The organism is Anabaena sp. WA102, from assembly GCF_001277295.1.
Classification (GTDB): Bacteria; Cyanobacteriota; Cyanobacteriia; order Cyanobacteriales; family Nostocaceae; genus Dolichospermum; species Dolichospermum heterosporum.
In genome coordinates this window covers 1,959,605-2,017,275 of the sequence record NZ_CP011456.1, presented here as the reverse complement: position 1 = coordinate 2,017,275, position 57,671 = coordinate 1,959,605, and the positions used below count along the sequence as shown (strand labels likewise).

The 57,671-nt window shown below is 38.8% G+C and carries 51 protein-coding genes and 6 pseudogenes (1 of these 57 cut by a window edge); 35 read left to right on the top strand and 22 right to left on the bottom strand.

Annotated elements, in window-relative coordinates:
* The 22 genes and pseudogenes from AA650_RS08920 to AA650_RS08815 all read left to right on the top strand — a co-directional run.
* Positions 1-41: the final stretch of a Gfo/Idh/MocA family protein gene (locus tag AA650_RS08920; RefSeq protein WP_234413349.1), read on the top strand. 1,087 nt of this gene lie to the left of the window's left edge; only the last 41 of its 1,128 coding nucleotides appear in the window; its start codon lies off the left edge, out of view; it ends in the stop codon at positions 39-41.
* Positions 38-223 (top strand): annotated as a pseudogene (locus tag AA650_RS08915) (DegT/DnrJ/EryC1/StrS family aminotransferase); the annotation flags it as partial. The gene AA650_RS08920 and the pseudogene AA650_RS08915, both read left to right, overlap by 4 nt.
* 293 nt (positions 224-516) lie before the next feature.
* Positions 517-1,765, top strand: a pseudogene (locus AA650_RS08910) (ISNCY family transposase).
* Positions 1,766-2,090: 325 nt separating this feature from the next.
* Positions 2,091-3,017: pseudogene (locus tag AA650_RS08905) on the top strand (DegT/DnrJ/EryC1/StrS family aminotransferase); the annotation flags it as partial.
* Positions 3,018-3,052: 35 nt separating this feature from the next.
* Complete coding sequence (locus AA650_RS08900; protein ID WP_053538737.1) at positions 3,053-4,027, top strand: SDR family NAD(P)-dependent oxidoreductase; 975 nt, start codon at positions 3,053-3,055, stop codon at positions 4,025-4,027.
* A 22-nt stretch (positions 4,028-4,049) separates the two neighbouring features.
* Positions 4,050-5,303: pseudogene (locus tag AA650_RS08895) on the top strand (DegT/DnrJ/EryC1/StrS family aminotransferase).
* Positions 5,304-5,502: 199 nt separating this feature from the next.
* The gene (locus AA650_RS08890) at positions 5,503-6,414 is read left to right on the top strand and encodes a hypothetical protein (RefSeq protein ID WP_053538736.1); all 912 of its coding nucleotides are present in this window, start codon (positions 5,503-5,505) and stop codon (positions 6,412-6,414) included.
* A gap of 86 nt (positions 6,415-6,500) precedes the next feature.
* Positions 6,501-7,700 (top strand): IS4 family transposase, encoded by a 1,200-nt coding sequence (locus AA650_RS08885; RefSeq protein ID WP_053537530.1) that lies wholly within the window; start codon positions 6,501-6,503, stop codon positions 7,698-7,700.
* Positions 7,701-7,919: 219 nt separating this feature from the next.
* Positions 7,920-9,551, top strand: coding sequence for a glycosyl transferase family 1 (locus tag AA650_RS08880; protein WP_053541232.1), 1,632 nt, complete (start codon positions 7,920-7,922; stop codon positions 9,549-9,551).
* Between the two features lie 161 nt (positions 9,552-9,712).
* Positions 9,713-11,497, top strand: a complete 1,785-nt coding sequence (locus tag AA650_RS08875; protein ID WP_053538735.1) for an ABC transporter ATP-binding protein — start codon at positions 9,713-9,715, stop codon at positions 11,495-11,497.
* A 47-nt stretch (positions 11,498-11,544) separates the two neighbouring features.
* Positions 11,545-12,468 (top strand): FkbM family methyltransferase, encoded by a 924-nt coding sequence (locus tag AA650_RS08870; RefSeq protein WP_053538734.1) that lies wholly within the window; start codon positions 11,545-11,547, stop codon positions 12,466-12,468.
* 11 nt (positions 12,469-12,479) lie between these two features.
* Positions 12,480-13,364, top strand: a complete 885-nt coding sequence (locus tag AA650_RS08865; protein ID WP_053538733.1) for an alpha-1,2-fucosyltransferase — start codon at positions 12,480-12,482, stop codon at positions 13,362-13,364.
* Between the two features lie 2 nt (positions 13,365-13,366).
* Positions 13,367-14,422 carry a glycosyltransferase family 2 protein gene (locus AA650_RS08860; RefSeq protein WP_053538732.1) on the top strand — a complete coding sequence of 352 codons (1,056 nt, stop codon included), beginning with the start codon at positions 13,367-13,369 and terminating at the stop codon, positions 14,420-14,422.
* Between the two features lie 37 nt (positions 14,423-14,459).
* Positions 14,460-15,674 carry a glycosyltransferase family 4 protein gene (locus tag AA650_RS08855; protein ID WP_053538731.1) on the top strand — a complete coding sequence of 405 codons (1,215 nt, stop codon included), beginning with the start codon at positions 14,460-14,462 and terminating at the stop codon, positions 15,672-15,674.
* A 264-nt stretch (positions 15,675-15,938) separates the two neighbouring features.
* A complete protein-coding gene (locus tag AA650_RS08850) occupies positions 15,939-16,973 on the top strand; it encodes a hypothetical protein (RefSeq protein WP_053538730.1) in 1,035 nt (344 codons plus the stop codon).
* 55 nt (positions 16,974-17,028) lie between these two features.
* Positions 17,029-18,168, top strand: coding sequence for a glycosyltransferase family 4 protein (locus AA650_RS08845; RefSeq protein WP_053538729.1), 1,140 nt, complete (start codon positions 17,029-17,031; stop codon positions 18,166-18,168).
* Positions 18,169-18,229: 61 nt separating this feature from the next.
* Complete coding sequence (locus AA650_RS08840; protein ID WP_053538728.1) at positions 18,230-19,114, top strand: FkbM family methyltransferase; 885 nt, start codon at positions 18,230-18,232, stop codon at positions 19,112-19,114.
* A 47-nt stretch (positions 19,115-19,161) separates the two neighbouring features.
* Positions 19,162-20,565: a hypothetical protein gene (locus AA650_RS08835; protein WP_199924409.1), complete on the top strand. Its 1,404-nt coding sequence runs from the start codon at positions 19,162-19,164 to the stop codon at positions 20,563-20,565.
* Positions 20,562-21,824, top strand: coding sequence for a glycosyltransferase family 4 protein (locus tag AA650_RS08830; RefSeq protein ID WP_053538726.1), 1,263 nt, complete (start codon positions 20,562-20,564; stop codon positions 21,822-21,824). Before AA650_RS08835 ends, AA650_RS08830 begins: the two co-directional genes overlap by 4 nt.
* A 156-nt stretch (positions 21,825-21,980) precedes the next feature.
* Complete coding sequence (locus tag AA650_RS08825; RefSeq protein ID WP_053538725.1) at positions 21,981-23,099, top strand: acyltransferase family protein; 1,119 nt, start codon at positions 21,981-21,983, stop codon at positions 23,097-23,099.
* A gap of 167 nt (positions 23,100-23,266) precedes the next feature.
* The gene (locus AA650_RS08820; RefSeq protein WP_053538724.1) at positions 23,267-24,379 is read left to right on the top strand and encodes a glycosyltransferase family 4 protein; all 1,113 of its coding nucleotides are present in this window, start codon (positions 23,267-23,269) and stop codon (positions 24,377-24,379) included.
* Between the two features lie 515 nt (positions 24,380-24,894).
* Entirely contained in the window at positions 24,895-25,890 is a 996-nt protein-coding gene (locus AA650_RS08815) for a protochlorophyllide reductase (RefSeq protein WP_053538723.1), read from the top strand.
* A 232-nt stretch (positions 25,891-26,122) separates the two neighbouring features.
* On the opposite strand, the gene AA650_RS08805 is transcribed toward AA650_RS08815, so the two are convergent.
* The gene (locus AA650_RS08805) at positions 26,123-27,139 is read right to left on the bottom strand and encodes a sulfate/molybdate ABC transporter ATP-binding protein (protein ID WP_053538721.1); all 1,017 of its coding nucleotides are present in this window, start codon (positions 27,137-27,139) and stop codon (positions 26,123-26,125) included.
* Positions 27,140-27,283: 144 nt separating this feature from the next.
* Between AA650_RS08805 and ilvA the strand changes: the two genes are divergently transcribed.
* Positions 27,284-28,855, top strand: coding sequence for a threonine ammonia-lyase, biosynthetic (gene ilvA, locus AA650_RS08800; RefSeq protein WP_257720909.1), 1,572 nt, complete (start codon positions 27,284-27,286; stop codon positions 28,853-28,855).
* Positions 28,856-28,895: 40 nt separating this feature from the next.
* On the opposite strand, the gene AA650_RS08795 is transcribed toward ilvA, so the two are convergent.
* Both AA650_RS08795 and AA650_RS08790 read right to left on the bottom strand, forming a co-directional pair.
* Complete coding sequence (locus tag AA650_RS08795; RefSeq protein ID WP_053538720.1) at positions 28,896-29,357, bottom strand: pyridoxamine 5'-phosphate oxidase family protein; 462 nt, start codon at positions 29,355-29,357, stop codon at positions 28,896-28,898.
* A 207-nt stretch (positions 29,358-29,564) separates the two neighbouring features.
* Positions 29,565-30,467: an alpha/beta fold hydrolase gene (locus AA650_RS08790; protein WP_053538719.1), complete on the bottom strand. Its 903-nt coding sequence runs from the start codon at positions 30,465-30,467 to the stop codon at positions 29,565-29,567.
* A gap of 98 nt (positions 30,468-30,565) precedes the next feature.
* Here AA650_RS08790 and AA650_RS08785 point away from each other — a divergent pair, with 98 nt between their 5' ends.
* Positions 30,566-31,429, top strand: a complete 864-nt coding sequence (locus tag AA650_RS08785; RefSeq protein WP_053538718.1) for a shikimate dehydrogenase — start codon at positions 30,566-30,568, stop codon at positions 31,427-31,429.
* A 543-nt stretch (positions 31,430-31,972) separates the two neighbouring features.
* On the opposite strand, the gene AA650_RS08780 is transcribed toward AA650_RS08785, so the two are convergent.
* The 7 genes from AA650_RS08780 to AA650_RS08750 form a co-directional block, all read right to left on the bottom strand.
* Positions 31,973-32,575, bottom strand: coding sequence for a cytochrome c oxidase subunit 3 (locus AA650_RS08780; protein WP_039199341.1), 603 nt, complete (start codon positions 32,573-32,575; stop codon positions 31,973-31,975).
* A 184-nt stretch (positions 32,576-32,759) separates the two neighbouring features.
* Positions 32,760-34,412, bottom strand: a complete 1,653-nt coding sequence (ctaD, locus tag AA650_RS08775) for a cytochrome c oxidase subunit I (protein WP_027401301.1) — start codon at positions 34,410-34,412, stop codon at positions 32,760-32,762.
* A 49-nt stretch (positions 34,413-34,461) separates the two neighbouring features.
* Positions 34,462-35,388, bottom strand: coding sequence for a cytochrome c oxidase subunit II (locus AA650_RS08770; protein ID WP_053538717.1), 927 nt, complete (start codon positions 35,386-35,388; stop codon positions 34,462-34,464).
* An 89-nt stretch (positions 35,389-35,477) separates the two neighbouring features.
* Positions 35,478-36,089 (bottom strand): DUF2231 domain-containing protein, encoded by a 612-nt coding sequence (locus tag AA650_RS08765; RefSeq protein WP_039199347.1) that lies wholly within the window; start codon positions 36,087-36,089, stop codon positions 35,478-35,480.
* Positions 36,086-36,586, bottom strand: a complete 501-nt coding sequence (locus tag AA650_RS08760) for a DUF2231 domain-containing protein (protein WP_027401298.1) — start codon at positions 36,584-36,586, stop codon at positions 36,086-36,088. Before AA650_RS08760 ends, AA650_RS08765 begins: the two co-directional genes overlap by 4 nt.
* 766 nt (positions 36,587-37,352) lie before the next feature.
* Positions 37,353-38,300 carry an RNA-guided endonuclease InsQ/TnpB family protein gene (locus AA650_RS08755; RefSeq protein WP_233455357.1) on the bottom strand — a complete coding sequence of 316 codons (948 nt, stop codon included), beginning with the start codon at positions 38,298-38,300 and terminating at the stop codon, positions 37,353-37,355.
* Between the two features lie 167 nt (positions 38,301-38,467).
* Positions 38,468-38,671, bottom strand: coding sequence for a helix-turn-helix domain-containing protein (locus AA650_RS08750; RefSeq protein ID WP_053538716.1), 204 nt, complete (start codon positions 38,669-38,671; stop codon positions 38,468-38,470).
* Positions 38,672-38,732: 61 nt separating this feature from the next.
* Here AA650_RS08750 and AA650_RS27735 point away from each other — a divergent pair, with 61 nt between their 5' ends.
* Positions 38,733-38,870, top strand: a complete 138-nt coding sequence (locus AA650_RS27735; protein ID WP_168465765.1) for a hypothetical protein — start codon at positions 38,733-38,735, stop codon at positions 38,868-38,870.
* A gap of 87 nt (positions 38,871-38,957) precedes the next feature.
* Here the strand turns inward: AA650_RS27735 and AA650_RS28660 are convergent.
* From AA650_RS28660 to psbB, 7 genes and pseudogenes are all read right to left on the bottom strand, one after another.
* Positions 38,958-39,116, bottom strand: a pseudogene (locus tag AA650_RS28660) (nitroreductase family protein); the annotation flags it as partial.
* A gap of 86 nt (positions 39,117-39,202) precedes the next feature.
* Positions 39,203-40,777, bottom strand: a complete 1,575-nt coding sequence (locus AA650_RS08745; protein WP_053538715.1) for a group II intron reverse transcriptase/maturase — start codon at positions 40,775-40,777, stop codon at positions 39,203-39,205.
* 555 nt (positions 40,778-41,332) lie between these two features.
* Positions 41,333-41,839 (bottom strand): annotated as a pseudogene (locus tag AA650_RS08740) (nitroreductase family protein); the annotation flags it as partial.
* Positions 41,840-41,910: 71 nt separating this feature from the next.
* Positions 41,911-42,642 carry an HAD family hydrolase gene (locus tag AA650_RS08735; protein ID WP_053538714.1) on the bottom strand — a complete coding sequence of 244 codons (732 nt, stop codon included), beginning with the start codon at positions 42,640-42,642 and terminating at the stop codon, positions 41,911-41,913.
* 120 nt (positions 42,643-42,762) lie between these two features.
* Positions 42,763-43,803: a 30S ribosomal protein S1 gene (locus AA650_RS08730; protein WP_053538713.1), complete on the bottom strand. Its 1,041-nt coding sequence runs from the start codon at positions 43,801-43,803 to the stop codon at positions 42,763-42,765.
* A gap of 373 nt (positions 43,804-44,176) precedes the next feature.
* On the bottom strand, positions 44,177-44,281 hold the full coding sequence (locus AA650_RS08725) for a photosystem II reaction center protein T (RefSeq protein WP_027401293.1): 105 nt from the start codon (positions 44,279-44,281) through the stop codon (positions 44,177-44,179).
* A 97-nt stretch (positions 44,282-44,378) separates the two neighbouring features.
* A complete protein-coding gene (gene psbB / locus AA650_RS08720; protein ID WP_053538712.1) occupies positions 44,379-45,905 on the bottom strand; it encodes a photosystem II chlorophyll-binding protein CP47 in 1,527 nt (508 codons plus the stop codon).
* Between the two features lie 708 nt (positions 45,906-46,613).
* Here psbB and AA650_RS08715 point away from each other — a divergent pair.
* From AA650_RS08715 to AA650_RS08695, 7 genes are all read left to right on the top strand, one after another.
* The gene (locus AA650_RS08715) at positions 46,614-47,189 is read left to right on the top strand and encodes a TerD family protein (RefSeq protein WP_053538711.1); all 576 of its coding nucleotides are present in this window, start codon (positions 46,614-46,616) and stop codon (positions 47,187-47,189) included.
* Between the two features lie 12 nt (positions 47,190-47,201).
* A complete protein-coding gene (locus AA650_RS26265) occupies positions 47,202-47,315 on the top strand; it encodes a TerD family protein (RefSeq protein WP_081424186.1) in 114 nt (37 codons plus the stop codon).
* 3 nt (positions 47,316-47,318) lie between these two features.
* Positions 47,319-48,026 carry a zinc-dependent metalloprotease family protein gene (locus AA650_RS08710; RefSeq protein ID WP_081424185.1) on the top strand — a complete coding sequence of 236 codons (708 nt, stop codon included), beginning with the start codon at positions 47,319-47,321 and terminating at the stop codon, positions 48,024-48,026.
* Between the two features lie 15 nt (positions 48,027-48,041).
* The gene (locus AA650_RS27730) at positions 48,042-48,218 is read left to right on the top strand and encodes a hypothetical protein (protein ID WP_199924408.1); all 177 of its coding nucleotides are present in this window, start codon (positions 48,042-48,044) and stop codon (positions 48,216-48,218) included.
* The gene (locus AA650_RS08705) at positions 48,154-48,390 is read left to right on the top strand and encodes a hypothetical protein (protein ID WP_053538709.1); all 237 of its coding nucleotides are present in this window, start codon (positions 48,154-48,156) and stop codon (positions 48,388-48,390) included. Before AA650_RS27730 ends, AA650_RS08705 begins: the two co-directional genes overlap by 65 nt.
* A gap of 53 nt (positions 48,391-48,443) precedes the next feature.
* Positions 48,444-48,935 (top strand): LysM peptidoglycan-binding domain-containing protein, encoded by a 492-nt coding sequence (locus tag AA650_RS08700; protein ID WP_053538708.1) that lies wholly within the window; start codon positions 48,444-48,446, stop codon positions 48,933-48,935.
* Between the two features lie 790 nt (positions 48,936-49,725).
* Entirely contained in the window at positions 49,726-50,229 is a 504-nt protein-coding gene (locus tag AA650_RS08695) for a nucleotide exchange factor GrpE (protein WP_053538707.1), read from the top strand.
* On the opposite strand, the gene AA650_RS26255 is transcribed toward AA650_RS08695, so the two are convergent.
* Positions 50,195-50,560, bottom strand: a complete 366-nt coding sequence (locus AA650_RS26255; RefSeq protein WP_081424184.1) for a hypothetical protein — start codon at positions 50,558-50,560, stop codon at positions 50,195-50,197. The two genes, AA650_RS08695 and AA650_RS26255, sit on opposite strands and share 35 nt — an antisense overlap.
* Positions 50,561-50,574: 14 nt before the next feature.
* Here AA650_RS26255 and lepB point away from each other — a divergent pair, with 14 nt between their 5' ends.
* On the top strand, positions 50,575-51,147 hold the full coding sequence (gene lepB, locus AA650_RS08685) for a signal peptidase I (protein ID WP_027401287.1): 573 nt from the start codon (positions 50,575-50,577) through the stop codon (positions 51,145-51,147).
* Positions 51,148-51,193: 46 nt separating this feature from the next.
* On the opposite strand, the gene AA650_RS08680 is transcribed toward lepB, so the two are convergent.
* Complete coding sequence (locus tag AA650_RS08680) at positions 51,194-51,727, bottom strand: ComEA family DNA-binding protein (protein ID WP_053538706.1); 534 nt, start codon at positions 51,725-51,727, stop codon at positions 51,194-51,196.
* 27 nt (positions 51,728-51,754) lie between these two features.
* The gene (locus AA650_RS08675) at positions 51,755-52,126 is read right to left on the bottom strand and encodes an NINE protein (protein ID WP_039199390.1); all 372 of its coding nucleotides are present in this window, start codon (positions 52,124-52,126) and stop codon (positions 51,755-51,757) included.
* A gap of 470 nt (positions 52,127-52,596) precedes the next feature.
* Between AA650_RS08675 and AA650_RS08670 the strand changes: the two genes are divergently transcribed.
* The gene (locus AA650_RS08670) at positions 52,597-52,920 is read left to right on the top strand and encodes a DUF1825 family protein (protein ID WP_039199368.1); all 324 of its coding nucleotides are present in this window, start codon (positions 52,597-52,599) and stop codon (positions 52,918-52,920) included.
* A 106-nt stretch (positions 52,921-53,026) separates the two neighbouring features.
* On the opposite strand, the gene AA650_RS08665 is transcribed toward AA650_RS08670, so the two are convergent.
* Positions 53,027-54,949, bottom strand: coding sequence for a transglycosylase domain-containing protein (locus AA650_RS08665; protein ID WP_053538705.1), 1,923 nt, complete (start codon positions 54,947-54,949; stop codon positions 53,027-53,029).
* Positions 54,950-55,122: 173 nt separating this feature from the next.
* Between AA650_RS08665 and tyrS the strand changes: the two genes are divergently transcribed.
* Positions 55,123-56,319 carry a tyrosine--tRNA ligase gene (gene tyrS, locus AA650_RS08660; protein ID WP_053538704.1) on the top strand — a complete coding sequence of 399 codons (1,197 nt, stop codon included), beginning with the start codon at positions 55,123-55,125 and terminating at the stop codon, positions 56,317-56,319.
* A 338-nt stretch (positions 56,320-56,657) separates the two neighbouring features.
* Here tyrS and AA650_RS26245 read toward each other — a convergent pair whose 3' ends face one another.
* Positions 56,658-57,554 carry an NB-ARC domain-containing protein gene (locus AA650_RS26245; RefSeq protein ID WP_081424182.1) on the bottom strand — a complete coding sequence of 299 codons (897 nt, stop codon included), beginning with the start codon at positions 57,552-57,554 and terminating at the stop codon, positions 56,658-56,660.
* Between the last annotated feature and the right edge of the window lie 117 nt (positions 57,555-57,671).

Genomic DNA, 57,671 nt, shown 5'->3' with positions numbered 1-57,671 from the left:
GACGATTAGTTGAACTTGACTTAGCAGAGGTGGCAGCATGATTCCATTTGTAGACTTGAAAGCTCAGTACAATAGCATCAAAAATGAAATTAACGCCGCTGTCTTTAAAGCCCTAGAAAGTACACAATTTGTCTTAGGTAGTGAGGTCGTTGCTTTAGAAGAAGAGTTTTCTTACTACTGTGATGCTAAATATGGAATCGCTGTGAATACAGGTACTAGCGCCAGCAATTCTCATTTTGAAAAAAATAAAGTATTAGCCCCGATTTTGGAATTCAAAATATAGTACAAAGTAACTATTTTTTAGCCATTGCCTCTGGCTAAAAAAACAGTCGGGTTGAAAAATAAGTATGAATACTCAATAAACTAGAGAGATTGCTTGACAACGAATGGGGAAAATCCAGTTTATCGTTCGGGTTTTAGAATAGGGAATCCAAGGGAAATAAAAATTTATAATTGTTGTCAGATGATGTAAAATCGGTGAGTTAAAAATCTGATAGTGCATCAAATTACTCAAACATGACTCCAAAGACAGCGACACTAGAAATTCCTGAATTAATGCAATTTTTACGTCAACAATTACATGATTTACCTGATGAAAGAAAACCTGGAAATAATACGAAATATCAGGTAGAAGACGCAGTGATGGCAGCATTTTCAATCTTTTTTACGCAGTCAGCGTCTTTTTTAGAGCATCAAAGATTAATGAAAAGCAATAAAGGAAAAGATAACGCAGAAAGTTTATTTTCAATTAAGAAAATCCCCTGTGATAATCAAATAAGAAATTTGTTAGATCCAGTTCCAGCCGCTACTATCTTTATGACTTTTCAAGAAGTCTATGAATGGTTAAATAAAAATGGAGTTTTGAAAAAGTTTGTCTATTTAGATGAAGAAATTTTAATCGCTTTAGATGGGACAGAATATTTCTCATCTAAAAAAATTAGTTGCCCTCATTGTAATTGTCGTAATCATCGAAATGGAACTACAACTTATTTTCATGGCTGTGTCACACCCATTGTAGTTTCTCCTAATCAAAAACAAGTAATTAATTTAGAACCAGAATTTATTAAAAAGCAAGATGGGCATCAAAAACAAGATTGTGAAAATGCAGCGGTTAAAAGATGGTTAAATAAGAATCATCAAAACAAGTATGGTTATGCTGCAACTCTTTTAGGGGACGACTTGTACTCTCACCAACCTATTTGTGAACTAGCTCTAAAACAAGGTTATAATTTTATTTTTGTTTGTCTGGAAGCGTCGCATAAAACTGTATATGAATGGCTAGACTTCTTAGAAAAAAGTGGAGAAGTTGCAACCGTTGAAACCAAACAATGGGATGGACGAAAAAATTTAATTTATCGTTATCGTTATGCTTCTAGAGTTCCCTTAAAAGATGAAGACTCCAGTCTCGAAGTTAATTGGTGCGAAGTAACTGTTATTAATGAAAAAACACAGAAAATCATCTACCAAAATAATTGGATTACTAATCATAAGATCACTGAAAATAATGTTGAAAAAATTGTCAAGGCTGCACGCAGCAGATGGAAAGTTGAGAATGAAGGGAATAACATTCTTAAAAATCACGGTTATAATTTAGAGCATAACTTTGGTCATGGAGAAAATCATTTGTGTGAGTTATTATTGTCTTTGAATTTATTAGCTTTTTTATTTCATACTGTTTTAGATTTAGTTAATTATACCTATCAGAAAGTTCGTGAGTTATTAGTAACCCGAACTTCTTTTTTTAATGATATGCGTAGCCTATTAAAATTTATTTGGTTTAAAGATTGGTCGGATTTTTTCTCATTTATTCTCAGGGAATATGTCCCATTTAAAAAAATAAATTCTGGTTGAAAAATGTCAATATATTGAAAGAGGAGGAGAAAGTTATTTATTCAAAAAACTATAAATTTGCTTAGAATTTCAGCTAGATTGGTAAGTTGAAATCAATTCTTCATGTCTAGATTTTTAAAGATTTTTAAAACCCTATCTATCTCCAGCGTCGGATGATAATTATCTATTAAAAAAGAATAATTTAATACAGGGTTTACACTTAAATTAAGAGAATTTTATCTTATTTTTTTCAAAATGAGAATTGCTGTACTAGCGCCCTTCATCTAGCATTATTAGCCGCTGGTATTGGTCCTGGGGATGAAGTAATTACCACACCTTTCACTTTTGTAGCTACCGTAGCCGCCATTGACTATACCGGAGCTAAGGCTGTTTTTGTCGATATTGACCCTGTTTCTTTGACTATAGATGTCACCAAAATTGAAGCAGCTATCACCGAACGCACTAAAGCAATTTTGCCAGTTCATCTCTATGGTCAACCAGCAGACATGAACCCAATTTTAGAGATTGCTCGTCGTTATGGTCTGATTGTGATTGAGGATGCCGCACAGGCACACAGGGCTGAGTACAAGGGGCAACGAGTTGGTAGTATTGGAGATTTGGGTTGTTTTAGCTTTTATCCGGGAAAGAATTTAGGGACTTACGGTGAGGGTGGGATGGTAGTCACCAATAACCCCAAATACGCCCAGATAATTGATATGCTGCGCGACTGGGGACAAAAACGCAAGTATCATCATGTCCTCAAGGGTTATAACTACCGCATGGATGGCTTGCAAGGAGCAATCTTACGGGTGAAGTTACGCCACTTAGATGCTTGGACAGAAGCCAGGAGAGCGATCACTGTACAGTACGATAAACTACTGGCAAAATCAGACGTGATCACTCCGAAGGTAATGCCATACAGTCATCACGTTTACCATATTTATGCCGTGCGCTCTACAGAAAGGGATTTACTACAACAGCGGTTACATGAGCAGGGAGTCCAAACAGGGATTCACTACCCGATTCCCGTGCATTTGCAACCGGCTTACGCAGATTTAGGATATCAAGTAGGTGATTTTCCTCATTCGGAACTAGCAGCTAAAGAAGTGCTTTCACTGCCTATGTTTGCAGAACTGACAACGGAATTCCAAACTCAGATTGCAATGACGGTAATTAACTCAATATGACTGAAACTTTTTTTTGAACTTCCTGGGTACAGAATATGCAAAATAAACGAATTTTAATTACAGGTGGTGCAGGTTTAGTTGGTTCTCATATTGCCGATTTACTGGTAAAAGAGGAAGTGGCAGAAATTATTGTCCTCGATAACTTTACCCGCGGCTGTCGTGATAATCTAGCTTGGACACAAGCCAATGGTCCTTTGGTTGTGGTGGAGGGTGATATACGCGATCGCCAACTTCTTGCTGATATCATGCAAGGTGTGGATATAGTATTTCATCAAGCTGCGATTCGGATTACCCAATGTGCCGAAGAACTCCGTCTAGCATTGGAAGTTCTTGCAGATGGTACTTTTAATGTTCTCGAAGCAGCAGTCAAAGCTGGGGTAAAAAAGGTAGTCGCAGCCTCTTCAGCGTCAATATATGGCATGGCGGAGAATTTCCCGACAACTGAATCTCACCATCCCTACAATAATCGCACCATCTACGGTGCTGCGAAAACCTTTAATGAGGGTTTATTCCGTAGTTTCCATGAAATGTATGGACTGAATTATGTAGGATTACGCTACTTCAATGTTTATGGACCTCGCATGGATATTTACGGTGTTTATACTGAGGTATTAATTCGCTGGATGGAGCGAATTATTGCCGGACAGCCACCACTGATTTTCGGTAATGGTGAGCAAACAATGGATTTTGTGTATATCGAAGACATCGCTAGAGCTAACATCTTGGCTGCTAAAGCTGATATCACAGATCAGGTTTTCAATATTGCTAGTGGTGTAGAAACTAGTTTAAATGATTTAGCTCATAGTTTACTGAAAGTGATGGGTTCTGATCTCCAACCAGAATATAAACCAGAACGTAAAGTTAACGCCGTGCAGCGCCGACTGGCAGATGTGAGCAAAGCCAAGCAGTTATTGAACTTTGAGTCCCAGGTATCTCTAGAAGAAGGGTTATCTCGCTTGGTTGCTTGGTGGCACAAACAAAAACTGACAAAGGAAACAAGCCATGTCTGATAGCGATAGCGTGGCGCAAGCCATGAAGATGCAAAATATCCCCATTGCTAAACCTTGGATTGGCGAACCAGAAGCAGAAGCAGCCAAACGCGCTATCATGTCCGGCTGGGTGACTCAAGGACCAGAAGTTGCTGGATTTGAACAGGAATTTGCGGCTTATGTAGGGGCAAATTATGCTTGTGCTGTCTCTAATTGCACTACAGCTTTGCATCTAGCATTGTTAGCCGTCGGTGTGCAGCCAAAGGATGAAGTAATTACTGTCAGCCATTCTTATATTGCCACCGCTAACAGCATCCGCTACTGTGGCGCGATTCCAATCTTTGTGGATATTGAACCGCAGACATATAACATCAACCCAGTCTTAATTGAAGATGCGATTAATGAACGCACTCGCGCTATTCTCATTGTCCACCAAATGGGAATGCCTTGTGATCTGAAAGCTATTTTAGCGATAGCGAAGCGCTGCTGCAAGCAGATCGCCCACCGCCACAATTTACCAGTGATTGAAGATGCAGCTTGTGCCATTGGTAGTGAAATTCTCTGGGATGGACAGTGGGAGAAAATTGGTAAACCCCACGGAGATATTGCTTGCTTTTCCTTTCACCCCCGCAAAGTAATTACCACAGGTGATGGGGGGATGATTACGACTAATAATCCTGCATGGGATCAACAATTTCGCCTCTGGCGACAACATGGGATGAGTGTCCCTGATACTGTCCGTCACGGGGCAAAACAGGTCATTTTCGAGACTTACCCTATGTTGGGCTACAACTACCGTATGACTGATATTCAGGCAGCAGTCGGACGGGAACAACTCAAACGCATACCGGAAATTGTGGAACGCCGTCGTTATTTAGCACAGCGATATCATCATCAGTTGGCAGATATACCAGGATTGAAATTACCAACAGAGTCAACTTGGGCTAAGAGTAACTGGCAAAGTTACTGCATCCGGTTATCTCCACAATATGACCAACGCCAAATGATGCAGGTCATGTTAGATGCTGGAATTGGTACATGACGGGGGATTATGTGCGCCCACCGTGAACCTGCATATCAGATTGAAGCTTGGTCTTGTGGAGTTGCTAAAGAAAAGAATATGCGTGAAATAGGAAGTTGCGATCGCTTAACTGAAAGCGAAAAAGCACAGGATCACGCTATTCTGTTGCCCTTATTTCATCAGATGAGTGAGCAAGAACAAGATATTGTAGTCAACGAATTAAAAGCCGCCTGTCAATCAAATCCAGAGATAGAAATTCAAAATCAGTATTGCTAAAAAGATTCCACACTCTTACTCTCTACGCCTCTATGTGAGATCGATTCGTCTTCTGAATCGGTGACATCATAAATGGTTATAAACACTAAAAATCAAGCTTTCTGGTCGCAAATTTACAGGCTTTTGTATCGAAAGCTCCCTTTTTACCATAAACCCAGAAAATCCTTCATACTTACCTTTGAACTTTGTGAGGTCAACTGTGGCTATAGTCAATGTAGAAAGAAATAGAACCATTCTTGAGATTACTATTATCTTGTTTGTATTTATTGTGGTCAATATAGCCAGTCAAGTATTCCAACAACCCATTTCATACAACCAAGGTCAGGGTTGGGATGGTACTCACTACTTTCAAGTTGCCGAACAAATCTCAAAAGGACTGAAAATAAGAGAAGATGCACCTTTTGTTTATCGCATTGGAACGCCATTTTTAGTGGCTTTATTTTTCAAAAACAACTTACTATTTGGTTTCAAAATTGTAAATATAATTGCCAACCTATTATCAACGATATTATTAAAATTCTGGTTGCATTTATATTTGAACAATTGGCGTATCAGAACATTTTTAGTTATTCTTTTTATTACACATGGATTGGGTTCCGTTCGTTTCACGTATTTTTATCCTACTTTGGTAGATCCATGGCTAATAGTAATTCTACTTATTGGATTGATAGGAATTGAAAGATTCAGATATAGACCTTGCTTTTCCGTTGTCAGTTTGCTAGGAATAGTAAGTTTTTTGGGAGTAATGATTAGGGAATCCGCTCTTATTATTCCTATCGCCTTTGCTTTTGTTACTAATCCTATTCCACCATTTAAAAATTTTTTTCATTCTTTAAGCGAACTGCGGATTTTTCAGATCATTAAAAAGCAATATCAAATTTTATTTCTTCCACTTCTATGTGCTGTATTAGGCATATTATTGGTCAAGTTGCTCGCATCTCAAAACAATGATTATTCATTCATGAAAGCAGTAATTCAGTGGACGTATGGTAAACCAACCTTAACCTATCTTCATTCATATTTTATTACCTATGGGTTGTTCATCATACTTCCTATTTATTCCTGGCGGACTCTAAATAAATTTCTTTGGCGTAATCAGCTTAACGGGTGACAAGGCGGTTGAAGATGAGATGTGGCAATAATTTGAGAAAATAAGGGAGTAAAAAAATAGGGACAAAGAAGCCCCCGAAGCAAAAAATGTTACCACAATCATATCAAACAATTTTCCGAAAGCATTTGAGTGAACAGCAGTATTTGACACTAGAGATATTGTTGTTATTAATACAGGCTCATCGCCAAGTAAAACTGTCAAAATTGGCCAGCTTGTTTCCCCAACCAATTAAATATGAAAGCAGGAAACGTAATCTACAAAGATTTTTAGGAATAGGTAAACTCTGCGTAAAATTATTATGGTTTCCATTGATAAAATATTGGATTAGACAATCGTTAACACCAAAACAACTGAATCGAGAACAGCGCCGTTATTTTCATAAAAAACAGTATCAAAAATATGGTTATTGGATGGTAGCACTGGATAGAACACAGTGGAAGGGGCGAAATATATTTATGGTGACATTGGTATGGGGTACTCATGCCCTACCACTATATTGGGAAACATTAAATCATGTCGGAAATAGTAATTTACAAACACAGAAAAGATTAATAAAAACAGCAATAAAGTTGTTAAAAAAATGTCGAATTGTGGTGTTAGCAGACAGAGAATTTCATAGTCCAAAACTGGCTAAATGGCTTGATGAGCAAGGAGTTTACTTCGCTTTACGCCAGAAGAAAAACCTTTATTTTCAAGAAAAACCTGAACAAGAATATCAAGTTCTTAAAAATCAAGGATTTAAGCCAGGAATGTCGAGATTTTATGAAAAAGTTAAATGTGGTAAAGGGGATGAATTAGGCTTATTTAATATCGCTGTTTATTGGAAGAGAAAATATCGGAACTCTGGACCAAAAGAACCTTGGTATATCTTGACGAATCTACCAACTCTCCAACAAACTTTATGCCTCTATAGATGTCGATGGGGAATTGAGCAATTCTTTAAGGATTGTAAAACTGGTGGTTATAATTTAGAGGATACTAAAGTAAATGAAACTCGCTTTTTAGCTTTAGTATTATTGATTGTCATTGCTTATAGTTTAGCCACTATGCACGGTCAACGGATGAAAAAATTAGGTATAGAGACTTATGCCGGACGTATTCAACAACATCAGGACAAGTACCCACGTCAAAGTGATTTTAGCTTTGCTCTCTACGGACAACTATGGATTTATGGTATGGAATTATGGGCTGATTTAGCTCTGAATTTAATCAATCTCAAGCCTCATAAACGCCTCTTTTTTCAACGGGGCTTTCAGGCTCTATCCCTTATGAAACAAGCTCTTTAGCCGCCTTGTCACCCGTTAAGGTCTTTAGGGAAAGGAAATGCGGTTGAAGCTGTTAGTAAGCTTATTCTTGCAGGACTTTCTAACAAAGAACAGACCAACTTGTTGAGAATCAATGGTATTTATTGAGAATGAAAACCCGATCTCACAAAATCGCGTTGCTCCCGTTAAATGGCAGTAACTTACACACCTCCAAAAGTATTCGCGTTTAAGGAAAATTGTATGGAAATATTAACTAGCAACAGACTCAAGCTTTGGCAAGAAGAAAGCCGTCTTATTATTCCAGAGAACTTCAAAGAATTCCGTAGCCTAGTTGCTCAGGCAAAGGATTATGTAGAGAGTGGCGAGTATACTATGGCTGCCGTATATGCAGAAATGGCTGCTGCATATGCAATCGGAAAACATTGTGGTCTTTTTGCCAGTCCAGAGCTTGAGCGCATTTTGGTCGAAATCGGACAAAAGGCTCTAAAAAGAAGTGCTTATCCTAGTAAGAGTCTGTCTTTGTCTAGAACCCACAGAAATGTATTGCACGTTGCCACCTCTACAGGGGTTATTGGTGGACATTCCAGAATGATGTGGCGTTGGATTCAGCAAGATACTGGGTCTTCCCACTCTGTTGTGTTAACGCGGCAAGCACCAGCTAAGATACCAAAAGCTCTGAGAGAAGCTGTGATTAATAGTAAAGGCAAGATATACGTGCTGAACGAAGGATTCGATGATCTGATCTCCTGTTCCCAACGCCTGCGGGAAATTGCATCTGGAGCAGATTTGGTTGTGCTTCATCTGTTTGGACAGGATGTTATTCCTATGATTGCCTTTGCCAACAAGGAACAATCTCCACCGATTCTCTATCTGAATCACTTAGACCACTTGTTCTGGCTAGGAGCTGGTATTAGCGATATAGTGATTAACCTCCGTGAGTCTGCTATGTCTTTATCACATATCCGTAGAGGAATCGAGATAGATCGTAACATACTGCTTCCTATAACTCTAAGACCTACTCAAAGAATACTGTCCCGTGCAGAAGCCAAGCAAAAAATTGGTATTGCTGAAGATAGTATTTTGCTACTCTCCATCGCTAGGTCTGTTAAGTACAAAACAATAGACGAAATAACTTTCGCTGATGCACATATACAGGTATTGGCTAAATACAAGCAAGCTATTTTAGTGGTTATTGGACCGGCTAATGGTGATGAAGATTGGTCCGTAGCTATTCAGAAAACCCAAGGGAGAATTCGAGTTCTTGCTGAGACCGAAGATACTGCTGTGTTTTACCAAGCTGCTGATATCTATGTGGATTCATTTCCCTTTACCTCGATTACATCGCTTTTAGAGGCAGGTAGTTATGGTGTACCTTTAGTAAGCCAATATCCTTACCACTCGAATTCAGATGCGTGCAAAATTCTCGGTTCCGATGCACCAGGTCTGACTGACAATATGCTTCTTGCAGGTGATCTGAATGAATACACAAAAATTCTCTCAAATTTGATTCAAGACGAAGAATTTCGCCTATCTTTGGGAGAGAGAACTCAAATAAAAATTACAAATTTCCATACGGGTACTCACTGGCAACGTTTCTTGGAAGAAGTATACATTCGAGCAGCTAATGTATCTAAAACTAATATAAATTTAGATTCAAAGGATGATCAGATGTTTACTGGTGAACCAGATGTTTTTATACCATATATACATGGATGGGATATTAATCTAGATTGGCATATCTGTCTAATGCCAATCCATCAACGATTGCGGCATTGGCTCAAAATAGCTCAAAAGTATAATTGGCGCACAAGTATAAACCTATTGCTACCACACAGGACACATGGATATTTAAAAGACAACTCTGAAAATTAAATTGGCAATAGGTTATTTGTTAGTTTGGCGAGCATCCACTTTTGGCAGATATATTTTTTTAGATAAACCATATCTTAAGGTTTTTAGAGTACCAGAATTATGTTTTTCAAAAGTGGATACTCTGCCAATTTGTGAAGCTAAAACAATTAGGTAATGCACTCATGACTGATTTTCTCTATAGGCTTTTATATATTACAAAAGGAAATTACAAATCGCTCATACAGATGCTTGTTTTATTCCTTTTTATTTCTAGCTTGGAAGTTTTTGGTACTGGAATAATTAGTCCATTCATTACGATCATTACTAAACCAGATACAATCAAAAGTATTGACTGGTTATATTTAATTTATAACCAGATGAATTTTCACTCTGGGGAGCAATTTTCTATTATTTTCGGATCGTTGGTTATTATTACTTTTTATCTGAAAGCATTTTTGGCTTTTCATGCTCAAAGAATGGTGTTCAAATTTAGCAATAGTTTAAGAAGAGACATATCTTGTAAGCTCCTAAAAGTATACATAACTGCTCCTTACCTCTACCATTTGCGGATTAATTCAGCAACACTTGTTCAAAATATTATTGATTCAACAGATGCAGTTTCTTTTGGTGTAGTATCTAACACCTTGACATTTGTATCTAACACTATAATTGTTCTGGCATTAATGCTACTTTTAATCAAAACCAATACAATCGCCTTGATTATTATTGTCGTTCTTCTAGTTGTTTCCTTTGGGTTATTGCATCCAATGAAAGATCGTTTAGCTCATTGGAGTGAACAGAGATTTCATGCTTATGGCGAAATAATTCGTATTACAAATCATGGATTAGGTAGCTTGAAAGAAACTCATGTAATTGGTTGCGAATCCTATTTTAATGATCAGATGGAGGAACAATCGAGAATTTACGCTAAAGTTAACACTTTACTCTCAGCCTATAGTAATCTTCCTCGTTTTGTGCTTGAGCCATTAATGATGAGCTTCTTGATTGGCTTTACATTTTTATTTATCACCTTCAATCAGGATGATACACAAAGCCTGATTGGGGTTTTAGGAATTTTTTCACTCGCTTCAGTTCGTCTGATAGCAGCTTTTGGAAATTTAATCTCTGGCATTAATGTGATTAGAGGTAACATTTATTATCTTAATCGGCTATTCTTTGATATGAAGGAGTTGAAAAAAGAAAAGCTGATAACCGACTTGGATTCTCATGCCTTATTGCCAAGCAACAACCAGCAAAAATTTCAGTTTTTCGATAAAGTTATTTTAGATAGCCTCACCTTTCGATATCCCAACACTACAAGAAATTTACTAGAAGATATTTCCCTATCTATTCGTAAGGGAGAGTCTATTGGACTAATTGGTAAATCTGGTGCCGGTAAAACTACTTTGGTTGATGTTCTTTTGGGTCTTTTTATCCCTCAATTTGGAGATATCAAAGTTGATGGTGTTTCAGTTTATAGCAATTTACGCGCCTGGCAAAATATGCTTGGTTATGTTCCTCAGTCTATATTTTTGATTGATGATACCCTTGAGCGAAATATTGCATTTGGAGTCCCTGACTATTTAATTGACCAAAATAAATTAAAGAAAGCGATTCAAATGGCTCAACTTAGCGAAGTGGTTGACCAACTTCCAGATGGAGTAAAAACTATTATTGGTGAACGGGGAGTTCTTTTATCAGGAGGACAACGCCAAAGAGTTGGGATTGCACGGGTACTTTATCACGAAAGAGAAATACTAGTTTTTGACGAAGCAACTGCTGCTCTAGATACTGAAACAGAACATCTGATTACTGAAGCAACAAAAGCTTTAGCTGGTACTAAGACCATCATTATTATTGCTCACCGCTTTTCAACAATTGAGCATTGCGATTGTATTTACCAACTTGAACAGGGTCGAATTCTCAAATCAGGCAGTTACCAGGAAGTGATTACAGGAAGATGCTGATTCTCACTTTTTAATCCTAGTGAAAGATAAATTTTAGAGGTAAAAAAATGTATAAACTTCGTAATAAAATTGCTTCTTTTTCTCGTCATACACCATATATTCGTGGCAAATTTCGACTAGGAAAAATAATCAGTCATTTGTTGAGTAATTATAACAACGATCAAGAATGCATTACAATTATTGAAATGCGAGATAAAAGTTTAATGCAATTAGATGTAAGGAGTGGAACAGAGCAATGGCCTTACTGGACAGGCAGTTATGATGATGAAATTATCTCAAAATTGTCTGGCTGTTTAAAGGAAAACTGTGTTGTGCTAGACGTTGGGGCAAATATAGGTTTATACTCAGTAGCATTAGGCAATAGGCTAAAAGCATTAAATGGAAAGATATATGCTTTTGAACCTGTGAAAAATAACTTTGATCGACTTATTAAAAACATTGCATTAAATAAATTGGAAGCAGTTGTATTAGCTCACGAAATTGCACTTGGCGATCAAGAAGGCTTTATCGAAATGGCAATGGCTAGTGATAACAACTCATTAACTGGCAATGCGGTAATGGTTAAAGGCGGAATTTCTCGTGATTTTTTTAAAATTAATATTAATAATAAAGCACACTTGAAAAAGCTGGATACCTTTGGAAAGGAGCAAAAAATTGAAACTTGTCACCTTATTAAGATTGATGTTGAAGGAGCTGAAGTTATGTTTTTGCATGGTGCTATATCTTTTATAGGTCAACATCGTCCAATTATTTATGGTGAATTTAATAACTATTTTTTACCACAGTTTGGCTCCTCATTTCTTGATGTAGTGAATCTTCTTCAGCCCTTAAAATATCGTTTCTTTAAGCAAATTTCAAATGCAGGATTTATTGAAGTATTTGATCCCAAAGCAGATTCTGAAAATATGCTGCTTACACCAGTGGAGATATCAGATTCAGTGTTGACTAAATTAGGAGTGTTAGGAGTGTGATTTTCAAATCTATGAAATATGCCAAAAAAGTTTCCATTAGACTCGACGGAAGGCTGGGTAATCAGTTGTTTCAACTGGCTTTAGCTTTGAATATTTCGCAGCGATTTAAGGTCAAAATCTTACTTGATGATCATTTATCCACACATAAAGGATTTGAGAGATTTTTGTTTAAGGAGTTATCCGTATTTAAATATTTTCAATATTGTTCTAAACTGCATTCATTCGCTAATAGAATTCAGCATAATTCTACCCTCAGAAGGTTTTACAAGGCAGATAATCTATTCATAGAAAGTGAGACGGGTAATTATGATTTGGATTTAGCAAAACCATATCAATCATATACAGGATTTTTTCAGTCGCCCAGCTTTTTCCCAGAAAGAGACGTAATTCTTAAAGCCTTCTCTTTAAGAAGTGAATTTATATGTGAACCGCTTTCCAGATTCTTGAATTTGGCTAACCAAACAGAATGTCTGGCGGTTAGTATCAGAAGAGGTGATTTTTTGGAAAATTCGCATTTGGGAGTCTGTTCAAATGAATATTATCTGAACGGCATTAATCTTGTTCGTGACAGAATATCTGTTGATTACATCTTTGTTTTTTCTGATGATATCTCGTACTGCCGTGAAATTTTAACTTCCGTTGATTGCGAAGTTATTTATATAGAAGGATTTACACCAGCAAAATCTTTGTATCTAATGAGCCAGTGCAAACACTTTGTAATTGCAAACAGTACATTTAGTTGGTGGGGAGCCTGGTTATCAGAGCATCAGGATAAGCTGGTAATTTCTCCTAACCCTTGGAATGACAAAGATACTGTTTTATCTGACTTTATTCCCCCTAATTGGATTACTTTGCCTAAACATCCCTTTTTGAGTAATTCACAGGTGAGGATCTGAATATGAGGAATCAGCTTCTCGTTAGCATTATCATTAACAATTACAATTATGATCGCTTTCTGGCAGAGTCCATTAATAGCGCCATTAACCAAACCTATCCTCATACTGAAATTATTGTTGTTGATGATGGTTCAACTGACAATTCTCGTGATATTATTGCTGGATATGGCGATCGCATCATCCCCATCTTTCAAGAAAACGGCAAACAAGCTGCGGCTCTAAATAGTGGCTTTGGATCAAGTCATGGTGATATTATCCTTTTTCTTGACTCTGATGACTGTCTCTTGCCTAATGCAGTTGAGCAGGTTGTAAAGGCGTGGAAGCCAGGAGTTGGCAAAGTTCACTACCGCTTAAAAGTCGTAGATACTGAAAAGCAACCATTAGGATATTACATTCCTACGACTGAAGCAAAGTTGTCTTCTGGAGAGGTGTGGCGGCATTTGCTAGAAACCAGTGGCTATACAAGTACGCCGATGAGCGGTAATGCTTACAGTCGGACTGTTCTAACTAATGTTTTCCCAATTCCTGATGACTATAAGACCACAGCAGATGACTATTTGATGATCTCAACACCATTTTATGGTCAGGTTGTGAGCATTGAAGAAGCACTTGGTTTATATCGCATTCACAACAGCAACCAATGGGCGTTAACATCAGTTTCGGGCAGCCGATTTCGCCGATTTGTTCAACATGACTTGCAAAACTTTTCCCTACTGCTACAACGAGCTAAGGAGTTCGGACTGGAAGTTCCTAATGACTTGGAAAAGAGATCCCTGGGTCGTTTGTGGTCACGTTTAGCATCTCTGCGTCTAGAACCTCAAGCCCATCCTGTTTCTTCAGATAATTCACTTCAACTTATTTATTGGGGGTTTTGGTCTCTCTGGAAATATTCTGACTTTAACTGGCAGAAACGATGTATTTACAGCATTTTTTTTCTCTGGGTTGGACTGATGCCAGTTCCACTAGCAAAATTGGGTTTTACCTGGTTATATGCTCCGCACCTTCGTCCAAGAACAATTGATCGGATATTAATTAAAATTCGCGCATTAGTTAAATAAGCCGCCAATAATAAATATTTATCAAAGATTCAGATTTATGAAGACTCCATTTCGTTTAGGCATTGTTTTTACCCATCCAACTCAACATCACGGACCTCTATGGAAAAAGCTGAATGAACAAGCGGGTCTTTCAGTCAAAGTATTTTATCTGTGCAATGAAAACCAAACGAGTGGTGACATTTTACTGGGTAAAAGTTCTCAACCTTGGGATGTTGACTTATTGAGTGGTTACGAGTATGATTACCTCAAAGATTTGTCTGGAAAAGTTCCATCCCAACAAAAAAAGAACGTTATCAGCCCAGAGTTGTTTAGTTATCTAACCTCAGATAATTTCGATGCCATTTTCATGCAGAGTTTTGTGAATTACTCCTATAGATTAACTGCTCTGCTGTGTAAACTTCGTGGCATTCCTTTAATTATGCAGAACGATGCAACCATCATGTCCGATTGTCGCTACAGTCGCTCGCGGCAAATTATGATGGCGATTCTTTACCCCTGGATGCTTAATTTAGCAGATTACTGGCTCTCCTGTGGCGACCATAATGAAATTCACTTACGCCATTATGGTGTTGCAGACGAAAAAATTGTCCGTGGGTGTCACCCCGTAGATGGTGAACGATTTGAGCAATCAATTAGGCAAAACCAAGACGAAATTCAGAAAATTCGTCAGGAAATTAGTTGGAATGAGGATACTTTAATATATGGGTTTGCAGGTAAATATATTGAGCGTAAAAATCCCTTTGAATTTATTGAAGCTATAGAAAAAGCCCATCAATGTGATCCGCGTGTCAGAGGAATCATGATTGGTGGAGGTGACTTAGAATCCGAGATTAATCAACGTCTTAGCCAACTGCGTAATGCAGAGGTGATCAATCTGGGTTTTGTGAATCAAGCCAAAATTCCTCTTTACTATGCAGCAATGGATGTGTTTGTAGTCACATCCTGGATTGATCCCCATCCTCTTGTGGTTTCAGAAGCAATGGTGTCAGGTTGTCCACCTATTTTAAGCGATCGCTGTGGTAATTGGGGGTATAACGATACAGTTCGCCATCGCTACAACGGTCTGATCTATCCTTGCGGTAATTCTGATGTCTTAGCGGACAGAATGCTAGAAATGACTGATATTGAGACTCGCAAGCATTACAGCACAAAGTCTAAAGAAGTCTTTTACGAACAAGATATCTACTGCGAAGTCAAAGCTTTTTTGGAAGTGATAGAACGAATCAAACGCAATTATCCAAACTATTTCTGAATCTGTAGTTAGACTCAAACAGGATTCCATATATTCTCAAAAATTGGTTTCTCAGGGATTTGTGAGAGCTAAACAGTTGACTTGGAAAAAATCAGCAGAACATTTAGTTTCAATTTATGAGCAGTTAACAAGTCAACAATTAAAACTTGCAGTTGCAAACAATAGTTTAGTCTGAAAGCCGTTTTTATTCTGAATAAATTGGACAGACACACTAACCAAGTAAAAAATGACAATTCACCTCTAATATTTAAGGGAGAAAGAATAATGGGTGATTGCAATCACTTACAAGTATTTAATCAGGTAGCTAAGGAGTCAATTCTTGACATAGCTATTATCACAGGACAAGAACCTCACATTTTACCATCTATTAAAAATCCGCTGCTTTGCAAATTATTTAAAGCAATTGGTTTAACTTTATGCCATATAGATATGGGCAAGAAGATTAGAATAAACAAGAACAAACAAGTAATAATTTTGCATGGTTTCTCAAATGAATTTTTAATTTTCACCTATTGCTTTTCTCTGTTTACGACCAAAAATGTTTATATACTTACTCATCATAATATTCAGCAAGCTTTTGATAATTTACCATCAAGATTTATGTTAAAACTTTACAATCTGCTAAATTATAAATTTATTTTAAATGAGACATTTATGATCTTAAAATATATTGGCTTTAGCGATAAAGATATAGATAAACATATATCTTTGCTTCATCCTGTTGTTCAATCAAAATTACTTAATGTATCTAACAGAGAATTAAATCAGCAGAAAAAAATCGGGTTAATTGGAAAATATAGACAAGGAAAGAAAATGGAAGAAACCTTAAAATTATTGCTGAAAATACAAAAAAGTATAAATTTTATACTGATTATTGGCACTGATGATTTATCGCCATTTACTGAATTAGAGATAGATAACAATCGCATAAAGTTAGTTAACACCTCTAAAAAAGATGATTATCATACTACATTGACAGAATGTGATATTATTATTCTAAATTATGAAAAATCGAAATATTTTTACCGATGTAGTGGTGTTGCTGCGGATGCAATTGGAACTAAAACTTTTGTCTTATGCCCCAATTTTCCGTTAATGAATAATCAGATAAATTACCCTACTCAAGTTGGAATTTCTTATGAAAATGAATCTGATTTAGAAACAGCAATACAACAATCATTAGAGTTAGTAAGCAACGATTTTATTTCATTTGAAGAACATTACATAGAGCGTTCAATAGGGAATATTTCATCCGATTTAGCAAGACATTTAGAAGCAAAACTAAATGTTGTTAAATAATAGATATTTTTTTGGTTTAGAAGATGAAGAAATATACATTGCTTGAGGTAATGAAATGAAAAAACTTTTGTTAGTTACTTTTCCCGTTGATCTTGGTAGTACAACCTTTGAAAAGCGTTTTATTGATCTCTTTGAAAATAGACCTGAAATAGACCTCAAAATTTTTCGTTTTGTACCAACTCCTCTTAATTTGCATCCACGCATCAATGTATTTCAAAATAGATTTAAAATAAACTTAAAAAATTTCCGTTTTCAGCGAACTCCTCGTCATCCGCATTCACTATCTATTTTTACTATACATTATTCATCCTTATTTATCTCCCGAATTAGAGAGTCACGAAAACTTCATAAGATTATACACCAAGCAAATCGGGAGGAGCGAAAAGTCTTATTTATTGGAGTATCTGTTGCACTATTTGGATATCTTGCTACTGGAAATAATAGAAGTTATATAGTTACAGACTGGACTAGAAAACTCTATGAGCCAATCTGGAAAATCTCAACGTCTCCAGGTTGGTTAACACACATTCATAAAAAGATTCTGAATTCACAAAGATATGTACTTGGATTAACAAATGCTATAGTCAAGCAAATAGCTAAAGACTATGACATCCCTGACAGTAAGCTGAGAAAAGTTAAATTACCTTTATGTTTTGATCTCCAACTATTTACACCCAGTTCCCAGCGTGGAGATCAAGAAGTTCGTATTCTCTTTGTAGGAGGAGATTTCCAGCGTAAGGGGGGAAATGTACTTTTAAAGTGGTTTAAGGAAAATTATAAACCGGGCTTAAAAATGACAATGGTAACAAGTTTTTCTATTGAATATCATCCGGGCATCACCATAGAAAAAAATGTTGAATATGGACAACCTAAGCATATTGAACTGTACAAAAGTCATGATATTTTTGTATTGCCAACTAACTGTGATAGTTATCCATCTGTTTTAGGAGAAGCGGCTTGTGCTGGGTTGGCAATTCTCACAACAAAAAATGCGTTGGGTGCCTCTGAAGTTATTCAAAATGGTGAAAATGGCTATATTTGTGATTCTCCAGCAGCACTGCTTGAGAAGCTAACATTACTGATTAAAGATAAGGATTTACTAGCAATAATGAAGCAGAATAGCAGAAAGTTAATGGAAAGAGAATTCTCTGATGAAGTAGTTTTGAATCAGTATATGAGATATATTTTTGAATAGGTACTTTTCTGTTTAAAGAAAAGTGATATACAAGAATTATCCAAAAGTTTTAGCTTTACAGATGAACAATTTTATTGGACAAAAACATATGACTGTTGGAAAAAAATTTTTGGACATCGTTCGAGACCAATATCCAATGCGCCGCTTAACGGCAGGTTTGATGGGAAGATCTGGGCTTGGTAAGTTGTTTAAAATTAAGATCAAGGTTCAGGACTATAAAATTTTTTTTAATCCAACTGGACTTAGTAGTCTCTATTGGTACGAACCAACTGCTGGGAAGGAAGACTATGAGTTTATTTCCAGTTTTTTAAAAGAGGGTGACATATATATAGATATAGGAGCAAATATTGGCGTGACTCTGATACCAGCAGCTAAATGTATTGGAGAGACTGGTAAGGCAATAGCTTTTGAGCCTCACCCTAAGACATATTCATATCTTCGCAAAAATATAGAGTTAAATAATTTGAGTAAAGTGCAAATTCACAATTGTGCTGTAGGAAATAGCGAAGGATATATTTACTTCACTAATAAGTATACAGATGAGAAAAACCAAGTTTCAAATACATCTGAGAATAGTATCAAAGTTCCAATTGTATCTCTAGATAATTATTTAAATGAGATTAGTAATATTTCTCTTTTGAAGTTAGATGTTGAGGGGTATGAAAAATACGTTCTTGAAGCTGCTCAGGAAACTCTTGAAAAAGTAAATTGTATTTATTTTGAAGTATGTCCCAAAAACTACGAGAGTTTTGGATATCAACCTTCAGATGTCCTGACATTGGTGGAGAAATCTGGGTTTAGACTTTTCAAGAGAAAGGATGACGCAAAAGAACTCGTTTCTGTAAATAATCAATATCTGCCTTTATCCGGTTTGGAAAATCTATTTGGTATCAAAAATGTAGAGGATTTTCAAAATAGAACTCAATGGAAAGTAAAGTTTGAATAATGCAGAATATCTATAAAGTTTTGGAAGTAAAAAGTTGTGATGTATAGATGATGTATTTGCGTTTACCGACAACTAATAAACCGAATAGAAAGGGATGGATTGATAATACCAGCTTAATTATCATCGCTTTCTCTGTAGTTTTCTACTCCCGAATTTTTTGTTCAATTACTCGCGCTCCCTCCATCCTTAACCTTGCTCACTTCGCAGTTGTTCCCTTTGTTTTAGGAGTTGTATTATTCACAAGTCGCACTAAAGATCACAAACAAATTGCGATTACCTATTCTTTTTTATTGGGAATTTTCATTTTTCTCGTCGCCGTGTTGGCTAGTGCATTATGGAATAACACAGGCTTAATTAACGCCATTGTCTCTTTCATGATGCTTTGCGAACCCTTCATTTTCCTCGTGTCCATCGTCTGTATTCCCATGTCTGCTGAATCTATTACCCGCATCAAGAAATGGCTGATATGGTCTGCGGTGATTAACTTTGTCCTCGCTGCTGTCCAGAAACCTCTAATTGATGCGGGGAAACTTTATGCTAACGGATTTAATGGCACGGATGGATGCGGTGGAGTCTTTTTCGTTTCTGGGGCGGGAAATTATGTATCGGCTTCAGTATCAGTTGTCTTTGCACTCTACTTCTTCACTAATAAAAAAACTTTTCCATTATGGATGAGAATCGTAGCAGTTATCGCCGCTTTTTGGCAGATTCTCTTTTCTGATTCCAAACAACTTTTACTTGCTTATTTAGTTGCCTGGGTTCTTTTAATCTTGGTGAATTCAAAGGATTTTGGTAAAACTATCAAACTTCTGAGTGCGATCGCTCTCTTTGGATTCGGATTTCTTTGGTGTGTGCAAAACTTAGAAGCATTTGCCGCATTTACAGCCTGGGCGCGGCCGGAACTTTACGGAGCAGATGGTTATGCTTGGTATACCAAATTCTACTCAGTGCGTTCCATCTTATCTCATTATCAATCATCTCTGGATTGGTTATTTGGTCTTGGTCCAGGACACACTGTCAGCCGTTTAGGAGTCTGGTTTCTGAGAGATTATTGGTCTATACTCGGACCACTAGGTGCTACCACCAATCCAATTAGTCAGGAAGCAATGGAATTTTGTGGTAATTCTTGGCTTTGTATGGGTTCTACGTTGTTCATGCCCATTTTTGGTTGGGCTGGAATATGGGGAGATTTAGGACTTTTGGGTGTAGGTGCATACCTGTTTCTATTCTACTTAGCCTGGCAACATTTTGGTCTGGATGATTCCTTAAAAGTTACTTTACTAGCTGTTCTCGTCATGGGTTTTATTTTTACTCAAATGGAAGAACCAGGTTTTATGCTTTCTATCGCCCTAATTATAGGACTAGCATGGCAAGAACGACGGCTGAAGAAACAGAGGAGCAGGGAAAAAGAATTTCCCAATTACCAATTACCAATTACCAATTCCCTATGAAGATTTTAATGTCTGCTTACTCCTGTGAACCTGGTATGGGTTCTGAACCAGGTGTCGGTTGGAATATTGCCCGCGAAGTTGCTAAATACCATGAAGTTTGGGTACTCACCCGACCTGATGAGAGTCAGGATATCATCAACGCAGAATTGGCACATAACCCCATTCCCAATCTTCACTTTGTTTATTTTACCCTGCCCTTTTGGCAAGATAGCAGACGCTGGGGACAGTCTGGGGGAATGCAGCTTCACTATTACCTCTGGCAAATTCAAGCCTATTTTGTCGCCCGTGACTTACATCAGAAAATTGGCTTTGACTTGAGCCACCATGTCACCTTTGTTAAGTATTCCAGTCCTTGCTTCCTGTCACTATTACCCATTCCCCTGGTTTGGGGTCCTGTAGGCGGTGGAGAATCAGCACCAGCGAGCTTTTGGCAGGATTTTAGCTTAAATGGCAAAATTTATGAAATTGCTCGTAGCAGCGCTCGCTGGCTGGGAGAACAAGACCCGTTTGTCCGTCTGACTGCTCAAAGAAGTGCTGTAGTCCGAGCCACAACTAAAGATACAGCCCAGTGTCTTTATAAAATGGGTGTGAATCATGTGCAGATTCTGCCGGAATCAGGTTTATCAGCGGTAGACATAGAGCATCTGAATGAATATGAAATCCTTGATGAGCCAATAGTGAAATTTATCAGCATGGGTAGACTTTTGCACTGGAAAGGCTTTCATTTAGGACTGCGTGCTTTTGCTCAAGCAAATCTACCAAATACAGAATATTGGATTGTGGGAGATGGACCGGAATGGCATCACCTTCAAACTTTGGCATCAGATTTAGGAATTGCTAAAAAAGTTAAATTTTGGGGTAGGTTGCCTCGTGAAAAAGCTTTAGATTTATTAAAAGATTGTCATGTGCTAGTTCATCCTAGCTTACATGATTCTGGAGGGTGGGTGTGCATGGAAGCAATGGCTGCTGGTTGTCCTGTTATCTGTCTAGATTTAGGGGGACCGGCTGTTCAAGTTACAGATGAAACTGGTTTTAAAATTCCTGCTGACGAACCATATCAAGTTGTACGAGACCTAGCGGCCGCAATAATCCATTTAGTTAAAGACCCAGAATTGAGAGTTGGTATGGGTCAAGCCGGACGGAAGCTAGTAGGTGAAAACTATAGTTGGCAAGTTGTGGGAGAGCGGCTGCACAAACTTTATCTAGAGGTTGTCAGCAGAAAAGTTTCGGAAACTGAGGTTATATCTCAAGTTTTTTGAAACTTCTTTTAACTAATTAATTTTACCGAATTTCATAATATGCACATATTAATTGCTGCTTTACACAGACCTGCAAAATCAAGGTGTATTTGTAGATATACTGCAACATAGTTTTCTTGAATCTAGAAGTTGGAAATTAAATTAAGGCATTTTACTATGAATAAAATTGAAAATAAGCAAAGACTATTAGGGATCGATTTATGCCGAGGAATCGCTGCTTTTGCTGTTGTTGTTGTACATTCCGGTGATGAAACCTGGGGAATTCCTGTAACTAATGGAGCATTGCATTTCCGATTATTCTTTTATTTTGCTGTCCCATTTTTTCTGGCTACATCTTTCTTCTTCATCATCCGTAACCTAAGTGAAAATATTGATTTACATTTTTTACGGATAAAACTTCAACGCATCTTTATCCCCTACTGTGTGTGGAGCATATTATATATATTTTTTGGAACAATATTTTCTTTTATTGCTAATCAACCTGATAGGTTTAATCAGTTGTTTAAAGACCCACTTTCAACTATTTTTTTCGGTGGTGCATCATATCATCTCTATTTCTTACCACTTTTATTATCAGGTATTTCATTAATATTGTTGCTAAAATATCTACTAAAACACAAATTTAAAATCCCAATTATGGTTGGTATATCTATTATTAGTATGATTATTAATAGGGTAATTTCATTATCAGGAAATTCTTTCCAGTTAAATCCTAATACTGCGTTCTCTGGATTATTAAGCTTGCTCGATGCTAATTCAATATATTACTCATTAGCTAGATTTTTATTTGTTCAGATTTCCTGGATTTTGATTTGCCTACCCTACTTTTGTATTGCTGTAATTTTGAACCATCTACTCTTGAAAAATGAGTCGTTTGTATTTAAAAAGAGTAAATTTTTATTTTTCTTATTTTTATCCATATTTATTTATGTCAACACTTTTCGTGAAATATTCATCTTACCTGAATTAAGCAATATTATTATTGCTTTTTCCTTGTTATTTATTGGGATTTGTTTATCAAATTACTTACAAGAAAGTAAAATAATTAAGAGTTTGGGTAATTGTTCATTTGGAATTTACTTAATTCATCCTATTATCAAAAAAATAACTGGAATTATTTTGACTTTTGCTGCTCCTCAAATAACCTCTCAAATTACTGTTACTTCTATGTTATGCTTATCTATGCCGAGTTTTTTAATGAGTTGGTTAGTTATAAATTTGTTAATGAATAACAAACATCTTGCTCAGTATATGTTTGGTATTAGGGTTAATTAAAAACAGCAGTGGGACTAACTCATCTACCCTGATATTAAAGAAATCCTAATTCAGACAGATATAAACTTTATTTAGATATTGCCAGCAAGACAGTATCAGAAACTGAGGTTATATCTCAAGTTTTTCGAACCTAAATTTAACTAATTGATTTTTCCTAATTTCATAATATGCACATACTAATTGCTGCTTTACATAGACCTACAAAACCAACAGGTGTTTGCCGCTACGCTGCAAATTTGGCTCAATGTCTAGCTGATACTCCAGATGTTAACAAAGTGACCTTAATTGTCGGAGTATGGCAGAAAGATTACTTTCAACTATTTTTTAACTCCCCAAAAATTCAGTTAATTACTGTAGATATTAAAAATAGTTCCTTGGCAAGAAATATCTGGTTTTTACTAGGTTTACCAAAATTGGTAAATAGTCTTTGTCCTGATATAGTTCATTTATCTTTTCCCTTTCCTTTTCTCCGTTCACTTTTTCCTTGTCCTGTTGTTTCGACAATTCACGATTTGTATCCTTATCAAAAACCAGAGGTGTTTGGATATCCAAATGTGATCTTTAATCGGTTCTTTTTAAAACAATGTATAGAATATAGTGATGGTCTTACCTGTGTTTCTCAATCTACATTAAGCAGCCTTAAATCATATTTTCCGAAAATTCAAACACTCAAAACCATTTCTGTTATTTATAATTACGTGGATTTTAGTGATATTATTGCTGAAGTACCTACTAATTTAGATATTAGTGATCAGGATTATTTTTTATTATGTGTTGCTCAACATCGCAAAAACAAAAATCTAGATTTATTAATTCAAGCATTTTCTTTATTGAAGAAATATGAGAATTTAAAAGATAATGCTAAGTTAATTATTGTTGGTAGTACAGGACCAGAAACAGAGATTTTATTACAGCTAATTCATAACTTATCCCTTCAAGAACAAGTGCTACTAATTCATACAATTAAGGATAATGAATTATGTTGGTTATATCAAAAATGTCAAGTTTTTATTGCTGCTTCATCTGAGGAAGGTTTTTGTCTACCTTTAGCAGAAGCTTTATATTTTTCCTCTCCTGTGGTGTGTGCTGATATTCCTATCTTTAGAGAAATTGGTAATTCTAGCTGTTGTTATTTTGATCTTCAAGGTAATGCTGTTGAAAATCTCTCACAAACCATTATTTCTACTTTAGAAAAGTCTTTAAATAAAACTGCTGATAATTTTCATTTTTCTAAATTGGATATAGCAGATCAATATCTAAAATTTTACAGCAACACTTAGTCACTCGGTATCCCCCACCCGCTCTCTGCTCCCCTTGCCAACTACTGGTATCAGGCTGCTTATAACAAAAATAACTTAGCATAACATCCTCCCGTCTCTAACAATTCTTCGTGAGTTTTATCATAATTGGCGCGAATATTGATAACAAAACTTAGGTTTTAGAAGGCTTAAAAGCAGGCGATCGCATATTCATATTTATTGACCTACCTAAAACCTAAGAAAAAGAGGATATCCCTGTTCTGTCAGATTGGGATATGCTCAAAATGACTTAATCATTTGATTCTATAGGTATGGGTAAAGCAAAAGCTAAATATTACATATATATGGCTCTTCTCGTCTTGTCAAGGTCTATTTTTAGCTATGTTTAGTATATTTAATCCCCGCAAGGGGACTGAAACTTTTATCAAGGATTTAGTGGGTTAATAATTTCAATCTCAAGAACCTTTAAAACCATGAGATCATGAGATCATGTAGACTGTTTTGTAATTAAACTATCATCAAAGGAGTCTGAACAAATGGAACAAAATCGTAAGTCAACGGCAATCATTACAGGTGCTTCTTCGGGAGTTGGTTTGCAAGCAGCAAAAGCTCTCGTAGATAAAGGAAACTGGCACGTTATTATGGCTTGTCGTGATTTAATTAAAGCTGAAAAAGCTGCTCAAAGTGTGGGAATCCCCACAAATAGCTACACACTCATGCAAATTGATTTAGGCTCTTTAGAAAGCGTTCGACAATTTGTAAATAATTTCCGAGCCAGTGGCAGAACCGTAGAAGCTTTGGTTTGCAACGCTGCCATTTATATGCCTTTAATTAAAGAACCTTTATTTTCTCCTGAAGGATATGAATTAACCGTTACCACAAATCACTTAGGACATTTTCTCCTCTGTAATTTGATGTTGGCAGATTTGCAAAAATCACCTGCGACTGATAAACGATTGGTAATTTTGGGTACTGTTACCCACAACCCAGATGAATTAGGTGGAAAAATTCCTCCTCGTCCAGATTTGGGTAATTTTGAAGGTTTTGCCGCAGGTTTCCAAAATCCCATTTGCATGATTAACGGTAAGGAATTTGAACCAGTCAAAGCCTACAAAGATAGTAAGGTATGTAATGTTCTGACGATGCGCGAACTACATAACCGTTTTCATGAATCTACTGGAATTACTTTTAGTTCTCTCTATCCTGGTTGTGTGGCAACTACGGCTTTATTCCGCAATCACTATCCGTTATTCCAGAAAATTTTCCCCCTTTTCCAAAAGTATATCACTGGGGGATTTGTGACTGAGGAATTATCAGGAGAGCGGGTGGCAATGGTGGTTGCTGATTCTGAATACAAACAATCTGGTATTTATTGGAGTTGGGGAAATCGTCAAAAAGAAGGTAGAACATCTTTTGTGCAAAAAGTTTCCCCCCAAGCAAGAGATGACGAAAAAGGTAAGCGGATGTGGGATCTTAGCTATGAGTTGGTAGGATTAGGAAAAGAATCTGAAAAAGCAAAATCTCTAATTTAATTGGTCATTAGTCATTAGTCATTAGTCAGTTGTCATTTCATTGGTAAGGGGGGAAAAATTTCCCCTGTTCCCTCTTGCCTCTTGCCTCTTGCCTGTTCCCTCTTGCCTGTTCCCTCTTGCCTCTTGCCTCTTGCCTGTTCCCTCTTGCCTGTTCCCTCTTGCCTGTTCCCTCTTGCCTCTTGCCTCTTGCCTCTTGCCTCTTGCCTCTTGCCTCTTGCCTCTTGCCTCTTCCCTAAATTGAATAATAAAGTGGAAAAGATTTCGCATCTTTCGGTTTAACATAAACCTTTTTTTGTGGTTCTAATTTTAATTCATCGAACCGTTCCCGTGTTAAGTGGGCTGTCATCATTTGTCCATCATCTAAGGTTAATTCAACTTGAATTTCCCAGCCTAAATGAATGATTCTGCTGACAGTAGCTTGTGCTGTTGTGCCATTACCAACTGTTTCAATGATGATATCTTGGGGACGCAAAAATGTTTCTGGGTTTGTTGATTCAAAACCACTACTTTGGAAGATTTTTGCAGAACTGGGTAATACATTTACAGGACCAATAAAGCTCATCACAAATGCAGATGCGGGATGATCATAAATTTGTGCGGGTGTTCCTACCTGTTCTACTTTGCCTTTATTCATGACGACAATTTCATCAGAAACTTCCATTGCTTCTTCTTGGTCATGGGTGACGAAAACTGTGGTGACATGAACTTCGTCATGGAGACGACGTAACCAAGCTCGTAAGTCTTTACGAACTTTGGCATCAAGCGCTCCAAATGGTTCATCTAATAAGAGGACGTTGGGTTCTACAGCCAAAGCTCTAGCTAGGGCTACCCGTTGTCTTTGTCCGCCGGAAAGTTGGGAAGGATAGCGATCGCCTAATCCACCTAATTGTACCAGTTCTAGTAACTGTTCTACTTTTCCCGCAATTTTCTTTTTGGGGGCTTTACGAATTTCTAAGCCAAAGGCGATATTTTTACGGACAGTTAAATGTTTAAATAGGGCATAGTGCTGAAACACAAAGCCAATATTTCTTTCTTGGACACTTTGAAAAGTGGCATCTTTGCCCGTTAAAATGATTTTACCTGTATCTGGTATTTCTAAACCAGAGATTAACCGCAACAAGGTAGACTTACCAGATCCCGATGGACCAAGTAAAGCCACCAGCGAACCACTCTGAATTTCCAGGTTTACCTGTTCAACCGCTTGGAAACTACCAAATTGTTTAGAGACGTTTTCAACTACTATGCCCACTGGTGCTACACCTCTGCAAATAATCTACGGTTTTTAAGTAGGAATACCGTACTTTATATTTATATCATAAATATTGGCAGTTGTATCATTAAAATTCATGAATTAAGTTCACATTTAACCAAACAGTATTTCATACTCAAAACCATTACCCCAAAGACCCAACAAGCGGTAGAATTAACAACCAACCCCAATCCCCCCCTTGATATGTATTGCGACTACCTGGTACAAATCCTCACCGCCCGCGTCTATGATGTAGCCCAAGAAACACCATTGGAATATGCCCCAAATCTTTCCAACCGCATTCATAACAAACTCCTCCTCAAACGGGAAGATATGCAATCGGTTTTCTCCTTCAAACTGCGGGGTGCATATAACAAAATGGTCAATCTCACACCAGACCTACTTAAACAGGGTGTCATTGCGGCTTCTGCGGGGAATCATGCCCAAGGTGTGGCTTTAGCTGCCAGTCGTTTAGGAACAAAAGCCATCATTGTTATGCCCGTAATTACGCCCCAGGTGAAAATCAATGCTGTCAAAGCCCGGGGAGGAGAAGTTGTATTACATGGCAATAATTATGATGATGCTTACGCCCACGCCCGACAATTAGAAGCAGAAAAGGGGTTGACTTTTATACATCCATTTGATGATCCTGATGTTATCGCTGGTCAGGGAACAATTGGTATGGAAATCCTGCGCCAATATCAGCAACCTATTCACGCTATTTTTGTGGCTATTGGTGGTGGTGGCTTAATTTCCGGGGTTGCAGCTTATGTTAAACGGTTGCGTCCTGATATTAAAATTATTGGTGTTGAACCTGTAGATGCTAACGCCATGTATCAATCATTGCAAGCTGGCGAACGGGTACGATTGTCTCAGGTGGGTTTATTTGCGGACGGTGTAGCGGTACGGGAAGTGGGAGAAGAAACCTTTCGGCTATGTCAACAATATGTGGATGAAATTATTTTAGTGGATACAGATGCTACCTGTGCGGCAATTAAAGATGTGTTTGAGGATACTCGCTCTATTTTAGAACCTGCGGGGGCGTTAGCGATCGCTGGTGCAAAACTCTATGCAGAACGAGAACAAATTCAAAATCAAACCCTCATCGCCGTTGCTTGTGGTGCTAACATGAATTTTGACCGTTTACGTTTTGTGGCAGAACGGGCAGAATTTGGCGAACGTCGAGAAGCTATTTTTGCAGTCAGAATTCCCGAAGAAAGGGGTAGTTTAAGAAAGTTTTGTGACTGTATTGGTAAACGCAACCTGACAGAATTTAACTATCGCATTGCCGATGAAAAAGAAGCGCATATTTTCGTAGGTGTGCAAATAGAAAATCGTGCTGACGCTGCGAAAATGGTCGAAAATTTTGAATCTCACGGTTTAAAAACCATAGATTTAACAGATGATGAATTAACCAAACTGCATTTACGTCACATGGTAGGAGGACATTCTCCTCTTGCAGAAAATGAACTCCTTTATCGCTTTGAATTTTCCGAACGTCCAGGGGCATTAATGCAGTTTGTAACTTCTATGTCTCCTGATTGGAACATTAGCTTATTTCATTATCGCAATAATGGCGCAGACTATGGACGAATTGTGGTAGGAATGCAAGTTCCTCCCCATGAAACAGCAGAATGGCAATCATTTTTAGATAATCTTGGTTATCACTATTGGCATGAAAGCGATAATCCGGCATATAAGTTATTTTTAGGATAATTTTGATATATCCCCGACTTCTTCAAGAAGTCGGGGATATTTAACGATGTGAGAGTTCCAAAAAACTAATAGTTTGCGGCATAAAACTAGATGAACTTTCCCAATAATCTACTTTATTAACTTTTATTTTTAATAAAGCAATATTGGGTTCATCTATGCCTTTAGGAAACCAAACTTCTAATCCTGGCTGCCATTTTGATTGAATTTCCTGACGTTCTCTTGTTAACTGGGCTGTTCCTAATATGGAAACAAATCGTTCTTGATTAGGTGCGGAAAAACTCACATTCACCTGTTGATGATGTTGAATTTCTACGACTTTATGGGAATTAGCTGGGGTAAAAAACCAGAGTGTGGCATCATTATCAATTTCATTCCACATTGACATGGGACGACTATGTAAACTGCCATCATCATCAATTGTGGTTAACATCCCACATTCAAGACCTTCAAGCAATTTACGCAATTCCTGCACTTGTGGTTTTGTGTCTAAAGATTGTGTCATTATTTCTAGAATTCTAGTTTTATAAACATTAGTGATATTTTTAGTGTTAAGGTTTTTCGATTTATATACGTGAGTCTAAAGAGGTAATTATCAAAATCTGTTCTTACCAATTTATGACTAAATAAATATGCCTTAAATAAGATGTCACTTGGATAAAGTCATAATTAGAATATTATGGGGTGGGCATCTTGCCCGCCCATTTTATTTTTAACTCAAATTAATTACCCAATCACGTAAATGTGAATTTACTTGTTCAGGAATTTCGTCATGGGGACAATGACCGGCTGTGAGAAAATATTCTGTTAATTGGGGATAATATTCATGAAACTTTTGTGAACGTTCTCGCGCTTTCATCCAAGGATCTGCTTCTCCCCATAATAACAATAAAGGAGAAGTTAATTGTTTGAGTAAGATGTCAACTTTCGGACCTTGAGGACTGCTAAAAACAGAAACAAATACATCTAACGCCCCTTTATCAAAAGCCGGACGCTGAATTTCTGCTACTAATTGATCTGTAATTGCCGTTTTATCAAGATAAACTTTTTCTAATGTTCGGCGAATTACCCACTTTTGGCGGGTATATTGAAATAACAAAGATTGCGCTAAACGTTGTTTAAAAAACCATGTAACAGTTTTTCCTAGAAGTTTTTGCAGAGGATTTATAGAAGGTTGAATTTGATTTTCCGGTTGGGAAAATGGACCTGCACTATTCAGTAATACTACACCTGCCGCACTGTCAGGACGTTGGGAAGCAACGCATAAACAAGCGTAACCACCTAAAGAATTACCTGCTAAAATGGTCTTTTGACCAATAATTTCACTAATAAAATCATGGAGTTGGTCGCGCCACAAGTCACCGCTATACTGTAAATTAGGTTTTGCGGAACGCCCAAATCCTAAGAGGTCAATGGCAAATACTTGGAAATCTGCACTCAATTCTGTGATATTCTTGCGCCAATGGTCTGTGGAAGCACCAAAACCATGTACCAATAGCAAGGGTGGACGTTGGGTTTGTGCTGCTCCTGCTTGGACATAGTATACGTTGTGTCCGCGCCATTGCCAATATTGACCAGGAATCGGATTTGTAGAAGGAGTGGTACTTGTTTGCATATTGCGAAGAAATATTAAGTTACTGTGAATAATTGTAAATTAAATTATTTAACAACGGACAACTGACCACTAACAATTGACAACTAATAAAAATAAAAATGATTACTGGAAAAACACAACTTTTGGGAGTTATTGGACATCCTGTGTCACATTCTCTGTCACCATTGATGCACAATGCGGCTTTAACTAAACTGGGATTAGATTATGTGTATTTGCCTTTTCCCATTGCACCGGAGAATTTGGAGAGAGCGATCGCCGGGTTTGCTAGTATTGGTATGGTAGGGTTTAGCATTACAATTCCCCATAAACAAGCAATATTACCGTTATTATCGGAAATTTCCCCTATCGCCCAAGCTATCGGTGCAGTGAACACTGTCACTCGTCAAGGTGATAAATGGGTGGGGACAAATACAGACGTGGAAGGATTTATTGCCCCATTACAAACAACATATCATCAAGATTGGAGTCAGAAAAGAGCGGTAATTTTAGGAAATGGTGGTGCAGCGAGGGCTGTTGTTGCTGGTTGTATTCAACTCGGTTTGGCAGAAATTCATGTTGTCGGGCGGAATTTACAGAAATTACAGGCATTTCATCAAAGTTGGCAAAATTCACCCTTTGCAGATAAATTTCAGGTGCATGAATGGACAGAATTACCAAACCTACTTCATCAAGCTAACTTATTAGTAAATACGACCCCTATAGGAATGTATCCCCATATTGAAGAATCGCCATTGAGTAGCCAAGAAATTAGTTATTTGCCTGATGCCATTGTCTATGATTTAATTTACACCCCTAAACCCACAAAATTTTTGCATCTAGCCGAAAAACAAGGAGCAATTATTATTGATGGTTTAGAAATGCTAGTCCAACAGGGTGCAGCAGCCTTAAAAATCTGGTTGCAACAAGATACTGTTCCCGTCAATGAAATGCGTCAAGCATTGCAAAATCACCTGGGGATATAGCAGAAATTAAGCTTGGATGTATCTATCACAGTTGGTGATGGTTGGGTGAGATGATGTGAACAGATATAGGGTTTTTTGGTTGTAACTTGGTGTTATTAATGGTGGGTTATGTTGTTGCTAACCCACCGAGAGTATTACTTATTTTAATTAGCTCAAAATAGCAAATTTTCAAAATCAGCAAATGATTTATAAATACAGACTCTGGAATCAAATTAAGTAGGTTAGCATTGAAAAAAGATTTGATAGATAATGTTAGGATAATTATATAATTACATGAATAAGGGTAAAGCAAGAGCTTCATTGGTGTCAACTTAACGTAAAACCTCTATCCCGCAAAGAACTCAAGTCATCTCATTCCCAGTCAGAGACTGGGAATGAATTCTAGAAGGCTCTGCCTTCAATAATATTAGAGGCAGAGCCTCATCAACTGCATTCCTAGTCAGAGACTAGGAACGAGATGTGGTAGGGATTTGAGCTTAAGTTGACACCAATGAGCATTGCTAAACCCCTACATAATTTATTGATTTTTTACTACTAAAATACCTACTGCCAAACGTAGATAAGTAGAAACAAAATAATCCAGATAACATCAACAAAGTGCCAAAACAAAGAAGTGGCATTTATGCCAAAATGACCATTATCAAAATTACCAGGAACGAAAGAACGCAACAAGACAATTAACTGTAATAGAATACCCGTAAAAACGTGCAAACCGTGAAAACCAGTTAAGAGATAAAACATTCCTCCAAACGTACCAGAAGTAAAGCCAAATTCTAATTGACTCCATTCCACAGCTTGTCCAAAAAGGAAATAACCACCCATAGCCATTGTTAAAAACAACAACAGCCGATAAGTCTTTAAATCATGTCTTTCCAGAGCTTTTTCGGCAAAGAAAATCACAAAACTACTAGCAACTAAAACAACTGTATTAATGCTAGGTTCTTTAACTTCCAAACCAGAAACACCAGTCGGCAACCAATTAACAGCAGAAGTTTTGTAGATAATATAGCCAGCAAAGAAACTCAAGAAAATGACACTTTCCGATAACAGAAACACAATAAAACCAAACATTTTACTGCCTTCTTCATCATGTCCATGCTCATGACTAACATGATCCAAATCATCAGGAGAAACAGAACTATCCATTGTTAAAAAACTCCAAAACTAGGAAACTAGTAATTAGGAAAAAAGTAATGAGAAAAACTATAGCGATTCTAAATAAGACGTAAAAAATTCTCTTCCTTCTCTTCCTCTGCGCCCTCTGCGTCTCTGCGGTTCGTTATAAAAAAAAATCAAATTTACACATCAAATAGAATCGCTATATTACCCATTACTCATGTTCAGAAGATGCCATTAATTCAGACTTACCATAACCATAAGGCTCACAAGTAACAATCGGAATTTCTTCAAAATTCTCAACAGGAGGAGGAGAAGAAACAGTCCATTCCAAACCAATTGCTCTCCAAGGATTAGCAGGAGCTTTTTCCCCATCCATCCAAGAAATCAACATATTGAAGATGAAAGGAAGAGTAGACATTCCTAACAGAAAAGAACCCAAACTAGCAACAATATTCCAACCAATTAACTCAGGTGCATAGGAAGCCGCCCGGCGTAACATCCCTTGTAAACCTAAAGGGTGCATGGGTAAGAAATTCAAATTTGTGCCGATAAATGCTAACCAAAAATGGATTTTGCCCCAACCTTCGTGGAACATTCTGCCCGTCATTTTAGGAAACCAATGATAGATAGCGGCATACATTCCCATAGTTACAGTTCCATAGAGAACATAATGGAAATGTCCGACAACAAAATAGGTATTATTAACATGAACATCTACAGGAACAGAAGAAAGCATAATTCCTGTAATGCCAGCAAAAACAAACATTACCAAACCACCCAAAGCAAATAACATGGGTGTAGTGAGGCGAATTTTACCGCCCCAAATAGTTGCCACCCAAGCAAATACCTTAATCCCTGTGGGAATAGAAACAAACATGGTTGTCACCATGAAAAACAACCGTAGCCAACCGGGAGTACCACTGACATACATATGGTGTACCCAAACAATGCCGCTAACTACAGCGATTAACATGGAAGAAATGGCAACGACTTTATAACCAAATAAAGGTTTGCGGGAATAAACCGGGAAGATTTCTGAGAAAATCCCGAAAATAGGCAAAATAATCACATAAACTGCGGGGTGAGAATAGAACCAGAAATAATGCTGGAACATCACCGGGTTTCCGCCTTTAGTAGGATCAAAAAAGGCAGTTCCCACTGTAATATCAAGAAGTAGCATGACCGCCCCGGCTGTTAAAGCTGGCAGTCCAAATAACTGGATAATTTGGGCGCTAAATACTGCCCAAACAAAGAGGGGCATTCTAAAGAAACCCATTCCCGGCGATCGCATTTTCACAATAGTAGTGACAAAATTTACCGCACCCATAATCGAGGAGACACCGGAAATAGCCACCGCTAATAACCAAAGAACTTGACCATTAATCAAGTTTCCCGTGGGGTTTTGGGTACTAACGGGGGGATATGCCCACCAACCAGATTGAGCAGGTCCACCAGGGACAAAGAAGCTAGACATGAGGAGAATACCCACCACAGGAACCATCCAAAAGGCGACAGCGTTGAGGCGGGGAAATGCCATATCTCGCGCCCCAATCATCAAGGGAACGAGGTAGTTAGCCATACCAACAAGAGAGGGAAACGTCCAGAGAAACAGCATCACTGTTCCGTGCATAGTGAACATTCCGTTGTAGACTGTGCGGTCTATTAAATCAGCTTCGGGGGTGATGAGTTCCCCGCGCAAAATCATGGCAAAGATACCGCCAACTAGGAAGAAAATAAAAGAGGTAACGAGGTATTGAATACCGATAACCTTATGGTCTGTACTAAAACTGAAGTAGGTTCTCCAGGTTTGGGGCGGTTCATGGTGATGTGATTCACCAGTGATATGAATGGGGATGTTAGCCATTTGTCAGTTGTTAGTGGTTAGTTGTCAGTAGCAAAGAAAAATTACAAAGTTAATCAGGGAAATTGACTAATGGAGGTGCTGCGGGTTCAACAGTTTTCCAACCGCTGTCAATGCCGTTTTCTATTTTTAGGGCATATTCGGAAGCTGCTTGGTTAGGGGCTGGGCTGGGTGTTTGACTCGCAGCTTTGCTTAACCACTGCTGATAGTTGCTAGGTGATTCCACAACGACCTTGGCTCGCATAGTGGCAAAGTATGTACCGCTATACTGAGAGTCAGTCAAATCATAAGTACCGGAGCGAATGGGGGTAAATTCAAAGTCGAGGTCGTTACCAGGAATAATGTCTTGTTTGAGGCGGAAAGCGGGGATATAAAAGCCGTGAAGTACATCTTCCGAATGGAGATTTAGACGGATACGGCTACCCTGAGGTAAATGCAATTCTGTACTGGTAACATTGCTTTGGGGATAATGAAACACCCAAGCCCACTGTTTAGCTAATACATCAATGTGTTCTAAATCCTCACCTGCTGAAACTGCTGAAACTTCACCCAGTGCAGCATCAGCGGTTTCTGTCTTCATCGGATTATGTAAATGGATCTGATGAGAAGGTCCCTGGATGCCCATTTCTTCGTAAACTTGGTAACTATAACCCGCAATCCATAACACCAACATAATTGGGATTGCCGTCCAAACTACTTCTAAAGTAACGTTACCTTCAATATGCGGACCATCGCCTAAATCATTGGCTTTCGCCCGATGGAAACAAATAGAATAGAAAAGAGTAGCAGTTACTCCCAGGAAAATCAAAGATCCTAATGTTACCAAAAAGCTAAATAAATCATCAATTAGATGAGATTCAGCAGCCCCTTGGGGAGGAAGCCAAGAATAAGCCTGTTTACCAATCCATAGACTAGAAAGAGTTACCGCAACTGCCCCAGTAACTATGGTCAAAAAGTTCAGAAATTGCCGAATTTTCATAATGGTCAGTTGTTAGTTGTCAGTAGTCAGTAGTCAGTGGTCGGTCGTTAGCTAAGAATTTTTACCGATTACCAATTACTAATCACCCATTACCGATTACCAAATATTTGATTGATGTCTTTTCCGGCTCTTAGTAATTTATCGGCTGTATTGTGAACACCAAAATCTGCTGCCAAGTGCGCTCCTAATGTGCCGTGAAAATACATTAGTAACATAATAATTACACCGACAACCAAGTAAGAAATTTGAACTTCTCTCTCTTCGTATTTGCCAATAACGTAACGTTGCCAACCTCTCCAAAAGGTCATACCGACAATCATCGCTAATAGCAATACGCCGCCCACACCATGCCACATCATTGTCGGCATTGCCAGCATTCCCCAAGGACTTTTGATATCTGCTGGTGGGGCTGCCAACAACATTTCATAAAAACCTGCACCAACCGTGAAAAATGTAATCACAGCCGCAGCAAAAATGTTGTACCAGCCCACATCAAATAATTGAGAACGTTCAACCTTAATTCCCAAAAACTTGAACAACCATTTTTCCACAGGAAAAAATACACCTAAAAGATCAAAGATAATGGCAATGATAAATAAACCTAATGTGAGATGTACCAAATTAGGATGAATCGGAATGGCATAAGGTAAACCATTTGCACCCATTTGGTGACTAATTTGGTCTAATAATTCTGAATTCATGGCAAGATTCCATCCTTTACCGCTTCCACAACAGGTACAGTATGTAAGCCATACACCCATACAAGTTCATCACCAAGATATACTTGAAACCCAACCAGCACTGTTAATAAAACTGCCACAGCTATGTAATGAAATGGAAGTTTTTTTGAGTTACGACTTCGCAACACATAACGCCAAGCTGTAATTGCAGCAATAATACCCGAAAGTGACCAACCGATAAGAGTATGAACATTTAATACTGATTTAGCCAGTTCGTAGGGTTTCGCTAAACCAGCTTCAAATTGACCAAAAATAATCGCCACAAAAATAGCTACTGTGGCAATACACATATTCCACCAACTCACCTCAAATAAGGTAGTTTTCCCAGTTAAATACCCAGCGACATCACAAAAAACAGAAAATAGAACCATCGCAATTACAAAGTGAACCACGATAGGATGTAAGGGATCTGGATATGGTAAATTATGCTCATTCAATGAAGTGAAAAAATCCAGCATTAAATTCTCCTAGACTTACTACTCCTTAGCCAAACTTGAATAATTGCTAGATACTCACTAACATCAATAAATTATTTGATAAATCTGCTGTGAGTTCGCTGCAATGTATAACCAAATAGCCAATTACTTTTGGTCAAGTTATTTCCTCATCGTGACAACAGCAATTATGGATGTAGCTAAACTAAATCACTGTTAGAGGTTGAATTTACTAGATGTAAATTTTTATGAATTGTCCAAAAAACTAAAAGCAGAACTTCTAGAATTAATGAGAGAGACAACAACAGATTTTGATCTTGGCTCTATTACAATATTTTTAAATCAAAACCAAATATTTTTATGTTTATTGATGTACAATTACAAATTATCACTTTGTAATTTAAAAGACCGAAATATATAGTTTTTACAGTAGGTATGATCTGGGTTGAATAAGATTTCAAGAATAATTAAACGCAGATTAACGCAGACAAAGAAAGATGATTCTGTGCAATATTCTCTCTCTGCGCCTCTGCGCCTCTGCGTGAGACAAAATGCAATTCACTGATCCAAAAATCGCCGTCAACTGATATTTGTATTTATACTAACCTAAATCCGTTCTATAAAACTTACCCAAAATTACCAAAGTCTAGACACATCTGGACAGCGATAATCTTAGTGTTTATTTCCTGCTTCATCGCGGTCTTAGAATGACTTCCAATCTTGTTTGCCCGCTCCACAGACAATCTCGGTAGAACTTACCGTTTCTGACCGTAGTTCCTAAAAAGAACCGCTACGCTACAGGGATAAAAATATCCACAAACCATCGGTCAATATTCTTAGCTGCGTTGAGGTCACGATCCTCTGTATGTCCACAATCAGGACAAACATAAACGCGGCTTTTTAATGGCATTTTATGACGATGATTACCGCAGTTAGAGCATATTTGCGAACTAGGAAAGAATCTATCTACAAGGATTAATTCACTGCCAAACTTCTCAGTTTTGTACTCTAATTGCCTTTGAAATTCATACATCCCACAATCTGCAATTGCACCTGCTAATTTGTGGTTCTTCAAAAATGCCTTAATGTGCAAATCTTCTATCTTAATTATGCTGTGGTTTTTAGCTAGATAGTAGGTTAATTTGTGAATAGAATCCTTGCGAATATTAGAAACTTTGGCGTGTAATTTAGCCAATTTTCTCACAGCTTTTTTACGATTATTAGACCCCTTGACCTTCTGGGTAACGCTACGCTGTAAACGTTTCATGCGTTTACTCATCCGGCGGTAGGCTTTGGGGTTTTTGAATATTTCACCATTACTGCAAACTGCTAACTCCTTTATTCCTACGTCAACGCCAATGGTCGGTCTGTCTGCAAGTATAGGAGGTTTTTCAACTTCGTATTTAACAGAAATAAACCATTTATCAGCCTGTCTAGAAATCACGCAATTATGAGTTACTGTAATCGGTAAAGGTTCTGCTAAACCTACCCAGCCAATTGACGGTAATTTAATTCTTTTACCATCGTTTTTAATTAACGGTTTCGCCTTAGTCCCTGACTCTAAATAAAAAGAATCGTGCTGTCCTTTTCTCTTGAATCGGGGTTGTTTCGATGTTTTGGAAAAACACCTATCCCATGCTTGGCGTAAGTCAGTTAACGCCTTTTGTGGGACATTTTTGTTAACTTCGTAATACCAAGCGTGTTCAGATTTAACCTCGGCGACTAACTTTTTATGCAAGTCAATCGCTGATGGTCAGAGGGAACAGGGAACGGGCAACAGGGAACAGGAAAAACTCATGTTTAAAAACATGAGATTGAAATAATGACACTGTTTTTTTCGTGCTACGCATCTTTTAAAAACATCCTTTTTTTGACTGAGCTTTAAACTCAGCAAATGAGTGTTTCTTATTTGCTCCCAGTTAAGAGTTCCCAGTTAAGAGTTCCCTTCTTTTGTAATTTAAGTTTTTCGCCTTCTTTGCGAGTAGCTAAAATATCTATGATTTGAGCATTTGCCCAGTTGTAAGCGTGTCTAGCGACTCCAGAAGCCTTGCGAAAAGCTGTAATCTGTCCGTTATTTGGAATTAGTGCAGTTTTGAATGATAAAAGCATTGATTCGACCTTCAATGTTGTGCTATGATATCTAGTATATCAGACATATTAAGATTTGGCAATGCCTCGGATTAAATTTAAACCACAAAATCAAGTAGCCTCCGATAAATCACCCTTGCAATTTAAGGTTTTACCTGGAGTCAGGGAAAAAATTAAAACCGTCCCTGACACAGCAGCAACGGTTGAGGGATTTTGTTGATCAACTTATTGAAGACTCGGACAAACAGTAATATATGGATAGTTATGGGTAGAAATTATCAAGCTGTTTCTACCCCCAAATCCCTAATTAGCCTTGATAGGGATTATCCAGTCTATCTACAGAAACATTAACAGATAATGGTAGCCGACCGGGATTTAAGCGGGGTTCAGCCGCATAACCTACAGGTACTAAAACAGCAATACCTGTATCTGGGTCATTTTCTGCACCAATTATAGCTTTGACCTGGGTTGAGTCGAGGGGGGATATTATTCCCCGCCCCTCTCAGTTAGATCCGGACGTGCCACTTTCACGGCATCCGGCTCCCGATGTTCTTAGCTTTCGCTTTTGCTCATGTGAATGTAATCGTGGCAGCTTTCGTGAATTGCTAGAAGGTTTTTAGTTTTCCAGTTTTGGTGGTTTCCATCTATATGATGTAAATGTACCTTCTCGTCACTGAGCATTTTTAACCCACAATGACCACATTTATGGCTTTGCCGTTTGAGGGCTTTAGAGGTGTTATTGTCATATAACTTACTATTGCGTTCGCTCCAGTAGGTTAAATCTCCATCGTAGGGTGATTTCTCACCTTTGACATTGATGTGTTTGTTTTCGGAGTAAGGAACTGTTGGGAATGCTTTCTTTATTAGCTCTTGGCTATTATGGCGATTCTGCTTAGTTTCCTTGTTAAATACCTTGAATGCTCTGTGATTGATGTGCCATAAGGAAAACTTCGACCCATCCATCTTGCAGAAGCGGTGGTAATTCCTCCAACCTCTGACTACAGGGGCTAATTTCTCAGCCTTTGTGGTAGCACCATAATTCGAGTTGTTGACGATGAATTTTACTTTCTTGCGGAAAGCTTTGAAGTTGTCCACTGAGGGAGTACATCTAAACTTTCCGTTTTTCTGGACTTTAAAATGCCAGCCCAGGAAATCAAATCCATCTGTCGCGGCGGTTAGCTTTGTCTTTTTCTCACTGACTTTCATTCCCCGCTCTGCTAGGAACTGACTGATTTTGTCAAGTATTTCTGTGGCATCGTCTTGAGGTCGGAGTATTATCACCATGTCATCCGCGTAACGGATTGTTGGCTCGACAATATCTCCATTTGAGGTCTTGTCTGTAATTCTGTAGCTAGATATACGGTGATATCTATGAATACTTTCAATCCCATTTAAGGCGATGTTAGCTAACAGTGGACTTACCACTCCTCCTTGGGGTGTTCCTTGTTCAGAAAACTCTGGATTGACTCCGGCTTTGAGACATCGGAATATTCCCTGTCTTATACTATAAGGAGCGATGAGTCTATCCATTATGGCGGTGTGGTTTATCCGGTCAAAGCATTTTTCAATATCGAGTTCTATAACTCGTTTATCTATTCCATTAGCTTTAGAGTTTAAGTTGTTGTACAGGTATCTCTGGGCATCATGTGCCGAGCGTCCCGTCCTAAAACCGTAGCTCCTAGCGTGGAAGGTTGCCTCATGTGCTGGTTCTAGTGCGTATTTGACAAGGCATTGATATGCCCTATCTGCAATAGTGGGGACTTTGAGAATCCGGGTTTTTCCGTCCTTTTTGGGGATGGGTATTTCACGTAATCCCTGGTGTTTCCAGTCGTTACCTTCGGTTCTAAGTTTTTCACTTAGTTCAAACCTTTGCTCGAATGAGAGCGCGGTTTTGCCGTCTATTCCCGCTGTCTTTTTCCCAGCATTTAGCTGTGTTACTTGACGGATAGCCAGTAATCTCGCTGCGGTTGATTTCAGAATCAGCTTTTGTAGGGACTTAGCTTTGCGCTTGTCGCCAACTTGAACAGCTTTGTACACGCGTTTTTGTAGGCGGAATAAGTTACGACGGAATTGCTTCCAAGGTAACGTTTTCCAGGATTCACTAGAGTTTTCTCTGTGTCTAATCATGCTCTGCTCCAATCTGTGTATTCTGAACACCTCCGACCAATTACGGTCTGTCCTACCCGAACTGAAGGAATTCCGCTGCTCGTCCAGCCTACTTATAGGGTTCGACCGCCCTTAGACCTTCAATCCGTTTTTATTCGTTCCCTCGGCTAGATTGTTAGTTCCGTTAGGTGTAGCCACTTCAACCACTGGATTCCCTAGACTCTTACCGCTATTGAAGAACGATGCGGCGGGAATTAGCTCCAGTAAAGTCAGGTGTTGTTGTTGTGTCCTGCTTTGGACTAGGTTGCTTTTTTAGGCTCTGTTTCACCGTAGGAACTCCCCGTTAACGCCAAGTGTCATCTCACAACAGATGTCTGATTGCGTCCTGTTCCCAGCTTCGACCTCCCGATACCGAGTCGGGTCATCGTGGGCAGATAGGGAGTCATACCTGAGTCTGGTAGATGGGACTTACACCCATATCAGACCGAGAGTTCAACCTTTTTTTCCATGATTGGATTGGGTTGGTTAGCTTATGTACGGACTGATTACCGTGATTCAGCTAACAACGAATCGCACTTCCTCAATCCAACCATTCATAAAGCAGGTGGATAAACCCAAACTTTCCGCTGCTAACACTAAATTTGTAGCAGCTATCATGGCATCTTTAATGGCGTATTCCCGGCGCTTGTCTCCTAAACTAGCCTGAAATTGCGGAATCGCACCTCTAAAATAATTAACTGTTCCCTCATTCCAAGCCCCAGTGGCTGCACCTTGCTCTAAAATGGGTGTTAAATCTTTTCCTCCCGCAGCAGCGTCAGCCGCGAAAACAAAGGTAACAGGTGCTTGAATAATTTGCTGTTGCTTCCAAGAAGCCGCACATAGTGCTTCTTTTTGGGCTTGGTCCTGCACTAAAACTATTCTCCACGATTGGACGTTAAAACTACTGGGTGCAGCTACGGTTAATTCTACCAGTTGCTTAAGTAGTTCTGGGGAGATGGGATCTTGTTTAAAGGTTTTGATGGAACGACGTTGTACTATGGCAGTAGGTACGTCTAATGCTTTGATTTGGGTATTTGAAGTCACGGTATTTTCCTCTGTTTTATCCTATGCGCTTAGGGTAACGCTTTTTTGTACGCATTTCAATTGATGGACTGTCAAGCAATCACCTGAATTTCATCAAGTTGATTAATCACTACATCTGCACCTCGAACATTATCTGCCCTAGCAATCCAAGTAATCCCAATACAGCCGGCAGCCTTAGCATGACGCGCCATTTGCATATCACCTATAGAATCACCTACCATTAAAGTTGCCGCTGGTGATACTCCCAAGGCTTGGCAAGCTTCTAAAAACAGCGTCGGATCTGGTTTACTCGGACCATCATCAACTCCCTTTTCCAGTTGCAAATAATCGCTTAATTGGTGAGTAGTGACAAATTTTTTGACCTCTTGAGTCGTTGCTGCTGACAGGATTCCTAATTTTAAACCCGCTACTGACAAAGACTTTAATATCTCTAAACTACCCACAAATAAAGGTGAAGGAGTTTTACCAACATATTGTTCAGCTTCTTCTAAAGCTTGACGGGCGATTTTTAAGGATTCAAACCATCCCCTGCCAGTTTCGGCAATGTAAGCTGCTGCTGCAACTTCTGTTTCTCTACGACTCGCTACTGATATTAAACCTGCTGGATCTAAGAAATTGCCATTAATCCCAAAAGCCATTAATAAAGGTTCGCCAATTCCAGGAATTTGTGCGTCTATCATCCGTGCCGCTTTTTGTCCTAATGTTCTTAAATATGACTCAGAATCTTCTAAAGTACCGTTTTTATCAAATAAAATTGCTTCAATATTAGAAAACGCAATGTTTTTACATTTAATAGTTGCCAAAATATCTCACCCCATTCATAATTAATTGCGAATTTTAGATTGTAAATAAAAAAAAAGAGGGGTTTCCCTCTTCATAATATACTTTAACAATCTGAGTTGTAATCACTGACAATTATCAATCTATGATTCAATAGCTGCGGGGATCTCTTCTTCAATCTCTGTGGCTGGGGGAATTTCTTCCTCAACTACAGTTTCCATAGGTGCAACTTCTTCAGCTACGGCTTCCACATCTGTAGCTTCCACAGGTGTAGTAATGCCTTGCTGTTTGGCAAGCAATTGTTCCCGATACTTAGCTGCCATTTCTTCGGCCTTATCGTAAACCAAATCACGGTTTTTGATCATGTCACCAGGTTCGGGTTCTAACTGTTTAGTAGACAGTGAAATCCGTCCCCTTTCTGCATCCAAGTCAATGATCATTACTTTCACTTCATCATTGACATTGAACACACTATGAGGAGTATCAATATGCTCGTGGGAAATCTCAGAAATATGTAGCAGTCCGCTCACGCCACCAATATCAATGAAAGCACCGTAAGGTTTGATACCGCGAACAGTACCAATAACCACTTCGCCAACTTCCAAACGGTTCATCTTCCGCTCAACCAGCGCTCGACGATGGGAGAGAACTAAGCGGTTACGCTCTTCATCTACTTCTAAGAATTTCAAAGGCAGTTCTTCGCCTACCAAATCTTCCTTGGGTTTGCGAGTGCTAATATGAGAACCGGGGATAAAGCCGCGCAGTCCTTCAATTCGCACTAATGCACCACCACGGTTGGTTGCGAAAACGCCAGAACGGACAGTAGCATCTTCTGCTTGTAACTGCCGAACCCGCTCCCAAGCCCGCATATACTCAATCCGACGAATTGAAAGGGTGAGCTGACCATCTTCATTTTCATCGGTAAGGATGAAAAATTCCCGTGTTTCGTTTGATTGTAAGACTTCTTCCGGGGCATCGACCCGGTTAATAGACATTTCTTGTATGGGTATATATGCTGCGGTTTTCGCACCTATGTCAATCAGAGCGCCGCGCGGCTCTATACTGAAAACTGTACCCGGTACGACATCTCCAGGGCTGAAGTGATAGTCGTATTTATCAAGTAGAGCAGCGAAATCTTCGTGGGTAAATCCAATTTCTGTAGCGGTTAAGTTCTGATTGACCATGCTAATGTGTTCCTGGGTCTAGTCTCCGTAAAGGTTTTGTCATAAATTCAGTTTATATGTAAGTAGTGGGAGGACAATTTCCACTTACATTGCTGTCTTATCCTAGCTTAGAATAGCTAGTCTTAACACATATCAACTTCCAGACATAAAATTATATCATATATGGCGGTGAATAGGGAATAGGTGACAGGTGACAGGTGACAGGTGACAGGGAATAGGGAACAGGGAATAGGGAATAGGGGACAGGGAATAGGGAACAGGGAATAGGGAATATCTGAGTTTTAATACCTAAACCAAAATATCCGCTGCTACTTATGATAGTAACAACGGATATTGTTAGTATATATTCCCTAATGAATTGGGAATAAGTAACCTATTTCTCTTTTTTCTCAAACCGGGGGGGTTCGCGGAAGGCGATCGCAAAAAAGAGTACACCTATTGCTAGGGTTAAAATCAAGATGTAAGCAACACTTTCCATATTTTTCAGATCCTGTCTGTTGAGCCAGTAATTTTAGTTTAACAAACCACAGAAAAAGCATGAAGTAGAAAAATCTACTTCACACCTCATCCAAGTTTTAAGCTTCCTTTCTCCGGCGAGTTGTCTTGTCACCCAGCTTCTGGAACAGACCCCATTCAACTTGTTCTTCTTCAATTTCCACACCGGCAAATACATCACGGTAGATTGTCCGTGAACCGTGCCACAAGTGACCAAAGAAGAATAATAGAGCAAATACAGCATGACCAAAGGTAAACCAACCTCTAGGAGATGTGCGGAATACACCGTCAGAGTTCAAGGTTTCTTTGTCAAATTCAAATATTTCTCCACCTTGAGCTTTGCGGGCGTACTTCTTCACATCAGCGGGATCTGTAAAGGTTTGACCATTCAGGTTCCCACCGTAGAAGCTGACTTTTACGCCAGTTTGTTCAAAGCTGTATCTAGATTCTGCGCGACGGAAGGGGATGTCAGCACGGATAACGCCATCTTTATCAGTCAAAATGACTGGGAAGGTTTCAAAGAAGTTAGGTAGACGACGAACTGTTAATTCCCGTCCTTCGGCATCTGTGAACACAGCGTGACCTTGCCAAGATTCAGCAATACCATCACCTTTCACCATTGCCCCTGTACGGAATAGACCACCTTTTGCGGGGCTATTACCAACATAATCGTAGAAAGCCAGTTTTTCAGGAATCTGCGACCAAGCTTCGGTCAAAGAAGCACCTTCGGCAACGCTTGTTTGCACACGACGCTGAATTTCTTGGCGGAAGTAGTCTTGATCCCATTGGTAGCGGGTAGGACCAAACAGTTCGATGGGGGTAGCAGCGTTACCGTACCACATAGTTCCGGCTACTACGAAAGCAGCGAAGAATACAGCAGCGATACTGCTGGAAAGTACGGTTTCAATATTACCCATCCGTAGGGCTTTGTAGAGCCTTTCAGGAGGTCTAACTGTGAGGTGGAATAAACCTGCAACAATACCGACGATACCAGCCGCAATGTGGTGAGCGACTATACCACCTGGATTATAGGGGTTAAATCCAGCCGGACCCCATTCAGGGGCTACTGGCTGAATACTGCCCGTCAGTCCATAGGCATCAGATACCCACATTCCTGGACCAAATAGTCCAGTCTGGTGGAACGCACCAAAACCAAAACAAAGTAAACCGGATAAGAACAGGTGAATACCAAACATTTTTGGCAAGTCTAGTGCAGGTTCACCGGTGCGAGGATCTCTAAAGAGTTCCAAATCCCAGAAAACCCAGTGCCAAACAGCAGCCAAGAATAATAAACCAGAAAGAACGATGTGAGCAGCAGCAACGCCTTCAAATGACCAGAAACCGGGGTCTACTGCTGTGCCACCAGTTACACTCCAACCGCCCCAAGATTCGGTTACGCCTAAACGTGCCATGAAGGGAAGTACGAACATCCCTTGTCGCCACATGGGGTTGAGAACTGGATCACTAGGGTTATAAACGGCTAGTTCGTACAGTGCCATTGAACCTGCCCAGCCAGCTACTAAAGCTGTGTGCATTAAGTGTACAGAAATTAGCCGACCTGGATCGTTGAGAACGACTGTATGTACTCGATACCAAGGTAGTCCCATTGACTAACAAGCCTCCTGGATAGTTATGTTTACAAAGCAATTTTCTTACTGAGGTTCTGCATGACGGAAAGCGTCAATTAGAACAATCTCTGAGTTTTTTTATTGCTGATTTTGAGTTTGGCAATACTGACGCACTACCATAGTTTGAGTTCTTTTGTCAAGAACTGGCTGTTTGAGTGTTTGGGTAATTGCTAAACAAAAATGAGAATATTTTAAAAAGTGTAACTATTGATGGAACGCTTTGCAAGCGTTTCTATTGCTGGAGTTACGTAGCTTGTGGCTTAAATATCGCTATCAGTCCCCAGAAATGCTGGTTATAACCTGATCTATTGGGAAGGCTGAAGTTTTTTAAGGCCACTATTCCAGGATAAAACTAAATTGGGGTTTTGTTCGGCGAACTGCTGGCAGCAGCGCTTGGCGATCGCTCATCGAGAAACTACAGATTTTATTTTAGACTTGCTATTCTTAAGTGTTTGCGGATATTTCCAAAATGTGACTTGCCTTTTTAATATCTATATGCTGAAATAAGTATTAATTATGATGTCTTTCATGGCAGCATACAAAATTTAACTGCAATTATTTCTTAGTGGGACTTAATTTTTCCTATTCCCTAAAAATACTACACAGAACTGGATCTCAATTTCAGATACCAGTGTCCAACTTGGCTAGAAATAAAAGCAAGTAAAAAATTTAGGAGCTTACCAAACAATGGCAGTTTCGCTAACTAAAGGACAACGAGTATCACTGGAAAAAGTCGCCCCAGGACTTACCGAAGTATTTGTAGGTTTGGGGTGGGATGTTAAAGTTGTAGATACTGGCTGGGATTTTGACTTGGATGCCTCCGTCTTTATCCTGGGAAGTAACGAAAAACTAATTTCTGATCAGCACTTCATTTTTTATAATAATCTCACCAGTCCAGATCCTGCCAAATCAGTTCAACACACTGGAGACAACCTGACAGGTTTAGGTGATGGTGATGATGAAGTCATTAAGATCCATTTACAAAAAGTCCCTACGGATGTCCACAAAATAGTCATCACTGTCACTATTCATGAAGCAGCAGGAAGGCATCAAAACTTTGGCCAAGTGCAAAATGCCTTTATTCGGGTTGTCAATGCTCAAAATGAAAAAGAAGTTATTCGCTATGACCTAGTGGAAGACTACTCCATTGAAACTGCATTAATCATGGCTGAACTCTACCGTAAAGACGGAGACTGGCGGTTAAATGCCGTTGGTTCAGGCTATCAAGGGGGATTGAAAGCTTTATTGGATCGCTTTAGCTAGGAGAAATTAAAAATGGCAATTAATCTCCAAAAAGTTTATCGCCACAATAACGAGTGGAAAATGGCAGCTATTGGTAATGGTGTTAGTGTGAATGGTTTAGCGGAACTTGTTACGTCTTATTGTTAAATAATGTCACTTTACGATCGCCTGAATTTAACCAAAAAAACTAAGACAAATCGTAAATTGCAAGTTCCCATCTGGGAACGGATTAACCTTGAAAGGACAGCAAAACCACGTTGTCAAGGTTGCCGTTCTCGGATTCAACTTGATTGGCGTGTGTGTCCATCATGTGGCACATTTTTAACTATTAAAGATCAAGAAATACGCCATTGTATCTGGGTAGATATTTCTGGAAGCATTAATACAAATGAAAACAATAGCACCATGCTAGAAATAATGGCGGATGCTTTGGCTAAAGTTTTTAGTGCTTTTAGGAGTGTTCATGTCTTTTTGACTTCAGATGAACCAGAAGAGAAAGAATGGCGGCGGAATTTTACTCATGTATATGTATTTGTAGATCAGCAACAGGTAGATTATTTAGGAATAGCCAGTTTTTGTCATCATCAAGTTACAGATATTGCTGGTGTTCGCATTGACCAAATTCTTCATACTTCCAATCAGGCTAATTTAAATTTAGGTCAATTATCTAATTTGATTGCTAATACTATCGCTCATGAAATTGGTCATACATTGGGATTAGATCATTCATTATTACCTACAGATGTCATGCACGATGGACTTGATCATCGGATTCACAGTTTAATGCCTCCTTCTTTTCATGTAGGACAGATTATTTCCATGAATAAAGCTATTCGTCAACATAAATCTAAAACTTAATTACAAATTATTTTCATGTGTATGATTTTGGCGGTGAATGAGTGCGATCGCGTGATCAACTTCTGCGGTTTTATGATTCCCCAACTTCAGCAAGAACGATTGCAAAACTTGAGTCAAGAATTACAATTTGCTATTAATACTAATAATCTCTCGTCAATGGAGTATCACAGTCAGGAAACTAGAAAAGACTGATGAGGTACAGCTAGTACAAGGTTGTATTCTCGCCATCCAACAAGCCAAAGCCGTTGCACCAAGCCAAACTAATGCCATGTCTGACAAAATCTCTCGGATGTTGAATGCAGCTACAGGTGATGATAGTAATGAAGCAGATCGTTTATGGCGGGAATTACAACCAGATGTATAACATTGGTTAAATCAAGAATTACCCAGTAATAGCATTATCACGGGACTTACACGATGAACACCAAAACTAAAATTGACTGTCCGGTTTGTGGGTATAAAGGAATTGAGAGCAACAGTTGTCCTCATTGTGAAACTGATGTTTCTCTAATCCGTTCCTTGGCAGAATTACCCCAGCGTCCGAAATCTTGGACAACAAGTATTGCCATTTTCATGCTGATAATAGGCATTACTATTGGTGCAGCAGGTAGTTTTTTTGCCCTGCAAACGGCTATATATACCGCAACAGTTCCTAAACCTACAGTTACTACTACTAATCTCACTCCTCCTGTAATTACTCCTGTAATTCCTAAACCAGCCCCACCACTAGCCACTTATACCGTAAAATCAGGAGATACTCTTAGTAGTATTGCAGGAAAATTTTGTAGTAAATCTACTGATTGGCAATTAATCGTTGCCGCTAATCCTGAATTACAAAAACGGGAAAATCAGTTAGATATAGATCAGGTGTTGAAAATTCCTAGTAGCTGTCAAAGGAAAAGCCCATGAAGATAGTTGAGGTCACTACTTTTCCACCCTTCGGGTTTTGCACGCACGAGTCGTTTTTCATCCCCTGTCTGTAGCACGAAAGATGGAACTGGAGTTCCTGTTTCTCAGGGGCTTTCAAACTTCCCAGTCTTTCTTGTAAAATAGGATTTCTCGACCGAGATTATTGACAATAGAATCAATAAGGGTGGAAATTGATATGTATCTTTTTATGTCTAAGTAGGTGAACACAATAAAACCAAACTGTGTAAAGAAACGTAAAATCACCCAAACCCTCTTCACTCTTGCCTCTTGCCTCTTGCCTTTTGCCTTGCCATAACGACAATTTTCAACGCCAACCTACTTAACAGGATTGAAATGGTTGCAGAGTTTTGGTTTCAAGGTACGTTGTCCCCCAGTTAGGTTTTTATACAGGTTGATTACCTTTCCTGTCATCTGAGATGATAACATCAAATATGATAAATTTATCACTGGGGGATAAATCCCCTCTTACAGCTTTCATCCCCGGCTGACAAGACATTGATACCTAAAAATTTTGGGGATTTTTAGGTATCAATTCCGGGGTTTTTAGCCTATCTTCTTATAAAATATTTAGAAGATTACTGTCAAGGTTGTCAAGAGCGTAATAGCCAAAATTATATTCAAGCCCAAATGTGGTTAATTAAAGCTTATCAAATGGGTGGACAATTACAAAGAGCGATCGCTCTGAGTCAAATTTTGCATAATCATCCTCACTCCCAAATCAACACTTAGGCTAACAAAATTCTAGCTGTGCTATCTAAAGAGATTTCCCGTGCCTGATCTATCCCCCAACTATCTGATTAGCTTAGAATTACGAGAATTACTCGTACAAAAACTCGGCGTTCTGCAAAAAGACAATGTGTTATTACAGCAGTCTTTGAGAGAACAGCAAATTAAAACTACAGCCCAAACAGAAGATTTATTCTTGGAACTTTTAGAAGTTGCTGATGCCTTAGAAGCTTTATTAGACTATCTAGAAAACAATCCTAGTCCTAGTCCAGAATTTATAGAACGTCTACCCAGATCCATAGGTGCAGTTAATCGCAAGTTTCTCGGTGTTTTAGGAAAGCGCCAACTTTTACCTATAGAATTACAAAAAGGAACAGAACCAGATTTTAACTTATGTCGCGTCATTGACCGGGAAGAAAGAACAGATATCCCAGACCAAACAATTACTAAAATTGTCCGTCGCGGATTTCATTTAGGTGAAAAAGTTCTCCGTCCCACAGAAGTCATTACTGCTAAATCAGATAATGGTAATGGTGGTAATGGGTAATGGGTAATTGGTAATTGGTAATTGGTAATTGGGAAAATTCTTTCTCCCCCACTTCCCCCACTTCCCCCACTTCCCCCACTTCCCCCACTTCCCCCACTTCCCCCACTTCCCCCACTTCCCCCACTTCCCCCACTTCCCCCACTTCCCCCACTTCCCCCACTTCCCCCACTTCCCCCACTTCCCCCACTTCCCCCACTTCCCCCACTTCCCCCACTTCCCCTACTCCCCCCACTTCCCCCACTTCCCCCACTTCCCCCACTTCCCCCACTTCCCCCACTTCCCCCACTTCCCCTACTTCCCCCACTTCCCCCACTTCCCCCACTTCCCCCACTTACACTGTTAACTATGACTCCTCACAAAAGTGATATTAAAGATACTTCTTCACAAACAAAAATCTGGAGTAGTTGGCAGGAAAATTTAGTTTTAATAACTATTGCCCTGTGTTTAGCGCTTCTAATTCGGACATTTATTGCTGAACCACGCCTGATTCCCTCAGAATCAATGTATCCTACCTTGCACACAGGCGATCGCTTAGTTGTAGAAAAAGTATCATACCGCCTTCATCCTCCCAAAATCGGCGATATCATCGTTTTTAACTCACCACCAGAACTACAAAGACGTGGATATTCTCAAAACCAAGCCTTTATCAAACGGGTAATTGGTGAACCAGGCGCAATAATTAGTATCGCTCAAGGTAAAGTTTACCTCAACGGTACAGCCTTAACAGAAGACTACATTGCCGAACCACCAAACAGCCCATTTCCAGAAATCAAAGTCCCAGAAGGCGCATTTTTCGTCATGGGAGACAATCGGAATGATAGTAATGATTCTCGCTATTGGGGTTTTGTCCCCAGTCAAAACGTCATCGGTCGCGCCACGTTCCGCTTCTGGCCTCTTGACCGCATCGGCTTAATCTAGTTTACTTACAATTAACAACTGACAACTGGGCGCAAGCCCTGCGCCCCTACGAAAAGCGTAAATAATACATTAATTGAGCGATCGCATCCCCAGATAATTCTAAACGTTGTTGAAAATCTGCTAAACTCCGGTAAGAACCAGCAGCCACACGGTTTTCCACAACTATCTGTGCTAAAGATAAATCTATAAAAGGGATTTTGGCAAGACTTTCTACCGAAGCAGTATTAGGATTAATTGGCTGAGGTTTATCCAGGGAATTCTGATCATAATAATTAAAATTCAGCAAAGGTTTTAAGGGTTCTAATCGTTGTACTGGCAAACCCAAAGCCGCCGCCACATCTTCAATACAGTAGAATACCACACCAGCGCGGGCAAGTTCCACAAGCGATCGCCCTTGATGAATTGACAACCCAGGTAACCGCAGCCAATCATCCACAGTCGCCTGATTAGCATCAACACCCAAACCCAACTCAGCCGCCATTTGCACCTCTTCCCAGGACTGCAAACGATAATAGGCATCATTCATCAACTTAGCGCGAAGCCTTTGCAATTTTAGATTTAAAGGTAGCCACTTACTCATTCTTCACCTGATCCTTTTACCAATCACCTAAATCTGATCCAACATCTGACGACGTTTTTGCTCAAACTCATACTCAGAAATTAATCCATCTTGACGGAGTGCTTCTAACTCACGCAAAGCATTAGCAACCGATTCCACTTGATTACCAACTGGTGATGGTACTCTCGTTACCGACTCACCCAAATTAAAATATCGATCAAAAGTTTCTTCCTCTTGAGTTAAATACCAAACCCCTTCAATAGCACAAGCCACCTTGGGAATAGGTGTCCAAGACAACAAAACATATAGAATTCCCCAAAGTGGCTGTCCCAAGTAAAATTTATGTAAACCCGAAACCGTTAATGTGCCGGAAAATGCTAGAATAGCAGCAATAGTACGGCTTTTTCGTTTAGTGAATATCATTTTATCTATAGCCATTCTACTCAATTCGTCAACTAATGGGTCAAGTTAAGTAGGTGAACACAATAAAACCAAACTGTGTAAAGAAACGTAAAATCGCCCAAACCCTCTTGCCTCTTGCCTTTTGCCTCTTGCCTTGCCATAACGACAATTTTCAACGCCAACCTACTTACATAGATTAGTAGTAGGTTGGGTTGAGGTACGTATCCCTGACGGGAGGCGTTAGCCATAACCCAACAAATACGTCGGGTTGCGCTGTCGCTTCATCCAACCTACAAAAAATAATCTCCGCGTCTTTAGACCGGAGAGTGTCAACGAACTCTATACTTGAAGTCAAGTAGTGAAATTCCGGTAAAAACCCCTACTTTAACCGAAGTAGTTTCCCCAGATGAATCTTCTACAATAAAATAAGACATAAAGGCAAAATTCGGAGCTACTCAACTAATAGCATTAAGTTAAAGAAAAGCAAAATGGGATTCTTCGACTCTGAAATAGTGCAGCAAGAAGCCAAGCAATTGTTTGAAGACTATCAAGCACTGATTCAACTTGGCAACCACTACGGCAAATTTGACCGCGAGGGCAAGAAGCTGTTTATTGAGCAAATGGAGTCCATGATGGATAGATACCGCGTCTTCATGAAGCGTTTCGAGCTATCAGAGGATTTCATGGCACAAATGACCATGCAGCAACTAAAAACTCAACTAGGTCAGTTTGGCGTAACTCCACAACAAATGTTTGAGCAAATGAACGTGACCTTAGAAAGGATGAAAGCGGAATTGGAAAAAACAAAATGACTGAGAACTGGAAGCAGTGACAGTAGGGGAGGATAGAGAACTTTTGACTGTTCCCTGTTCCCTGTTCCCTGTTCCCTGTTCCCTGTTCCCTGTTCCCTGTTCCCTCTTAATTTGATTTAGGACGTGGAAACTGAGAAGTAGACTTAAACTTTTCTACAGGTACACCCTTGAGCGCCTTTGTCATAAAGTCCCGCCATATAGGGGCTACCATGACCCCACCAGTTGCTCCACGTGCCAGTTGTTTGCTATCGTCTCTCCCTACCCACACAGCAGTAGTTAACTGCGGTACAGTACCGATAAACCAAATATCCTTTTCTGAGGATGTAGTTCCTGTCTTACCAGCAGCAGGGCGACCTATTGCAGCATTTTTACCTGTACCTTCAGTCATTACTGAAGTCATAATATCAATAGTAGCTGCTGAAGCCCAAGGATCTAAAACTTGTTTTGGTTTGGGTGTATTATCGAGAATCACATTACCAGCACTATCGGTAATGCGAACAATTACTGTGGGTGGTGACTGCCAACCATAATTAGCCAATGTAGCATAAGCGCTAGTCATTTCTAAGGGAGTAACACCAATAGCGCCCAAAGGTAGAGAAGTAACTGGTTCCATTGGACTCATAATACCCAAAGTCCGGCAGGTTTCAATGACTTTATTCATCCCCACCGCTTTACCAAGTTTAATGACCGGAATGTTGCGAGACTGGGCAAGGGCTGTGCGAATTGACATCGCTCCTGAGAAACTACCATCGTAGTTTTTCGGGTAGTACCAACCATTACCATCTTGATAACTAACTGGAGCATCTATGACTGTGGTATCAGGTGTATATTTACCAGTAGCAAAGGCGGCATAATAAACAAAAGGCTTGAATGAAGAACCTGGTTGGCGTTGGGCTTGGGTAGCTCGGTTAAATTCACTGAGTTTATAATCTACACCACCGACAAGGGCTTTCACGAAGTGAGTGCGAGGATCAATTGACACTAGCGCCATTTGATTCTTAGATAACCCTTGGGACTGAAGCTTTTCATGCCATTCTTTGACGGTTTCTTCAGCCATTGTTTGGAATTTAGCATCAACAGTGGTTTGGACGCGCATTCCGCCTTTAAGCAGGGAATCACGACCAAATTTTTTCGCCAGCTCTTGAGCTACAGTATTGGTGATGTAAGGTGAGGCACTACCCTGAAAAGACCTGATCTTACCCAGTTTAATTGGTTGTTTCAGGGCATCATCATATTCTTTTTTGGTGATCCAATTTAACTCTACCATCCGCCCCAGAACTTCTTTTTGTTTCTGTTTGGCAAGTTTCATACTCGCAAAAGGGCTAAACTCTTCTGGTGCTTGGATTAAACCTGCCATCATAGCTGATTCACCCAAAGTTAAATATTCTGCTGATTTATTAAAATAACTGCGGGCTGCTGTTTGCACACCGTAATTGTTATGACCCCAATAAACTTGATTGAGGTACATTTCTAGAATTTCGTCTTTACTGAGGATTTGCTCTAAACGAATTGCTAGGACAGCCTCTGCCAATTTCCGCGTAAAAGCCCGTTTTTGAGATAAAAATAGGTTTTTAACTAATTGCATGGTGATGGTAGAACCACCTTCTTTCACACCTCCCGCTACCATATTAACTACTATGGCACGACCAACACCAGTGGGGTTAATGCCATGATGCCCATAAAAGTGACCATCTTCACTAGCTAAGACGGCGCGTTTGAGGTTGGGGGAAACTTTATTGAGGGGTACTACTTCTCGGTTAGCTTCCCCGTGGATACCAGTTAAAAGTTTGCCTTTTATATCGTATATGTAAGTTGTTTCCGAGGGGAAAAAGTTTTTTATTTGTCTAACATCTGGTAAATTACGGAAACTAATGGCTAAACCTACTAGTGTTCCCGCAACAATAGAGCTTGTTAGGAGTGTTATAGATAGCAAAGTACCGCCAGTTATCTGACCTACTCCCTTAAAGAACTCAAATCCAGATGAAGCCTGCTCTTGTGGTTGTTTGTTTGCAAAAGTCCTAGACGACACGGCGATCTCACTTCCTCACTTGTAAATTTAAATGTAATTCATTAAATGGAAAAAGGCAGTTAATTTTTTGCAATTATAGTAATCTGGCAGAAGAAAGGACAAATAATTGGTTTGTGAACATAATAAACTTAACTTTTAGTGTGGAAAGTATAGTTAATAGTCAATTTCATAGTATGACGCAAAATTTCTCTTGGTTGCATCGTGGTGTGGCAGAAATTTTTCCGCAACCCCATGTTGGTGATAATGATACGGAAAGTCTGGAAAAGCGCTTGCTTAATTCTGACCGTCCTTTAAGGATTAAGCTGGGTATTGACCCGACTGGGGCAGATATTCATTTTGGTCATAGTATCCCTGTACGGAAATTACGGGCATTTCAAGATGCTGGTCATACAGCGGTACTGATTATTGGTGATTTTACAGCCCGCATTGGTGATCCTACTGGTAAATCTGAGGTGCGTCGTCAGTTGACAGAAGCTGATGTAGCACAAAATGCCCAAACTTATCTTGACCAAGTCCGTCCTATTTTAGATTTTGATACCCCCGGTAGACTTGAGGTACGTTATAACTCAGAATGGCTTTCTCGTCTAGATTTAGGAAAAACTTTAGAGTTGCTTTCGACAATGACTGTCGGACAAATGTTAGCAAAAGAAGGTTTTGCGGAACGTTATAAACAAGAGAGTCCGATTTTTCTCCATGAGTTCCTGTATCCACTGATGCAAGGTTATGATTCTGTGGCTGTGGAGGCTGATGTAGAATTGGGAGGGACTGATCAAAAATTTAACATTGCTGTGGGACGAGATTTACAACGCCATTTTGGTCTGAAGCCTCAGTTTGGATTGTTATTGCCAATTCTCATTGGTACTGATGGTGTCCAAAAAATGTCTAAGTCTTTAGGTAATTATGTGGGTTTAGGAGAACATCCTTCCCAAAAGTATCAAAAACTTCAAGGTATACCAGATAATTTACTGTCACAGTATTTTGAACTGCTCACAGATTTATCTTTGGATGGTCTGCCAGAAAACCCGCGCCACGCCCAAGAATTTTTGGCCTGGGAAATTGTCCGTCAGTATCACGGTGAACAGGTGGCTAATGAGGCGAAGGAAGCGGCAAAAAGTGGTGGGAAGGAGGGAGCATTACCAGAATTTTCTCTGGCTGCTGTTCCTCAATTTCCTGCTAAATTAGCTTTTATTCTTGGTGCTACCGGTTTATGTAAAAGTACAGCCGAAGGTAAACGGAAAATTCAGGAGGGTGGAGTGAAGATAAATGGTGATAAGATTGCTGATGCGGATTTAAGTTTTTCTACACCTGATGATTTATATGATAAGGTGTTACAGGTGGGTAAGAAGAATTTTGTGCGGTTGGTAAAGTAGCTGTCAGCTATCAGCTTAAAATGCAAAACGGAAAACATCACGAAAGTAGGGGTAATTCATGAATTACCCCTACGAAACAATTAGGTTTTTGATTACTTCCTGGGTAAGTCTTAATAATGTTGCCATTATCAATAATTCTTAAAAGTCATGATTCAAACCTTAACTAAAATTGTTACATTCGAGGAATTTGTTAACTGGCTTCCTGACAATTCCGATATATGTTATGAATTACATCGTGGAGAAATTGTTAAAATGGCGCAACCAATAACGAACCACAGAGGCACAGAGAACACAGAGAAATGAGGGTTTGAGGAATATTTTGCGTAAGTCCTGTAATCTTAACAAAAATTTCTGACATATTCCCTGAAAATAGGAGATAAATGAAAAAATATGTTATCCTCTATAATTTTGTGAATTAAATACCTTTTTTGTAGAGATTCTAACCCATTAATAAAATTAGTAGAAGATAATTCTAAGGTAATTTTTAAATCTTTTCTAGATACAGGTTGATTACATTTACTGAATGCTAAAATAATCTGTTGTTCAATGGGTGATATTTTGTTAAATATTTGACTAAATAAAGATTGCATTTCTTGAGTAATTACTAATTCATTTTCTGCTAAAAATTCACCAACTTTACCATTAAAAATCTTTTTAATTGAGATGGTAATAGTTTTTAGAAACAATGGATGACCTGTATATAATATCATTAAATTTAACCAAGTATCTTCATCTTTTAATCCGGTATTTTTGAGAATATCTATATTTTCTAGTCCTGATAATTCTAAAGACTTAATGGGATATAATTCTTCATCTAAAGATTCCATTTCTGGACATTGTTCTTGACTCATTAATATGACGCTACTTTGATGTTGGGTTTCTGTAATCATTTTGAATAAGGTTTGATAATCTTGATATTCTGGTTGATATTTTCCCGCAAATTGATGAGGAGTAAAGATATTTTGTACATCATCAAGGATTATTAAGCATTTTTTATTTGTGAGAATATCAAATAATTGTTTTAATTTATCATTTATAGTTGCTTTGGGTTCTTGTTGACAAGTATTTAATAAGTCGTTAATTAGTAAATTTAGGGATTTTGGAAATTTTAAACTTCTCCAAATAATAACTTCAAACTTTTGTTGATGTAAGTCTATAAATCTTTTAACGAGTGTGGTTTTACCAATACCGGCTAATCCTAAGATGGAGATTAAATTAGTATTTTGGTTTAATATCCAATTGAATAAAGTTACAAAACTACATCAAAGTATTTCTAAATTTGTCCAAAAAATTCTCCATCACTCCTGAATATTTTCCCCGTTCTCACTTTCCCTATTTCTCAAATACCTATA

What these genes read in the sequence shown, in the direction of transcription:
- ctaD (WP_027401301.1), bottom strand. Translation starts at nt 34,412, where the DNA reads ATGGCTAACATCCCCATTCATATCACTGGTGAATCACATCACCATGAA.
- AA650_RS27730 (WP_199924408.1), top strand. Translation starts at nt 48,042, where the DNA reads ATGTGTATGATTTTGGCGGTGAATGAGTGCGATCGCGTGATCAACTTC.
- AA650_RS08900 (WP_053538737.1), top strand. Translation starts at nt 3,053, where the DNA reads ATGCAAAATAAACGAATTTTAATTACAGGTGGTGCAGGTTTAGTTGGT.
- AA650_RS08865 (WP_053538733.1), top strand. Translation starts at nt 12,480, where the DNA reads ATGAAATATGCCAAAAAAGTTTCCATTAGACTCGACGGAAGGCTGGGT.
- AA650_RS26265 (WP_081424186.1), top strand. Translation starts at nt 47,202, where the DNA reads ATGGCAATTAATCTCCAAAAAGTTTATCGCCACAATAACGAGTGGAAA.
- AA650_RS08785 (WP_053538718.1), top strand. Translation starts at nt 30,566, where the DNA reads ATGATTACTGGAAAAACACAACTTTTGGGAGTTATTGGACATCCTGTG.
- AA650_RS08855 (WP_053538731.1), top strand. Translation starts at nt 14,460, where the DNA reads ATGAAGACTCCATTTCGTTTAGGCATTGTTTTTACCCATCCAACTCAA.
- AA650_RS08795 (WP_053538720.1), bottom strand. Translation starts at nt 29,357, where the DNA reads ATGACACAATCTTTAGACACAAAACCACAAGTGCAGGAATTGCGTAAA.
- psbB (WP_053538712.1), bottom strand. Translation starts at nt 45,905, where the DNA reads ATGGGACTACCTTGGTATCGAGTACATACAGTCGTTCTCAACGATCCA.
- AA650_RS08745 (WP_053538715.1), bottom strand. Translation starts at nt 40,777, where the DNA reads ATGATTAGACACAGAGAAAACTCTAGTGAATCCTGGAAAACGTTACCT.
- AA650_RS27735 (WP_168465765.1), top strand. Translation starts at nt 38,733, where the DNA reads ATGCCTCGGATTAAATTTAAACCACAAAATCAAGTAGCCTCCGATAAA.
- AA650_RS08815 (WP_053538723.1), top strand. Translation starts at nt 24,895, where the DNA reads ATGGAACAAAATCGTAAGTCAACGGCAATCATTACAGGTGCTTCTTCG.
- AA650_RS08770 (WP_053538717.1), bottom strand. Translation starts at nt 35,388, where the DNA reads ATGAAAATTCGGCAATTTCTGAACTTTTTGACCATAGTTACTGGGGCA.
- AA650_RS08715 (WP_053538711.1), top strand. Translation starts at nt 46,614, where the DNA reads ATGGCAGTTTCGCTAACTAAAGGACAACGAGTATCACTGGAAAAAGTC.
- AA650_RS08875 (WP_053538735.1), top strand. Translation starts at nt 9,713, where the DNA reads ATGACTGATTTTCTCTATAGGCTTTTATATATTACAAAAGGAAATTAC.
- AA650_RS08830 (WP_053538726.1), top strand. Translation starts at nt 20,562, where the DNA reads ATGAAGATTTTAATGTCTGCTTACTCCTGTGAACCTGGTATGGGTTCT.
- AA650_RS08750 (WP_053538716.1), bottom strand. Translation starts at nt 38,671, where the DNA reads ATGCTTTTATCATTCAAAACTGCACTAATTCCAAATAACGGACAGATT.
- AA650_RS08700 (WP_053538708.1), top strand. Translation starts at nt 48,444, where the DNA reads ATGAACACCAAAACTAAAATTGACTGTCCGGTTTGTGGGTATAAAGGA.
- AA650_RS08730 (WP_053538713.1), bottom strand. Translation starts at nt 43,803, where the DNA reads ATGGTCAATCAGAACTTAACCGCTACAGAAATTGGATTTACCCACGAA.
- AA650_RS08850 (WP_053538730.1), top strand. Translation starts at nt 15,939, where the DNA reads ATGGGTGATTGCAATCACTTACAAGTATTTAATCAGGTAGCTAAGGAG.
- AA650_RS08825 (WP_053538725.1), top strand. Translation starts at nt 21,981, where the DNA reads ATGAATAAAATTGAAAATAAGCAAAGACTATTAGGGATCGATTTATGC.
- AA650_RS08885 (WP_053537530.1), top strand. Translation starts at nt 6,501, where the DNA reads ATGTTACCACAATCATATCAAACAATTTTCCGAAAGCATTTGAGTGAA.
- AA650_RS08710 (WP_081424185.1), top strand. Translation starts at nt 47,319, where the DNA reads ATGTCACTTTACGATCGCCTGAATTTAACCAAAAAAACTAAGACAAAT.
- tyrS (WP_053538704.1), top strand. Translation starts at nt 55,123, where the DNA reads ATGACGCAAAATTTCTCTTGGTTGCATCGTGGTGTGGCAGAAATTTTT.
- AA650_RS08780 (WP_039199341.1), bottom strand. Translation starts at nt 32,575, where the DNA reads ATGGATAGTTCTGTTTCTCCTGATGATTTGGATCATGTTAGTCATGAG.
- lepB (WP_027401287.1), top strand. Translation starts at nt 50,575, where the DNA reads ATGACTCCTCACAAAAGTGATATTAAAGATACTTCTTCACAAACAAAA.
- AA650_RS08680 (WP_053538706.1), bottom strand. Translation starts at nt 51,727, where the DNA reads ATGAGTAAGTGGCTACCTTTAAATCTAAAATTGCAAAGGCTTCGCGCT.
- AA650_RS08670 (WP_039199368.1), top strand. Translation starts at nt 52,597, where the DNA reads ATGGGATTCTTCGACTCTGAAATAGTGCAGCAAGAAGCCAAGCAATTG.
- AA650_RS08790 (WP_053538719.1), bottom strand. Translation starts at nt 30,467, where the DNA reads ATGCAAACAAGTACCACTCCTTCTACAAATCCGATTCCTGGTCAATAT.
- AA650_RS08840 (WP_053538728.1), top strand. Translation starts at nt 18,230, where the DNA reads ATGAACAATTTTATTGGACAAAAACATATGACTGTTGGAAAAAAATTT.
- AA650_RS08820 (WP_053538724.1), top strand. Translation starts at nt 23,267, where the DNA reads ATGCACATACTAATTGCTGCTTTACATAGACCTACAAAACCAACAGGT.
- AA650_RS08725 (WP_027401293.1), bottom strand. Translation starts at nt 44,281, where the DNA reads ATGGAAAGTGTTGCTTACATCTTGATTTTAACCCTAGCAATAGGTGTA.
- AA650_RS08870 (WP_053538734.1), top strand. Translation starts at nt 11,545, where the DNA reads ATGTATAAACTTCGTAATAAAATTGCTTCTTTTTCTCGTCATACACCA.
- AA650_RS08845 (WP_053538729.1), top strand. Translation starts at nt 17,029, where the DNA reads ATGAAAAAACTTTTGTTAGTTACTTTTCCCGTTGATCTTGGTAGTACA.
- AA650_RS08860 (WP_053538732.1), top strand. Translation starts at nt 13,367, where the DNA reads ATGAGGAATCAGCTTCTCGTTAGCATTATCATTAACAATTACAATTAT.
- AA650_RS08765 (WP_039199347.1), bottom strand. Translation starts at nt 36,089, where the DNA reads ATGAATTCAGAATTATTAGACCAAATTAGTCACCAAATGGGTGCAAAT.
- AA650_RS08880 (WP_053541232.1), top strand. Translation starts at nt 7,920, where the DNA reads ATGGAAATATTAACTAGCAACAGACTCAAGCTTTGGCAAGAAGAAAGC.
- AA650_RS08835 (WP_199924409.1), top strand. Translation starts at nt 19,162, where the DNA reads ATGATGTATTTGCGTTTACCGACAACTAATAAACCGAATAGAAAGGGA.
- AA650_RS08760 (WP_027401298.1), bottom strand. Translation starts at nt 36,586, where the DNA reads ATGCTGGATTTTTTCACTTCATTGAATGAGCATAATTTACCATATCCA.